General features: G+C 39.5%; 50 protein-coding genes and 7 tRNA genes (2 of these 57 only partly in view). 19 read left to right on the top strand and 38 right to left on the bottom strand.

The annotated features are described in order from the left end of the window. The 7 genes from rodA to leuS all read right to left on the bottom strand — a co-directional run. Window positions 1–654, bottom strand: the 5' portion of a protein-coding gene (gene rodA, locus HUU81_RS13055; protein ID WP_199609360.1) for a rod shape-determining protein RodA. The gene continues 468 nt to the left of window position 1, outside the view; only the first 654 of its 1,122 coding nucleotides appear in the window; the start codon lies at window positions 652–654; its stop codon lies off the left edge, out of view. Next, entirely contained in the window at window positions 651–2,510 is a 1,860-nt protein-coding gene (mrdA, locus tag HUU81_RS13050; protein WP_199609358.1) for a penicillin-binding protein 2, read from the bottom strand. The genes rodA and mrdA overlap by 4 nt, the downstream gene beginning before the upstream one ends. 12 nt (window positions 2,511–2,522) lie before the next feature. Further along, window positions 2,523–2,993, bottom strand: a complete 471-nt coding sequence (gene rlmH, locus HUU81_RS13045) for a 23S rRNA (pseudouridine(1915)-N(3))-methyltransferase RlmH (protein WP_199609356.1) — start codon at window positions 2,991–2,993, stop codon at window positions 2,523–2,525. Next, entirely contained in the window at window positions 2,994–3,311 is a 318-nt protein-coding gene (gene rsfS, locus HUU81_RS13040; RefSeq protein ID WP_199609354.1) for a ribosome silencing factor, read from the bottom strand. Between the two features lie 95 nt (window positions 3,312–3,406). Beyond that, window positions 3,407–4,405 (bottom strand): DNA polymerase III subunit delta, encoded by a 999-nt coding sequence (gene holA, locus HUU81_RS13035; protein WP_199609352.1) that lies wholly within the window; start codon window positions 4,403–4,405, stop codon window positions 3,407–3,409. A 50-nt stretch (window positions 4,406–4,455) separates the two neighbouring features. Continuing rightward, entirely contained in the window at window positions 4,456–4,956 is a 501-nt protein-coding gene (locus HUU81_RS13030) for an LPS-assembly lipoprotein LptE (RefSeq protein WP_199609351.1), read from the bottom strand. A gap of 102 nt (window positions 4,957–5,058) precedes the next feature. Next, a complete protein-coding gene (gene leuS / locus HUU81_RS13025; protein ID WP_199609350.1) occupies window positions 5,059–7,653 on the bottom strand; it encodes a leucine--tRNA ligase in 2,595 nt (864 codons plus the stop codon). Window positions 7,654–7,943: 290 nt separating this feature from the next. On the opposite strand from leuS, the gene HUU81_RS13020 reads away from it, so the two are divergent. The 3 genes from HUU81_RS13020 to HUU81_RS13010 all read left to right on the top strand — a co-directional run bounded on the left by HUU81_RS13020 (window position 7,944) and on the right by HUU81_RS13010 (window position 13,583). Beyond that, on the top strand, window positions 7,944–8,432 hold the full coding sequence (locus tag HUU81_RS13020) for a zinc ribbon-containing protein (RefSeq protein WP_199609349.1): 489 nt from the start codon (window positions 7,944–7,946) through the stop codon (window positions 8,430–8,432). Between the two features lie 185 nt (window positions 8,433–8,617). Continuing rightward, on the top strand, window positions 8,618–11,014 hold the full coding sequence (locus tag HUU81_RS13015; RefSeq protein ID WP_199609348.1) for a Lon protease family protein: 2,397 nt from the start codon (window positions 8,618–8,620) through the stop codon (window positions 11,012–11,014). Between the two features lie 106 nt (window positions 11,015–11,120). Continuing rightward, a complete protein-coding gene (locus HUU81_RS13010; protein WP_199609347.1) occupies window positions 11,121–13,583 on the top strand; it encodes a fatty acid cis/trans isomerase in 2,463 nt (820 codons plus the stop codon). Between the two features lie 100 nt (window positions 13,584–13,683). On the opposite strand, the gene HUU81_RS13005 is transcribed toward HUU81_RS13010, so the two are convergent. The 9 genes from HUU81_RS13005 to HUU81_RS12965 all read right to left on the bottom strand — a co-directional run bounded on the left by HUU81_RS13005 (window position 13,684) and on the right by HUU81_RS12965 (window position 25,852). Beyond that, window positions 13,684–16,098: a PilZ domain-containing protein gene (locus tag HUU81_RS13005; protein ID WP_199609346.1), complete on the bottom strand. Its 2,415-nt coding sequence runs from the start codon at window positions 16,096–16,098 to the stop codon at window positions 13,684–13,686. Window positions 16,099–16,223: 125 nt separating this feature from the next. Then, on the bottom strand, window positions 16,224–17,798 hold the full coding sequence (gene lnt, locus HUU81_RS13000) for an apolipoprotein N-acyltransferase (RefSeq protein ID WP_233520501.1): 1,575 nt from the start codon (window positions 17,796–17,798) through the stop codon (window positions 16,224–16,226). Next, window positions 17,791–18,669, bottom strand: a complete 879-nt coding sequence (gene corC / locus HUU81_RS12995) for a CNNM family magnesium/cobalt transport protein CorC (RefSeq protein ID WP_199609345.1) — start codon at window positions 18,667–18,669, stop codon at window positions 17,791–17,793. The genes lnt and corC overlap by 8 nt, the downstream gene beginning before the upstream one ends. Before the next feature lie 20 nt (window positions 18,670–18,689). After that, on the bottom strand, window positions 18,690–19,184 hold the full coding sequence (ybeY, locus tag HUU81_RS12990) for an rRNA maturation RNase YbeY (protein WP_199609344.1): 495 nt from the start codon (window positions 19,182–19,184) through the stop codon (window positions 18,690–18,692). Next, window positions 19,181–20,305 carry a PhoH family protein gene (locus HUU81_RS12985; protein ID WP_199609343.1) on the bottom strand — a complete coding sequence of 375 codons (1,125 nt, stop codon included), beginning with the start codon at window positions 20,303–20,305 and terminating at the stop codon, window positions 19,181–19,183. Before HUU81_RS12985 ends, ybeY begins: the two co-directional genes overlap by 4 nt. Window positions 20,306–20,356: 51 nt before the next feature. Beyond that, on the bottom strand, window positions 20,357–21,787 hold the full coding sequence (gene miaB / locus HUU81_RS12980) for a tRNA (N6-isopentenyl adenosine(37)-C2)-methylthiotransferase MiaB (RefSeq protein ID WP_199612063.1): 1,431 nt from the start codon (window positions 21,785–21,787) through the stop codon (window positions 20,357–20,359). A 163-nt stretch (window positions 21,788–21,950) separates the two neighbouring features. Beyond that, complete coding sequence (locus tag HUU81_RS12975) at window positions 21,951–22,277, bottom strand: hypothetical protein (RefSeq protein ID WP_199609342.1); 327 nt, start codon at window positions 22,275–22,277, stop codon at window positions 21,951–21,953. A gap of 250 nt (window positions 22,278–22,527) precedes the next feature. Then, entirely contained in the window at window positions 22,528–25,458 is a 2,931-nt protein-coding gene (locus HUU81_RS12970) for a ligand-binding sensor domain-containing protein (RefSeq protein ID WP_199609341.1), read from the bottom strand. Beyond that, the gene (locus HUU81_RS12965; protein WP_199609340.1) at window positions 25,418–25,852 is read right to left on the bottom strand and encodes a hypothetical protein; all 435 of its coding nucleotides are present in this window, start codon (window positions 25,850–25,852) and stop codon (window positions 25,418–25,420) included. The genes HUU81_RS12970 and HUU81_RS12965 overlap by 41 nt, the downstream gene beginning before the upstream one ends. Window positions 25,853–26,021: 169 nt before the next feature. Between HUU81_RS12965 and HUU81_RS12960 the strand changes: the two genes are divergently transcribed. Then, window positions 26,022–27,221 carry an FAD-dependent monooxygenase gene (locus tag HUU81_RS12960; protein WP_199609339.1) on the top strand — a complete coding sequence of 400 codons (1,200 nt, stop codon included), beginning with the start codon at window positions 26,022–26,024 and terminating at the stop codon, window positions 27,219–27,221. A gap of 162 nt (window positions 27,222–27,383) precedes the next feature. Here the strand turns inward: HUU81_RS12960 and HUU81_RS12955 are convergent. The 13 genes from HUU81_RS12955 to lolB form a co-directional block, all read right to left on the bottom strand. Next, window positions 27,384–27,458 (bottom strand) — tRNA-Gln (locus HUU81_RS12955). A gap of 8 nt (window positions 27,459–27,466) precedes the next feature. Continuing rightward, a tRNA-Leu gene (locus HUU81_RS12950) sits at window positions 27,467–27,551 on the bottom strand. 29 nt (window positions 27,552–27,580) lie between these two features. Further along, window positions 27,581–27,657: transfer RNA gene (locus HUU81_RS12945), tRNA-Met, on the bottom strand. A gap of 46 nt (window positions 27,658–27,703) precedes the next feature. Continuing rightward, window positions 27,704–27,778: transfer RNA gene (locus HUU81_RS12940), tRNA-Gln, on the bottom strand. Between the two features lie 10 nt (window positions 27,779–27,788). Then, window positions 27,789–27,873 (bottom strand) — tRNA-Leu (locus tag HUU81_RS12935). Window positions 27,874–27,900: 27 nt separating this feature from the next. Continuing rightward, window positions 27,901–27,977 (bottom strand) — tRNA-Met (locus HUU81_RS12930). A 241-nt stretch (window positions 27,978–28,218) separates the two neighbouring features. Continuing rightward, on the bottom strand, window positions 28,219–29,310 hold the full coding sequence (gene ychF / locus HUU81_RS12925; RefSeq protein ID WP_199609338.1) for a redox-regulated ATPase YchF: 1,092 nt from the start codon (window positions 29,308–29,310) through the stop codon (window positions 28,219–28,221). A 26-nt stretch (window positions 29,311–29,336) separates the two neighbouring features. After that, the gene (pth, locus tag HUU81_RS12920) at window positions 29,337–29,930 is read right to left on the bottom strand and encodes an aminoacyl-tRNA hydrolase (protein WP_199609337.1); all 594 of its coding nucleotides are present in this window, start codon (window positions 29,928–29,930) and stop codon (window positions 29,337–29,339) included. Window positions 29,931–30,057: 127 nt separating this feature from the next. Then, entirely contained in the window at window positions 30,058–30,678 is a 621-nt protein-coding gene (locus tag HUU81_RS12915; RefSeq protein WP_199609336.1) for a 50S ribosomal protein L25/general stress protein Ctc, read from the bottom strand. A gap of 284 nt (window positions 30,679–30,962) precedes the next feature. After that, entirely contained in the window at window positions 30,963–31,910 is a 948-nt protein-coding gene (locus tag HUU81_RS12910; protein WP_199609335.1) for a ribose-phosphate pyrophosphokinase, read from the bottom strand. A 42-nt stretch (window positions 31,911–31,952) separates the two neighbouring features. Beyond that, window positions 31,953–32,024: transfer RNA gene (locus tag HUU81_RS12905), tRNA-Gln, on the bottom strand. Between the two features lie 20 nt (window positions 32,025–32,044). Further along, a complete protein-coding gene (gene ispE / locus HUU81_RS12900; protein WP_233520500.1) occupies window positions 32,045–32,941 on the bottom strand; it encodes a 4-(cytidine 5'-diphospho)-2-C-methyl-D-erythritol kinase in 897 nt (298 codons plus the stop codon). Window positions 32,942–32,944: 3 nt separating this feature from the next. Beyond that, on the bottom strand, window positions 32,945–33,571 hold the full coding sequence (gene lolB / locus HUU81_RS12895) for a lipoprotein insertase outer membrane protein LolB (protein ID WP_199609334.1): 627 nt from the start codon (window positions 33,569–33,571) through the stop codon (window positions 32,945–32,947). A gap of 96 nt (window positions 33,572–33,667) precedes the next feature. Here lolB and hemA point away from each other — a divergent pair, with 96 nt between their 5' ends. From hemA to kdsA, 8 genes are all read left to right on the top strand, one after another. Continuing rightward, entirely contained in the window at window positions 33,668–34,921 is a 1,254-nt protein-coding gene (gene hemA / locus HUU81_RS12890) for a glutamyl-tRNA reductase (protein ID WP_199609333.1), read from the top strand. A gap of 8 nt (window positions 34,922–34,929) precedes the next feature. Beyond that, complete coding sequence (gene prfA / locus HUU81_RS12885; protein WP_199609332.1) at window positions 34,930–36,018, top strand: peptide chain release factor 1; 1,089 nt, start codon at window positions 34,930–34,932, stop codon at window positions 36,016–36,018. A 115-nt stretch (window positions 36,019–36,133) separates the two neighbouring features. Beyond that, window positions 36,134–36,985, top strand: a complete 852-nt coding sequence (gene prmC / locus HUU81_RS12880; RefSeq protein ID WP_199609331.1) for a peptide chain release factor N(5)-glutamine methyltransferase — start codon at window positions 36,134–36,136, stop codon at window positions 36,983–36,985. Between the two features lie 109 nt (window positions 36,986–37,094). Beyond that, window positions 37,095–38,084: a DUF3369 domain-containing protein gene (locus HUU81_RS12875; protein WP_199609330.1), complete on the top strand. Its 990-nt coding sequence runs from the start codon at window positions 37,095–37,097 to the stop codon at window positions 38,082–38,084. Between the two features lie 395 nt (window positions 38,085–38,479). Then, a complete protein-coding gene (locus tag HUU81_RS12870; RefSeq protein WP_199609329.1) occupies window positions 38,480–38,854 on the top strand; it encodes a SirB2 family protein in 375 nt (124 codons plus the stop codon). 164 nt (window positions 38,855–39,018) lie between these two features. Next, a complete protein-coding gene (locus HUU81_RS12865; protein WP_199609328.1) occupies window positions 39,019–39,813 on the top strand; it encodes a tetratricopeptide repeat protein in 795 nt (264 codons plus the stop codon). A gap of 65 nt (window positions 39,814–39,878) precedes the next feature. Further along, window positions 39,879–41,129 carry a DUF819 family protein gene (locus HUU81_RS12860; protein WP_199609327.1) on the top strand — a complete coding sequence of 417 codons (1,251 nt, stop codon included), beginning with the start codon at window positions 39,879–39,881 and terminating at the stop codon, window positions 41,127–41,129. Window positions 41,130–41,216: 87 nt separating this feature from the next. Continuing rightward, window positions 41,217–42,059: a 3-deoxy-8-phosphooctulonate synthase gene (gene kdsA, locus HUU81_RS12855; RefSeq protein ID WP_199609326.1), complete on the top strand. Its 843-nt coding sequence runs from the start codon at window positions 41,217–41,219 to the stop codon at window positions 42,057–42,059. A gap of 81 nt (window positions 42,060–42,140) precedes the next feature. Here kdsA and HUU81_RS12850 read toward each other — a convergent pair whose 3' ends face one another. Continuing rightward, a complete protein-coding gene (locus HUU81_RS12850; RefSeq protein WP_199609325.1) occupies window positions 42,141–42,458 on the bottom strand; it encodes a hypothetical protein in 318 nt (105 codons plus the stop codon). Window positions 42,459–42,686: 228 nt separating this feature from the next. Here HUU81_RS12850 and HUU81_RS12845 point away from each other — a divergent pair, with 228 nt between their 5' ends. From HUU81_RS12845 to HUU81_RS12825, 5 genes are all read left to right on the top strand, one after another. Beyond that, window positions 42,687–43,604 carry a transcriptional regulator GcvA gene (locus tag HUU81_RS12845; protein ID WP_199609324.1) on the top strand — a complete coding sequence of 306 codons (918 nt, stop codon included), beginning with the start codon at window positions 42,687–42,689 and terminating at the stop codon, window positions 43,602–43,604. Continuing rightward, window positions 43,597–44,313: an alpha/beta family hydrolase gene (locus HUU81_RS12840; protein ID WP_233520499.1), complete on the top strand. Its 717-nt coding sequence runs from the start codon at window positions 43,597–43,599 to the stop codon at window positions 44,311–44,313. Before HUU81_RS12845 ends, HUU81_RS12840 begins: the two co-directional genes overlap by 8 nt. Before the next feature lie 23 nt (window positions 44,314–44,336). Further along, window positions 44,337–44,723, top strand: a complete 387-nt coding sequence (locus HUU81_RS12835) for a DUF423 domain-containing protein (RefSeq protein ID WP_199609323.1) — start codon at window positions 44,337–44,339, stop codon at window positions 44,721–44,723. Window positions 44,724–44,790: 67 nt separating this feature from the next. Then, window positions 44,791–45,864: a 23S rRNA (cytidine(2498)-2'-O)-methyltransferase RlmM gene (gene rlmM, locus HUU81_RS12830; RefSeq protein ID WP_199609322.1), complete on the top strand. Its 1,074-nt coding sequence runs from the start codon at window positions 44,791–44,793 to the stop codon at window positions 45,862–45,864. An 8-nt stretch (window positions 45,865–45,872) separates the two neighbouring features. Beyond that, window positions 45,873–46,475: an outer membrane beta-barrel protein gene (locus tag HUU81_RS12825; protein ID WP_199609321.1), complete on the top strand. Its 603-nt coding sequence runs from the start codon at window positions 45,873–45,875 to the stop codon at window positions 46,473–46,475. An 84-nt stretch (window positions 46,476–46,559) separates the two neighbouring features. Here the strand turns inward: HUU81_RS12825 and HUU81_RS12820 are convergent, their stop codons facing one another. The 4 genes from HUU81_RS12820 to HUU81_RS12805 form a co-directional block, all read right to left on the bottom strand. Beyond that, on the bottom strand, window positions 46,560–47,567 hold the full coding sequence (locus tag HUU81_RS12820) for an isocitrate dehydrogenase (RefSeq protein WP_199609320.1): 1,008 nt from the start codon (window positions 47,565–47,567) through the stop codon (window positions 46,560–46,562). A gap of 176 nt (window positions 47,568–47,743) precedes the next feature. Next, window positions 47,744–49,564, bottom strand: a complete 1,821-nt coding sequence (locus tag HUU81_RS12815; RefSeq protein WP_199609319.1) for a hypothetical protein — start codon at window positions 49,562–49,564, stop codon at window positions 47,744–47,746. Between the two features lie 7 nt (window positions 49,565–49,571). Next, complete coding sequence (locus HUU81_RS12810) at window positions 49,572–49,952, bottom strand: DUF3192 domain-containing protein (RefSeq protein ID WP_199609318.1); 381 nt, start codon at window positions 49,950–49,952, stop codon at window positions 49,572–49,574. Window positions 49,953–50,131: 179 nt separating this feature from the next. After that, the gene (locus tag HUU81_RS12805; RefSeq protein ID WP_199609317.1) at window positions 50,132–50,575 is read right to left on the bottom strand and encodes an NADAR family protein; all 444 of its coding nucleotides are present in this window, start codon (window positions 50,573–50,575) and stop codon (window positions 50,132–50,134) included. A gap of 179 nt (window positions 50,576–50,754) precedes the next feature. Here HUU81_RS12805 and HUU81_RS12800 point away from each other — a divergent pair, with 179 nt between their 5' ends. Next, window positions 50,755–50,955: a hypothetical protein gene (locus HUU81_RS12800; RefSeq protein ID WP_199609316.1), complete on the top strand. Its 201-nt coding sequence runs from the start codon at window positions 50,755–50,757 to the stop codon at window positions 50,953–50,955. Window positions 50,956–51,704: 749 nt separating this feature from the next. Here HUU81_RS12800 and HUU81_RS12795 read toward each other — a convergent pair. The 4 genes from HUU81_RS12795 to HUU81_RS12780 form a co-directional block, all read right to left on the bottom strand. Continuing rightward, window positions 51,705–52,421 carry an SDR family oxidoreductase gene (locus HUU81_RS12795; RefSeq protein WP_199609315.1) on the bottom strand — a complete coding sequence of 239 codons (717 nt, stop codon included), beginning with the start codon at window positions 52,419–52,421 and terminating at the stop codon, window positions 51,705–51,707. Beyond that, window positions 52,408–53,226 (bottom strand): flap endonuclease Xni, encoded by an 819-nt coding sequence (gene xni, locus HUU81_RS12790; protein ID WP_199609314.1) that lies wholly within the window; start codon window positions 53,224–53,226, stop codon window positions 52,408–52,410. The genes HUU81_RS12795 and xni overlap by 14 nt, the downstream gene beginning before the upstream one ends. Before the next feature lie 56 nt (window positions 53,227–53,282). Next, the gene (gene ppnN / locus HUU81_RS12785; protein WP_199609313.1) at window positions 53,283–54,638 is read right to left on the bottom strand and encodes a nucleotide 5'-monophosphate nucleosidase PpnN; all 1,356 of its coding nucleotides are present in this window, start codon (window positions 54,636–54,638) and stop codon (window positions 53,283–53,285) included. A gap of 216 nt (window positions 54,639–54,854) precedes the next feature. After that, window positions 54,855–56,432 carry a GGDEF domain-containing protein gene (locus HUU81_RS12780; protein WP_199609312.1) on the bottom strand — a complete coding sequence of 526 codons (1,578 nt, stop codon included), beginning with the start codon at window positions 56,430–56,432 and terminating at the stop codon, window positions 54,855–54,857. A 426-nt stretch (window positions 56,433–56,858) separates the two neighbouring features. Between HUU81_RS12780 and HUU81_RS12775 the strand changes: the two genes are divergently transcribed. Continuing rightward, window positions 56,859–57,671, top strand: partial view of a M61 family metallopeptidase gene (locus HUU81_RS12775; RefSeq protein ID WP_199612060.1) — the start only. 963 nt of this gene lie beyond the right edge of the window; the window shows 813 of its 1,776 coding nt (coding positions 1–813); its start codon is at window positions 56,859–56,861; its stop codon lies beyond the right edge, outside the window.

The following is a 57,671-nucleotide window of genomic DNA, read 5'->3' as shown; positions in this document are numbered from 1 at the left end:
AAAGGTGAGCACGCGCTGCTTTTGATAGTCACGCATTAAAAACATCCATAATATCGGGATGAATGCAGAAACCAGTACGCCAAATACTGAAATAATACGCCAGCTCATTCCTGCTAAAAACAATGCGAAAATGCCTGAGCTTGCTATCAGTAGTGATGTTCCTAAATCTGGTTGCTTAGATATGAGTAAGGTAGGAATTAAAACAATCACAAACCCAATAATAACGTTCTTAAGAGAAGGGGGTAAGTTATGCTGACTAATATGCCATGCTACGGCCATGGGAACAGCTAATTTCATTATCTCAGAAGGTTGAAACATCATAAAACCAAGGTCAAGCCAACGCTTTGCACCTTTTCCAACATGGCCAAAAGCCAGCACGGCAACTAGCAGGAGCACTCCAACGATAAATAAAGGTAAAGCCCAGCGTTGATAAACCATGGGAGGTATTTGCGCTAATACAAACATCACTACAAAAGCGACACCTAAGCGAACGCCTTGTCGAATTATTAAGGCCTGATCTTGTCCTCCTGCACTGTAAAGTACCGCCACGCCAACAAGCATGAGAGCAATTAAACACGCAAGTAATGGACCGTCTAAATGAAGGCGGGTCCATAATGAAATAGGGCGATGTTCAGAAGCGTTAGTCTGTATCATTGTTTACTCATGCGATCAGTAAAGTAATAATCCATTATTTGTCTGGCAATAGGTGCCGCATTGGTACCACCATGCCCCGCGTTCTCTAAAGTAACGGCAATAACTATTTGTGGGTCATCATAAGGTGCATAGCCAATATACATTGCATTGTCACGATGACGTTCAGCGATCGCTTCCTCTTTATACTCTTCGTCTTGAGAAATACTGATAACTTGACCTGTGCCGGTTTTACCTGCCGAATCATAAACTGCGCCTTTAAATGCTCCTGCCGCACTGCCTCTAAGTACCGTATTGTGCATAGCAGTTAATATAGGATCCCAATTTTTATTGTCGTTTAATACCACAGGCGGTTTTTCTTCAATAGCTCGTTCAACAAATTGGTCATTTTCAGTGAAGCCATTAACTAATCGAGGTACGTAAAACAGCCCTTTATTAACAAGTACGGTTGTTGCCGTCGCTATTTGTAAAGGCGTTGCTGTCCAATACCCTTGTCCTATACCTATATTTACTGTATCGCCTGCCCACCATGGTTGATTATAGCGTGCCCGTTTCCAGCCAACGGAAGGCAAAATTGCTGTATTTTCTTCGTGGATGTCGATACCAGTTTCTTCACCAAAACCAAACTTAGCCATAAAGGTACTGATACGATCTATACCTAATTTAACAGCCAAACTATAGAAGTAAATATCACATGACTTTTCAATGGCGGTAAAAATATCAACCCAGCCATGGCCGTATGGAGTGTGATCGCGATATTTATGATCTAAGTTTTTCAGTTGAAAGAAACCCGGATCCCAAATACGGGTTTTAACCGTCACTTCGTTTTCATCCAAGCCCAACAGTGCAAGTTGGGGCTTTATTGTTGAGGCGGGTGGATATCTTCCTTGGGTAGTTCGGTTAATTAACGGGCGATCTTTAGAGTTGATGATTTTTTTATATTCTTTGCCACTTATACCGTGAACAAATAAGTTGGGGTCGTAGCTAGGATTGCTATACAAGGCTAACACGTCACCATTTCTTGGATCGATTGCCACTACAGCACCTCGTGTATCTTTCAAGGCTTTTTGTGCGGTTTTTTGTAATCCAATATCAATCCCTAGGTGTATGTCTTTACCCGGAATTGGCGGAACTTGTTTGAGGGTGCGCAATATGCGTCCTCTATTATTAATTTCAACTTCTTGAAATCCTACTGTGCCATGTAGTTCATTTTCATAATACTTTTCTAAGCCTAACTTTCCTATATCACGAGTGGCAGCATAGTTAGCTGTTTTTTCTTCTTCTTCTAATTTGGTTAAATCTTTTTTATTTATTTTTGAAACATAGCCAAGCACGTGAGTCAGTGTTTCTTTATGTGGATAGTAACGGGTTAAACGAGCTTCTATCGACACGCCGGGGAATAGGTGCTGATTGACGGAGAACTGAGCAACTTGTGTTTCAGTTAATTGACCAATAATGGGAATGCTTTTAAAGCGCCGTTTATATTTCGCTGCTTTTAAAAAGCGTGTTTTTTGTTCGTCAGAAATCTCAATAATGGTTGAGAGCGCTTGTAAGGTATCTTCTAAATTACCTACTTTCTCTGGAATGATTTCCAAAGAAAATACGGGTTTGTTTTCGGCAAGCAGCACACCATTTCTATCGTAAATCAGCCCTCGGTTTGGCGCAACGGGTACTACTTTAATACGGTTTTCATTAGAGCGGGTTTTGTAGCTTTCGTGGCTAGTGACTTGTAACTGATACAGGTTACTAATTAGTAGTAACATTATGCACACCACACCCAGAAAGGTGATAAAGGTTCGACGAGTAAATAAATTCGCTTCTGCTGAATGGTCCTTAATCGTAACGCGTTGGCGGATCATTGACTAAATTGATTACTCTCTGTGGTATGGATGATTATTATTAATGCTCCATGCTCGATATAAACTTTCAGCAACAACCACTCTTACAAGGGGGTGGGGCAAGGTTAGAGGCGATAAAGACCATTTCTGCTCACTTGCAGCAATGCATTCAGGCGCTAAGCCTTCCGGCCCGCCTATTAATAAGCTTACATCTCTGCCGTCTAACTGCCAGCGTTCTAGCTGTGACGCTAATTGTTCAGTTTTCCAAGGATTACCTTTAACTTCCAATGTTACTATGCGGTTTCCTTTCGGGATAGCCGCTAATGTACGCTCGCCTTCTTGCTGTAAAATACGTTTAATATCAGCATTTTTACCGCGTTTACCTGCGGTTACTTCAACTAATTCTAGCGCAAAGTCTTTGGGAAAGCGTCGCTCATACTCTAAGTAACCCTGAGTTATCCAGCTTGGCATTTTTGTGCCAACGGCAACTAACTGAATTTTCATCTAGCTCCAAAGCTTTTCTAACTGATAAAAATCGCGCGAGTCATCTTGCATAACATGTACAATAACATTACCAAGATCAACCAATACCCACTCGCCAGCTTCTTTACCTTCAACACCTAGCGGCGGAATATCATTGTTTTTTGCTTCAATAGCAACGTTTTCTGCGATTGATTGGACGTGTTTTTTGGAGTTACCGGAGCAAATTACCATGTAATCTGTGATTGATGATTTTTCACTAACATCGATTTGAGTTATATCTCGGCCTTTCATATCATCAATTTTGTCTAAAACAAATTGAAGGAGTTCACTTGTTAACAATGGTGTGTACCTAAACTTTTTAATCTGGGACAAAATTTTAGCACGGTATCAGCTATTTTGAATAGTTATACAACGACAAAATCTATAGATAGTGCTTACAAAGACTCGTTTATGAAATGATTTAGTGGTGAAGAGTTAGGAGTCGGTAAACTAATAGATACACAAATGTGTGCGAATGCGGTAAATGGATGCTTCAATTTAAAGCTTTTAAGAGCGACTTCAAGATCGGCCAGCTGACAAACTAGTGCATTTGCATGAGCGGCATTAATGCGTGACAGTGCAGACTTAAACAATGGTATTCGGTTTTTCCAAACACCTTCTTGCTTAAAGGCCACATCAAGCGATTTATTTTGCGAAAGTGCGGCATGTAATCCATTTAGCGTAGCGACTTCTTTATGTAATGCCCACAGTACGATATTGGGTTCAATATCTTCCGCTTTTAATCGCTGTAATACAGAGATACATTTTTTTGTATTTCCTTGCAAGGCGTAATCTAACATTTGAAACACAGTATATCGAGATTGGTCTAGTAAGGTGTGTTCTAGCCATTCAGCACTAATGACTTCTTGTTGGTTAAGTAAGCTAAGCTTTTCAATTTCTTGCTTTGCAAATAGTAAATTGCCTTCGGAATATTCTGCGAGTAGTTTTACCGCATCAGGCAATAAGCTTACTCCGTATTGCTGACATCTTGCTGATAGCCACTTTGTAAAGTGATGTCCTTCAACTGGATAGCACGGAATATAAACACCTAATTGCTCTAACTGTTTAAACCATTTTGCTTTTTGTACATCTTGGCCTATTTTTCCGCCATGAATAAGTAAGATAGTGTCGTTTTGAGTTTGGCTAGTAATTGACAAAAGGGTTTTAGAGCCTGAAGCTCCCGGTTTGCCGTTTTCAAGTGTTAGCTCAATCAGCTTTAAGTTTGAAAAGAGGGATAAACTATTAAAGCTTTGCTCTAATTGATTCCAATCAAAGCTAGCATCTGCAGTAAAAGTAATACGTTCGTCAAAGCCTTGCTGGCTAGCTCGTTGGCGAATAGCGTCAATAGCCTCAATTTTTTGCAGAGGTTCTTCACCAAATATCAAACACACCATCGGCAGTTGCCGTGATAGGTGTTGATTTAATTGACTCGGATAAACGCGCATTAACGAATGGCGGCAAGCTGTCTTAAAATTTTATCAGCTGCTTGTTGACGCATTTCAGAAAGGACAAGTGATAATTCACGAGACTTTGCCAATACTTTATCTGGATCGTCTTGATAGTTACGATAAACCTCGAAAGAAAAATACTCGGCTTCTTTGTTTGTCACAGTGACAGCGTATTCAACTGTATAAATTAACTCATATTCTGCCACTTGGCCGTTTTTAAATAGTGATAGTGTTCTGCGATCTAGTCGGTCGCGTAACAAATCTAAACGAGTGACAGTTGAGGTTGGGGATTGCAGTAAATTAACGTTGTTATTTCGAAGGTGTGATGAAACAACATTCGCAAGTTCAGAGCGTTTATCAGTACTATTAACATACAAGGTACGCATTTCTGCTGGTAAAAAGTGTGAGCCACGTAAGTGAAAGCCACAACCATTCAGCGTGGTTACTACTAGTAAACAGGTTAGAGTGATAATAATAAAGCGTGCAGATAGTTTCATGATATTCCTAACTGTTTAATGCCTAAAAATAGTATCTGACTAATATACTCTAGCTACAAGTTGTTTGTAGCTAGAGTGCTAGTTGGGGCAGTTTCGTTACTATTAGTTAGCGACGATATTAACAAGCTTACCTGGTACGTAAATGACTTTACGGATTGTTTTACCATCAACGAATTTCGCTACGTTCTCTTCTGCAAGTGCCTTTGCTTCAACATCGTCTTGTGCTGCGTTAACGGCAACAGTTAGTTTAGAGCGTACCTTGCCATTTACCTGCACAATAATTAACTTTTCGTCTTCAACAAGAGCAGACTCATCAACATTTGGCCATAATGCGTCTTCAACGTCTTCCTTGTGGCCGAGCTCTTGCCAAAGTTGATGACAGATGTGTGGCACAATTGGTGCTAGCATTACCACAACGCTATTGATGGCTTCAGACATAACAGCACGATCTTCATTGGTTGCCAGCGGTGCTTTAGCTAATTTATTCATTAGCTCCATAATGGCAGCTATAGCCGTATTGAATGTGTTTCTGCGACCAATATCATCAGTCACTTTTTTAATTGCTTTATGCAGTTCACGGCGAAGCGCTTTTTGATCGGCATTGAGTGATGCAGTTTCAAGTGGTGCATGGCCTCCTACGTGCTTGAAGTCGTATACCAACTTCCACACCCTACGTAAGAAACGGTTGGCTCCTTCAACACCAGAATCAGACCACTCTAAAGTTTGCTCTGGCGGTGCAGTAAACATCATGAATAAGCGAACTGTATCAGCGCCCAGTTGATCGATGACTTTTTGCGGATCGATACCGTTGTTCTTAGACTTAGACATTTTACTCATACCCGCAGAGATCACAGGTTGCCCGTCTTCTTTATGCCAAGCTTTAGTAATTCGCCCTTTTTCGTCTCTTTCGGTTTCAACGTCACTAGGCGAGATCCAAATATCACCGCCTTTTTCATCTTTACGGTAATAGGTTTCAGCTAAAACCATGCCTTGGCAAAGCAAACGTTTAAACGGCTCGTCAGAATCAACTAAGCCCACATCGCGTAATAATTTGTGGAAAAAACGAGAGTACAACAAATGCAAAATTGCATGTTCAATACCACCAATATATTGGTCAACTGGTAGCCAGTAATTTGCTTTTTCTGGGTCTAACATCATATCGTTGCTAGCTGGCGAACAATAACGTGCGTAATACCAAGAAGATTCCATGAAAGTATCAAAGGTATCCGTTTCATGAAATGCTGGCTGACCGTTCAGTGTTGTTTTAGCCCACTCTGGATCTGCTTTGATTGGTGAAGTGACCCCGTTCATTTCTACGTCTTCTGGTAAACGAACTGGCAACATATCTAGCGGAACAGTCGCTTCAGTGCCATCTTCTAGTGTTAGCATTGGTATTGGTGTACCCCAATAGCGCTGACGTGATACCCCCCAATCTCTTAAGCGGTAATTAACTTTTACTTCACCTTTACCTTCATTGGTTAAGTGTTCTGCAATCGCTTTGAAAGCATCATCAAAAGATAACCCGTCAAACTGATCTGAATTGATTAATACACCTTTTTCTGTGTAGGCAGCTTGTGATAAATCGCATTCAGATTCATCAGCTCCATTGCTTGGCGTAATGACTTGCTTGATGGTTAACCCATATTTATGTGCAAATTCCCAATCTCGTTGGTCGTGTCCTGGTACCGCCATCACAGCGCCAGAGCCGTAGCCCATTAATACAAAGTTAGCAATCCAAACGGGAACCGTTTCACCAGAAATAGGGTGGATAGCAGTAAGACCAGTACTAATGCCCTTCTTTTCCATTGTCGCCATTTCAGCTTCAGCAACATTATTGTTTTTACACTCTTCAACAAATGCAGCAACATCGCTATTAGACTTAGCAGCCTCTAAAGCTAAAGGGTGTTGCGCAGCAACTGCAACGTATGAAACACCCATTAAGGTGTCTGGGCGGGTGGTAAATACGCTTAATTTACTATCGTGATTTTCTAGCTCGAACTCAATTTCTACGCCTTCTGAACGACCAATCCAGTTCTTTTGCATGGTGCGAACCTGTTCCGGCCACTCATCCAATTGATCTAAGTCATTAAGTAACTCTTCCGCGTAATCAGTAATTTTAATAAACCACTGTGGAATTTCTTTTTGTTCAACTACAGCGCCTGAACGCCAGCCACGGCCATCAATAACTTGCTCATTAGCTAATACAGTTTGGTCGACTGGATCCCAGTTAACCGTTGCCATCTTTTTATATACCAAGCCTTTTTCATAAAGCTTAGTGAAAAACCATTGTTCCCATTTGTAGTATTCAGGGCGACATGTGGCTAGCTCTCTATCCCAGTCATAACCAAAGCCAAGCGAATTTAGCTGGTTTTTCATGTACTCAATATTTTCGTACGTCCATTTTGCTGGTGCCGTATTGTTTTTAATCGCTGCATTTTCAGCGGGTAAACCAAATGCATCCCAACCCATAGGTTGCATCACGTTTTTGCCTTGAGCGCGTTGGAAGCGAGAGATTACGTCGCCAATTGTGTAGTTACGAACATGCCCCATGTGCAGTCGTCCACTTGGATAAGGGAACATAGACAAACAGTAATACTTTTCTTTTGTGGCGTCTTCTACTGCTTTAAATGTTTGGTTTTTAACCCAATGTTGTTGAACTTTTGTTTCTATTTCCTGCGGGGTATATTGCTCTTGCATCAACTTTTTCCAGACTGATCTTAATGAGAAAGGGACAGGCCATTTCACTAAAAATAAATGAGCACGATAATACCTTATGAACACCTTACGCAACAAGCACGAAAGTGGTTGCAGGTAAATTAAAGTCAAATTTTTTATCGTAAAGAAAAGGCAAGAGAGTGAGGATGTTTGTATTTAACTTAACAAGAGCGTAATGAAGCAAATAGTGAAGTAAGTAGTGAGGCGGTTGAAAAGTAATATTGTCATCTATACTTAACCTAGTGCACCTATTCAATAAAAGAGTAGAAAATATGTCGTCGAAAGATCCAAAAGATTATAACAATTGGCTTGATACATTTCATCGCTGGCTAGAAGATACCAAAGAAAATGAATCGAAAAGGTTTGATGACTTTTTTGACCGAAGTGCTGCCCACTGGCAAGCAGTAAAAGATATGACTCAAGAAGAATGGACGTTATTTACTAATTATATCAAGCGCGATATAGATACATTTTATAAAGACTACAAAAAAGACGTTAACGAATCTACGTATTTACACACTTTAAAAGAAGGCGTATGGGCAGAGTTAGCTTTACTGACCGATAAATCTCAAATTGAATGGCAAGAGTTAGTACAAGACTTTAAACACAATGGTGTTTATCACGCCGGTGAATGGTTGGGGATGGGCGAATTAACCTGCAAGCAATGCGGTTATAAGTTAAGTATTGTGCATCCTACTGAAATTCCAGAGTGCCCTGAGTGCGGGCATATTTACTATTTTAGAGAGCCGTTAGCACCTTAAAGTGACCGACTTTATCATACTTCAAACAAATAAATTTGATACAGCTAAAACTGATCGCTCAATGGTCAAGCTGTTCATTAGATACTCACTAAGCATAAATTATTAAATTTAAAAACAAAATTACATTTTTTTAAATCTGACGCTAAGGTAAAGTATATATCATTCAGTATTATTCGGGGCAGGGAATGACAACTACTCAAGAAATCGCCAAGCTTAAGCCAGCACAACTTAAACCTAACATTGAGCTCAACAAAATTGAAGCCAGTTTAGCATCACAGTCTCAAGACCCCGTTACCTTTATTGGACAAAAAAGAGCTAAAAATGCACTAGGCTTTGGTCTAGGGATGGATTTTCCGGGCTATAACGTTTATGTCATGGGGGAGTCGGCGCTTGGTCGTTTTACCTTAGTTAACGAGCAGCTTTCTGAATTAGCCAAAACCAAAGAAACACCTCATGAGTGGTGTTACGTGAATAATTTTGAAGATGAGCGATGCCCACAAGCGTTAATGTTAAGCCCGGGTGATGGTAAGGGATTTTGTAATGACATTAGTGCATTAATTGATGAAATAGTAGATACGTTTCCCGCCGCGTTTGATAACCCCAGTTATCAGCGAAGAAAAAAAGCCTTCGATCGCCACTTCAATCAAAAATACGATAACGCTATAGCATCCGTTGAAAAGAAAGCAATGGAGCATGGCGTTGTTTTGTATGAAGAGAAGGGGTCAATTACCTTCGCACCTGTGATCGATGGTAAACCAATTGATGACACGCAATTTGCCAACTTGCCCGATGACAAAAGACAATATTATTTTGATTTAATAGACCAATTAGAAGAGTTTCTCAACGAACAGTTACTTGAGTTACCGGGATGGAAGCGTGAATTATCAGAGGGATTACGTAAGTTACGCCAGGAAACGATAGAGCAAGCAATTAGGCCGTTATTGAAGGATTTAGAGCATAAATATAATGCTGAAATAGGTATTTTGCAGTTTTTGAAAAAAATGCAAGATAAGCTTTTAGAGCATATTATGCTTTGGCTGCCTGAAGAAACCGAAAATGAAAATAAAGACGAATACGATGTTAAGGCGATGTTTGTAGATGAATATATGCCTAATCTTTTATTCCATTATGATTTAAGTGATGGCGCTCCTATCATATATGAGCCAAATCCAACGTATCAAAATATTTTTGGCAGAATAGAATACTCCTCCATTCAAGGTTCAATATTTACTAATTACCGAAAAATCCGCACTGGTGCATTACATAAAGCTAATGGTGGCTATTTAGTTATTGAAGCCGACAAAGTAATGAGTAATCCCTATGTGTGGGAAGCTCTGAAATTGGCGTTGCAATCGCATAAACTGACAATGGAGCCTTACCACCACGACATTGGTATGGTTAGCTCAATTACCTTAAGTCCGCAACCAATTCCTCTTGATGTAAAAATTATTCTATTAGGATCGCGTCAGCTCTATTACATGATGGAAGAGTATGACGATGAATTTAATGAGCTATTTAGAGTGTTAGCTGACTTTGAGCATGAAATTCATGCAAATGATCGGGCTCATCACGAGTTTATTCAAAAAATATTACAGTATGTAGAGCAAATCGACATTGATGAAATAAGCCCCTGTGCGATTGCCAGACTACTAGAGTTTTCTTTTCGCCAAGCCGAGCATCAGCATAAATTATCGGCAAGATTTGCCGATGTACTCGAGCTGATAAACGAAGCCTGTTATTTCAGTTTGCAAGATGAATGTACAGTTATAAAAGCCGAGCATGTTGAGGAAGCGCTTCAAGGTAAGCAATACCGAACAGGCCAAATTAGCGAGTCAATTTTAGATGATATTAAAGAAGGTCACATATTAATTGATACCGAGTCATTACAGATTGGTAAAGCAAACGGTTTAACGGTGCTAGAGATTGGTGATACACGATTTGGCACGCCTGCACGCATTAGTGCAACGGTGTATGCTGGTGCGAATGGTATTATTGATATTGAACGTGAAGTTGATCTAGGTAAGTCTATTCACTCAAAAGGGGTTATGTTATTAACAGGCTACTTAGGTAATAAATACACGCAAGAATTTCCTCTTACAGTGTCTGCAAACATTGCGTTAGAACAGTCCTATGGTCATATAGATGGCGACAGTGCGTCGTTAGGTGAAGTTTGCGCATTAATATCGGCCATCACGCAAATTCCAATTGATCAGTCGCTAGCGGTCACTGGCTCAATCAACCAGCATGGTGAAGTGCAAGCCGTGGGCGGTGTTAATGAGAAAATTGAAGGGTTCTTTAAATTATGTAAATCGCGCGGACTGACTAAAAAGCAAGGAGTAATTATTCCTAAAGCTAATCATGTAAATTTAGTGCTAAGTGAAGAAGTGGCAACCGCAGTAGAGCAAGGCGCTTTTAATGTGTTTGTTGTCGAAACGGTCGATCAAGCGTTAGAGTTACTAATGAATCATACCGCGGGTGAAATCACAAGAAGAGGCACTTACCCGAAAAATACAGTGAACTATATTGCGCTACAGCGCCTAAAAAATATTGCTGATGCAGTAACAGGTGGCGAAGCGGAGTAATCCAAAATAAGTTTTAGCGGTTGAGAAAGCAACAGCTGCTTATGTTTATAAACTCATCGCAAAATAACCGTTTTGCTTAAATAACGTAGTAGGTAGTGAAGTCATTATGCATTTAAACGTACGCAGCACCCTCATTGTTTTGTTCTATATTTGGATGCTACCTGCATTGGCTCAAGCAAGTGAGCGCACTGACAAGGTAGTAAGCCAAAATCAAGAAATAGAGTTTCACCGAGATATAAAACCCATATTTGATAAAAATTGTATTGCTTGCCATGCGTGCTACGATGCGCCCTGCCAACTTAAGCTAGAATCGGCAGAAGGTGTTAGACGCGGAGCAAGTAAACAAAAAGTGTATGACGGCACTCGCATAGAAGACATTCAGCCGACTCGATTGGGCGTTGACGCGCAAACGGTAGAGGCTTGGCGTAAGCTGGGCTTTTTTGATGTAGTGTCTGCACATGCTGATTTACAGTCATCTTCAATTTTGCAAAAAATGGTGCAACATGGCCATGCTAAGCAGTTAAAACCCAACCAAGTCATCCCTAAAGAATTACAGCTGGGCCTAGATAGAGAGTACACCTGTCCTAACCCTGGTGAATTTGAAGAGTATGTAGAAGACTTTCCTTACGGTGGCATGCCTTATGCTGTAACTGGCTTAGCAAATAACGACTTCGCGACGCTAGCTACATGGTTGCAACAAGGTGCTAAAATATTTCAGCCACATTTTAAGCTTTCTGAAAGCGAAGTTAAGCAGATTGATAAGTGGGAGCAATGGCTTAATAGCAAAGATAAGCGCATACAGCTTACTGCTAGATATTTATATGAGCACCTATTTTTAGCGCATTTATATTTTTTAAGTGCAGAAGAAGTGGCCAATATAACCCGTACAGACAAGTTGAATTTCTTTAAACTGGTACGTTCTACCACGCCAAGTGGTAAGCCCGTTATTCCTATTCCAACGACTCGACCAAATGATAAGCCACAACAGCCATTTTTCTATCGCTTAGTGCCTATCACCTCAACCATTGTGCATAAAACGCATATTACGTATCAATTTGATGCGGCAAGACTAGAAGAATACAAAACACTATTTTTAAAGCCTGAATGGTCGGTTGGAAAATTGCCTGGCTATGACTTAGAAGAAAAAGCGAATCCATTTGAAACATTTAGTGCAATGCCAGCCACATCACGCTATCAGTTTTTGCTAAATGACGCAGAGTTTTTTGTGCGTAATTTTATTAGGGGGCCTGTTTGTCGCGGTCAAATAGCTACGGATGTTATTCGTGATCAATTCTGGGTTATGTTTGAAGATCCTAATACTGAGCGTTATACCAACAACCCTAATTACCGTGCCAAAGTAAACAGCCTGTTAGGGGTGCCAGGTCAAAAGTCTGGATTATCGGAACTGGGTTCAGAGTGGCTGTCATATCAAAATAAGAGAAATACATACTTAACAAAACGCCAAGAAGAATATAACGACTTTGATAAAGACGGCGCGAGTTTAGCCCATATCTGGACAGGGGAAGCAACAAACCCAAATGCTTTCTTAACAATTTTGCGCCACCACAACAGTGCGTCAGTCATGCAGGGCTGGAAAGGTGGGTTACCATTAACTGCATGGGTGATGGACTATCCGCTTTTTGAGCGTACATTTTATGAGCTGGTGGTAGGGTTTAATGTTTACGGTAGTGTGTCGCATCAAGCACAAACCAGACTGTATTTTGATTTAATACGAAATGAAGGCGAAACTAACTTTTTACGATTCTTGCCGCCAGCATCTCGGGAAAAAATGTACAGCCATTGGTATCAAAACAGTGGAAAGCTAAAGCATGCTATTACTTATCATGAGCTAGACACATCAACACCCACTAACATTAAGTATCAAACAAAGCAGCCAAAAAACGAGTTACTTAAGCGAGTTATGGCGTATAACCCAGAATTAACTAAGCAATACGATGGAATAAATCGCTGTAAAGGTGATGTGCCATGCTCTCTAGCTGACAAGAAGCAGCTAGATTACACTGCAAAGTTTAGTGAAGAGTCAGCGAAATATGCAGAAGCGGTTGCTCATCAACTTTCCGATATTGCAGCGGTTAAAGCAAAACAGTTGCCGGCGGTATTGTCATTCCCAGACACCACCTTTATTCGTGTTCGTTTGCCAAATGGAGAAATGTCGGCGTTTTCTATATTAAGGAATAGACGTCATTCTAATGTCGCATTTATGCTAGGTGAGTCTTTACGGTATCAAGAATCATTAGACAGTTTAACCATTTTGCCAAGTGTCATCGGTAGTTACCCTAATTTGATTTTTGACATTAAATTTGACGACGTACCTAAGTTTATTGCCCGTTTAAAAGCGGCAAAAAACAAGAAGTCATTTGCAAAAATTATCGACCAGTGGGGAATAAGGCGGATGCATCCAGATTTTTGGAATATTTTTCATAGTTTTACAGACTACATGAAAAAGCATGAAGCTATTGACGCTGGCATATATGACTTAAATCGATACCCACGATGGGCAAAGCCAAGTGAGTTTGATGATGACGAGAAAGGTAGTTTTTTACTGTAAGTGACTAGGTCCTCTAGTAAACCTGAGAAGTTGGAAATTGATAGAGACATTTTCACGTCCATTATTCAGCATTCAGGTTTGCTAGCGGTTACTTTACAAACTAGGGCAAATCTAAGTCAAGAATATCTGGTTGGTTACGCTGACTTTCTTGTCTTTCTAGCAACGCGATTTCAATATCTGTCATAACAACGACCTCCATGACCCCAACAATCTCATTTAAAGAATCATTAATGGCTTTAAGCATGAGCCTATCTTGTTTTTTTAATGGTTCTAACGCGTTATTTAGTGCGGTTGTACGTTCGATTTCAGTAGGGATCACGCTATACCATAACGCGGCAAATTGTCCTTTTTGCTGAGCTTGCTTAATAAAGCTGGCTCGCCTGAATTTTGATGACAATGCGGAGCGGACTTGCTTACGGCTGACAACACCTCTCTGATTGATCTCCATATAAATCACATCATCTTCATTTTTAATAAAAGAGGATGACTTCATCAGCGGTAAAATATGAATTCGTTTACTTCTTAATTCGCAAAATGCGGGGAAAACGCTGGCGGTTAGCTCGCTAGCCTCACTAATTTGTTTTAGAAAGCGTGGTTCAATAAATGCTGAATCGGAAAATAGCATGCGGTCAAATTTTGTTTTTCCAATTCTGGGTTTTGCGACTGTAAATGCAGTTCCTGGATAGTGCGCTGTAAATACATTTTTGAGGCAAGCTGAAGTAAACATGAGCTTGTTAATGTAATCGTCGATACTTAATGATGATTGATTTTGCTCAATGAAATACTCTAGCAATGGCTTGACTGATTTCTGAGTATCAGGCTTTACACGCAAGTGCAGTATACGGCTACCACCAGAAATGAACATAACTTCATAAACGAGACTTTTTATTTTTAATTTTTTTTGCGCTTTTTTTAATTCGGTAAACTCAACTTCTACATATTCCCCTTTAGCAATCGTGATTGGCTCCTCCAGCTCGATGCGCATTCCTGAAACGGAAATATCAAGCGTATGGCCTTGATAATGTTCGTTGTTATGTATTATTTGTCCAGCAATTTCATAAAAGTAGCGGCTTTCGCTTCTTAACTCTGATAGTTGCGTGGAAACACGTGTTAAGACCTCTTGACGACGTTTTTTAATCAGTTCATTAAGTTGTTTAATCTCTTCACGATTAAAAGGTTGTGAAGTTAATTCTTTAAACACCCAAGGAACTGGTAGTAGTGAAATCATGTGAGTGATTTCACTTAAGTCTTCAGCTAAATTATTAAGTGATGCCTCATCAATCTCTGCGCCTGCATTTCTTGCTTGAGCAATGGCGTCGTTAATTTGCGTTTTATTAAGTGAAGCCATTCTAGCGAGATAACAATGAATTTCCCCTTTTAATAAACCGTAATTGATGAATAAGTCGAGGGTGTTGTTTTGTACTAAGTTGCTTAAGGTATCAGCAATAAAAATCGTTTTACCTTTTATCTTGGTTGTTAGCTTTAGAATAATGGCATTGCCATCTTTTAGTAGCCGCTTCAATATGGCTACATCAAAAATAGAACTTAATGCAATGTCATCATTTTCAGTTTTGAAATTACTAAATGTGGTTTTGTTTTGGTTAGTTTCTAATACAAATTTTAGCTTGGCTTTACCTTCATTTATTCCAATAAATATGGGTAGCCATTTTGATTCTTTTTGGAGTAAATCGCAAAAACTGGCTTCATAAGCAAGCTCTGAGTATGGATTAGGGAAGACTTTTTGTTTCTTTTTATTGTCTTCAAGCCATTGTTTGATAAATGCTATCCACTCTTCGCAATCAGTGCTAACTAACCGACAGGTAAGGTAACATTCATTCTTTAAACGATTAGTACTAACTACTTGGTATTTGAACACCCATGGCTCGTCGGGCGGTTCATCAAGCATTTTGGATACATCAATATGAACGGTTTCCCCTGTAATAAACTCGGCGGGATATTGGGTTTTAATCGTACAAGATTGACTTGAAATAGCGCATATATTGGCATGCACTTGTATTGTTTTGGTGCTGACTTTACTTTGGTATTTGCAAGTGTACTGCGGTTCGTGCAAATCAAACTTTACACCTGCTTGTATACAAGATAACTGAAATGAAGCCATTTCACTCTGTAGTAAATATTGGCTTTCATATTTCTTATATAGGGTGGGATCTGTCGCGGCTTCATATACACCGACTGTATATTTATTGTGCCACTGTTTGAGTTTATCTCTTAGGATTTGCTCGCTAATAGTGTCAACAATGCAGCGAATTTCACCGCACTGAAATTCTTTTGACTCGTAGCTTGTGTTGGTAGTGGCAAAAGGACGAGTACACGGCTTGGATTGTCGAATGACCTCCATTTTGACGATCTTTCTTTCTTTTTCAGGGACATTAACAAGTTGATCGCTAAGTACTTGCTGAAAATTAGACTCAAAAACATGACTAATTAACTCATCAACTACCTGTTTATTGCGTTCTATGATTGCTTTACGTTGCTCATGTTGGGAACGATTCATTGACGACTGATATTGCTCGCGTAACTCCACTTCATTTCAGCTTAAACCTAAATGGCTGATAGCTCAATACTTATTAATTTTTGAACAGTCGAAGTTTGTGGAAAACCAAAGTGCGCTTTATACGCTTAACAAGAAGAGCGTTTTGCAATTCTTTTACTATTCTTTGTAATATATTGAATTATAAGTAAAAATATACCAGCTATAACTAACACTATTATTGGAGTGTGACCATACCTAGCAAAAGGGGTCATACCTTTTACTAAACTAACTTCTGTAGTTAATACACCTTCTTTAAATTGTGGCAACTGCTTAATAACCTCACCTTTGGCGTTAATGACTGCAGTAATTCCAGTGTTTGTTGCGCGAAGAAAAGGTCGGCCAAGTTCCAGTGCTCTCATTTGCGCGATCTCAAGGTGTTGATGCGGACCGTGGGACTGACCAAACCAAGCATCATTTGAAACGGTTAAGAGAAAGTCTGTGTCATCTTTGAAGTTGGCGAGTACTTGACTGGAAAATGCCACCTCAAAGCAAATTGCCGGCGTTAATTGGTAGCCATTAGCCACTAAGCTAGGTTGCTGATAATCACCACGCGTAAACGACGACATAGGTAAGTCGAAGATTGGCGCTAAATTGCGTAGCCAATCTTCGAATGGAACAAACTCGCCAATAGGCAGTAAATGGTGCTTACTATAGCGATTGCCGTGACCATAATAATAACTTTGTTTCTCATCATCAGAGAACTTTTTACCTACAACAACTAAGTTATTATAAATCGCCTTAGGAAAGCGTTGGTAGTCGGTTATTCCTGTAACTAGTGCAGTATTATTGAAAATTAATGACTTATCTAAGCTATCTAAAAAATCTTGTGCTAGGGGTTCTAATTGCGGGATTGCTGCCTCAGGCCAGATAATCAAGTCGGCATTGCTATAATAAGGTCGTGTTAAATCCAAATATTTCAGCATCGTTGGCCACTCTTGTTCAGGTGCCCAGCGTAATTCCTGTTTTATGTTTCCTTGCACTAAAACAATATTCGCTTTTTCTTCCGTATTTTTAGTCCAGCTTAATTGTGAACTTACAATAGTGATTGTGATAAGGGATACCAATAAACCTGATATGTTTTTACGGTAATGGGGTTGTGTAACAAAAGCTACAATAAGTGCGCTACATAAAAGTATAAAATAGCTAATAGCAACTTCACCCATAATAGGAGCAATGCCAGAAAATGGCCCTTTGAGTTGCGAATAGCCAAGTGTTAGCCAAGGAAAGCCTGTAAGTAGGGTGCCTCTTAAATACTCAGTACAAAGCCATAGTGTAGGAATAGCTAAAATTCGCCACTGAGGTTGGCTTATAAAACGCTGCAAAATATAACTGAAAAGGGCAGGGAATAAAGCTAGATAACTAACTAACAGTAGCATCAAGAATAGTGAACCGATTAGAGGTAAGCCGCCATATAAATCTAAACTAACATGCACCCAGCTAATACCAGCCCCAAACCAACCTATGCCATAAGCAAAGCCGAGCCATGCAGCTTGTTTCGGCGAAGCTTGCTCGATAAAAAGTAAAAATACAACGGGGGTGATAAAGGCGATAAGCCAAATTGAAAAAGGTGCAAAAGCGAGTGTATTGGATACACCCGCTAATAACACTAAGAGCCATTTTACTTTAAAAGGCAGGTTAGCCAGTAGCTTGATATTAGTCACTTTGGTGTTCTAACAACACTTCAGCCTTAGGGATGGTTACTTGCAATTGTTGAATGCGACGATTATCAGCGCTCATTATTTTGAACAAATAATCATTCACTTCGATTGTTTCACCCCGACCTGGCATGTGGCCAAATGCATGAAGCACTATACCACCAATCGTATCGGCATCACTTTCATCAAAAGTAGAGTTAAAGAAAGTGTTGAATTCATCCACAGGGGTTAGTGCCTGAACAGTATATACGTGCTTAGCCACTTTTTTAATGTCTTCGTGCTCGACTTCCACATCAGTCTCGTCTTCAATTTCACCTACTATGAGCTCAAGAATATCTTCAATGGTAACGAGGCCTGATACACCGCCATATTCATCAACTACAATCGCCATATGGTAGCGCTCTTGTCTGAATTCTTTTAATAGAATATCAACACGCTTTGATTCAGGAATGATGACAGCGGGGCGGATAACGTCGGCAAGGTTTACATTGGTTTCTTGTTTAAAAGCATATGATAACAAGTCTTTTGCTAATAAAATGCCTTCAACGTGATCTTTGTCTTCATTAATAATTGGAAAACGTGAGTGAGCCGATTCAAGTACAATAGGAAGAAACTCTTCTAATGATTGATCGATATCGATAGTCACCATTTGCGAACGTGGGATCATGATTTCACGTACACGCATGTCAGATACTTCAAGTACCCCTTCAATCATTTCTTTGGTTTGTGGATCTATTAGGTCTCGTTGCTCTGCGTCATGAATAACGTCAACCAGATCTTCTTTTTTTTGCGGTTCTCCTTGAAACATGGTGGCAATTTTATCTAACCATGTTTTATTTGAAGAACCGTTACTAGAGTGAGGATTTTCGTCGCTCATTAGTGTTGTTAATACTCCAACTATACTGAATCGTTAATCTGATAAGGGTTATCAATACCCAAGTCAGCCAATATTTTTACTTCCAATGCTTCCATCTCTTCAGCATCTTCATCATTTATATGGTCATAACCTTGTAAATGCAAGCATCCATGAATAATCATATGTGCCCAATGTGCATTTAGCGGCTTATTTTGCTGTTTTGCTTCATGCTCAACAACATCGGCACAAACAATTAAGTCACCTAATAAATTTATTTGTATACCAGGAGGAGCTTGAAAGGGAAAAGATAACACATTGGTTGGTTTGTCTTTTCCTCGATACTCACTGTTAAGTTGTTGGCTCTCTTCTGGCGTAGCAATCCGTACGGTAACTTCGTAGCTGGAAGGGGGATTGCTAGCAGCTTCACTTAGCTGATGAACTGCATTAATCGCGACGTTTAACCACTTAGTAATGTCCGTTTGATGAGGCAAGTTAGTGTTGTCGCAAGCCACTTGTAGATCTACTATGGCGCTCACGACACTTCCTTGCTCGGCGTAGCTTCAAGTTCTTGACTAGAGGTCTTGGTTGAGTCAACACTTGCTATTGTGGTGCCAGCTTTTTGATTTGCTTGTTGCTCAAGTTTGTATGCTTTTGCTTTTTCTATTTTTTCAAGGCGTGATTTTTCATCATGCTCTTCATAAGCTTCAACAATACGGGCAACCACCGGATGACGAACCACATCTTTTGATTGGAATAAATTAAAGCTAATTTCATCTACATCACTAAGCACTTCAATAACATGACGTAAACCAGACTTTGCCCCTTTTGGTAAGTCAATCTGTGTAATGTCACCTGTGATGACTGCTTTTGAATTAAAACCAATACGGGTTAAGAACATTTTCATTTGTTCAACAGTCGTGTTTTGACTTTCATCCAAAATAATAAAAGCATCGTTTAACGTACGACCACGCATATATGCAAGGGGTGCCACTTCAATAACATTGCGCTCGATGAGCTTTTCTACTTTTTCGAAGCCTAGCATTTCAAACAGAGCATCGTATAAAGGACGTAAGTATGGATCGACTTTTTGAGACAAGTCACCCGGTAAGAAGCCTAACTTTTCACCTGCTTCTACTGCTGGTCGAGTAAGTAAAATGCGACGAATCTCTTGGCGCTCAAGTGCATCAACTGCGCAGGCAACGGCCAGATAGGTTTTACCTGTACCAGCTGGACCAATACCGAAAGTAATGTCATGCGTGAAAATGTTATGTACGTAGCCACTTTGATTTTCATTACGAGGTTTAACTACACCACGCTTTGTTTTGATAACGGCTTCTTTTACATATAAGTCTTCGCCATTATGCTCTAAGCATTTGCTTTCTTGTATGGCTAAGTGAACTTGTTCAGGTTCAATGTCTGACGCGCTACCATTTCTGCTTTGGGTGTCAATATACAGTGACTTTAAGATATCAACAGCTGCATCGCTGTTTAATGCTTTGCCCATTACTTTAAATAGGTTGTCGTGGTAGGTAATTTCAACACCTAAGCGGCGTTCAATTTGCTTGATATTATCATCGAATGGCCCACAGAGACTGACCAATCGGCTTTGCTCTGCGGGTTCGAGATGAACTTCTCTCGTTTTTAACTGATTACTCAAAAGTAATATATTCCTCGTTCAAAAATATGAGCGTTATAGTGTTAATGTAAACTATGGGGTAAAAGTTGCAACCCCAATTTCATCAATTTGCTCAACGTTTTGTTTCGATAAAATGTCACTTGGAGCAACATCTTTACGCAAGTCCATATCTGCTTCAGTGCGGACTAGTTCACCACGTAATGAGTTAGTGAAAACATCAGTAATTTCAACGTCAACAAACTGACCAATTACACTGTGTGGTCCTTCAAAATTCACCACTCGGTTGTTTTCAGTTCGGCCTCTTAATTCCATAGGATTCTTTTTAGATGGCCCTTCAACAAGAATGCGTTGCTCAGTGCTTAGCATTTGACGTGCAATGATCTGTGCTTGTTGGTTGATGGTGTCTTGTAAGAAGTACAGGCGTTCTTTTTTAGCTTCCTCGCTAACATCATCAGGCAGATCTGCTGCCGGTGTACCCGGACGAGCGCTGTATACAAAGCTGAAGCTATGATCGAATTTAATATCATTAATTAACTTCATAGTCGCGTTAAAGTCAGCCTCTGTTTCACCTGGAAAGCCGATGATGAAGTCAGATGACATACTAATATTCGGACGGATTTTGCGAAGCTTTCTAATTTGAGACTTATACTCTAACGCTGTGTGTCCACGTTTCATTAAGTTAAGAATGCGATCAGCACCACTTTGTACCGGTAGATGCAAGTGATCTACTAGTTCTGGTATGTCTGCATAAGCATCAATAATATCGTCAGTAAATTCAACTGGATGCGAAGTGGTATAACGAATACGGTCAATGCCATCTATAGCAGCAACATAACGTAATAAGTCTGAGAAGTAGCATATTTCGCCGTCATGCGTTTCACCACGATAAGCGTTTACATTTTGCCCAAGTAAGTTCACTTCGCGCACGCCTTGATCGGCAAGCTGAGCAACTTCGAATAATACATCATCTAATGGACGACTAACTTCTTCACCGCGAGTATAAGGTACTACACAGAAAGTACAGTATTTGCTACACCCTTCCATGATGGATACAAACGCGGAAGGACCTTCAGCCTTAGGTTCTGGTAGGCGATCAAACTTTTCGATTTCTGGAAATGAGACATCTACAACGGCTTTATCACCAGATTGAACGTCTTTAATCATTTCTGGTAAACGATGAAGTGTTTGAGGACCAAAAACGATGTCAACAAATGGTGCACGCTGTCTGATAGCCTTGCCTTCTTGTGAAGCAACACAACCGCCAACGCCAATCACGATATTGGGATTTTTATCTTTAAGTGTTTTCCAGCGCCCAAGCTGGTGGAATACCTTCTCTTGTGCTTTTTCACGAATAGAACACGTGTTTAGCAGTATTACGTCTGCATCTTCCGCTTCTTCCGTGAATTGGTAACCATGTGTTGCATCTAAAAGATCGGCCATTTTCTGCGAGTCATACTCGTTCATTTGGCAGCCCCAAGTTTTAATATGCAGTTTTTTACCCATTAAATATACCGTTACATCGCAATTAGTTGAATTGTTCAAAAATCAGCCTCTTTCGAGGGAGGCGTATTTTATACTTTTCGTGCGATGACTACCAGTATATTTTAGCTGCTAGCTAACAGCTTGAATTGTTTGGCGTTGTATTGCTGTTGTAAGTCTCTTCAAATTAATCTTCATCAAGCACGGGGGTATCGTTAGCTTTTGAAGCGCTTGGTATCGAAACCGGCTCTTCTTTTGGCTCAAGCACATATGCACCCTCATTAGGTAGGTTGTTTAGCATAGAATAAGCCCTTGTTAATACATCCAAAACAGTTTGGTAATGCACTTCTTGCCGTGCTTGGTCTGTATAGTAGGTTACGCCGTCTTGTTGGTTTTCAAAGTCGTATGTAAAGGTATATCGTTGTGGCACCGGCTCGTTATCAGCTGCGGTAGCTGGTGTGAGGCTTGTAAACGAAAGTGTTCCTGCTAATGCTACTGCGATAATGTATCTCATAAGTCACCCAATTAACCTTAAAATGTATTATTAAGAATATATGAAATTAAAAATTAAAAGATGTATAGATGTATCTAGTTATGTCTAAAGCGCGAATAACTTGCGCCTTGTTACAACTTGAATAGCCGTCGATAAATTTATGCGTTTTATCGCATAAGTGGGTGTTGCTTTAGCTGAGTGGGAAGTATAGTTAACTTAGGTTTATTCATCCAAGTTAATAGCAATAAAATGGTAAAAAAATACCTCTTGTTTAATACTCTTTATGTACTGGAATAATTCGTTCTGAGCTAAAGCTGATACACATGTAAGAGCCGTGATTGTAATGCGTAGAGCAGTCTAGTTTCGCTTGGTACTTTTTAATCAACGACTTAAGAATGAATAAACCTAAATGGCTATTTAACTCATTTTTTAAGTTTAGTAATCCTTCCCCTTCATCAAATAATTCAATAAGAAATGAAGAGTGAACGTTGACGAGTCGCAAGTTAAATGAGCGATCGAAAGACTGGTGTATAGCAAATGAAACGGCTTCATAAACCATGCGATACACATCTTGCTGGATGTCAGTGGGTAATGCTGATTGTGAGAAGTGGTTATCAAGCGTAATATTAACGTCGAAATACTCTTGTAAATAGTTTGCAAAATACCAAAGCCCGTCTTTTAAGTTTTTATCTGCAAGCTGGCTGGGCACAATTTCGTCTTGCTGTTTTGTTAATAACGCCAAGCTGTCGTTACATACTTGCTCGATTGCGGCTGTATTTTGGGACTTAATATATTGCTTAATATGGTTAAAGTTATATTTGATTTGTTCGATGGAGTGTCCTTTTAGGTATATTTCATTCGACAACAGCTGCTGTAGATTATGGGCATTTTTCACTTTCATTTGTAGTACCCAAATAATTAACGCTACTGTAATTAGCGCTATTAAGATATAAAGCGTTATTGCTAATGATGTTTTATACCAAGGAATTAAAACGGTAAGTCTTGCGAAGGTACTTTCTGCACTCCAATTTCCTAATGCGTTTGCGCCTTTGAATTCAAGTAAATAATCATCAGGTTGTAGTTGTGTTAAGGTAAGTGAATGGCCAGAAATTTCATTCCATTGACCTTCGTTTAATCGGTATTTAAACCGCATTGCATTTGAATCACGGTAATCAAAGCTAGATAAATTAAAAGACACCACGTCTTTGCTCGACTCTAAACTAAGAGAATGCTTGTTAAAAAGCGTATTACCATTGTGAGTGATGCGGGTGATAGCAGGGCGGGTGATAATTTCTTGACTGCGTTTCACGGGTATTTCAACCAGTCCAAAAAAACCAGCACCAATTAGCTTGTCGTTATGTAAAAACATGGGAGAGGAAAAGGTTAGCTGTCTTGAGCCGGCTAGCTGTGTAAAGGTGTCTGTGGTTGTATCGACAATATACAGCCCTTCTCGCGTTGTAACGTACAATTCAGAGTTTAACGGCTTAGCAGATAAAACTTTAGAGCTGGTATTTAAGCGATTAATTAGCTCACCAGCTTGATTTAATACATACAAACCATCGCCATAAGTTGATACGTAGATTTTATTATTAATGGCTGTAACAGCGATTACCTTTGCGTGTGTGGGTAATGTAACCGTTGATTTGAGGGTGTGGTTAGTTGCGTTTAAAACATTAATGCCTTTTGCTGTAGCAACCCATATTTCAGAGCCAACATGACTTGCTGTTAATACTTCACCAGAAAGTAACTCATTTGCTCCTTCTTTGATGTGGTGGATTAAGGTGTTAGTGCTTAAGTCAACGATTGCCAAGCCACCTTCATTGCACCCTAAATAAAGTTTGTCATTGATGATTTGTGAAGAAAGAAACAGTTGGTCATCGAATTCTTTAATTAATCTGGATACACGACCAGTCTCAGGAGTGTACTTATACACGCCTTCATAGGTTGGTATATATAAGTTGCCGTTGTGCTCACTAAATTCATTAATTCTTGCGTTTGGTACTGCTGAATTAAAGATGGCATCAGGTATAAGCTCTTTAGCATCTATGTCATAGCGAAAAAGTCCTGCACCATTACTGCCTAACCATATAATGTCATTTGCTATAAGCATATCTATTTCATTGTTTTTGACAGGAAATTTAATGTTGTGCAAACGAAAAGGGAGTTTTACGTTTGGAGATACCCCTGAACTACTCGCAATCCATAGTGAATTTGTTCGGTCAATTAGCATTGCAGTTGCATTTTTTGCGCTACCAATATCGTAACGGTTTGCTACCCGCGTAAATGTTTTGCTAGATAACGTGATTAATTCCCCATTACTTAATGAAAGTAAAAACTCTTTAGTTTCATCTGTAAACGTGGCTGAGCTTACAGGAGTAGGTAAGATTACTTTGGTTAGAGGTGCTGCTTTAAAGTGTTTGGTATATTCTGCGTTTGGACTTTCAATCTTTAGCTTAGCGGGCTGAATATCCTTCTCATCTGACAAAGTAGTGTTATTGAGAAAGGCGACATGCTTTCCAGCCGTTACCATCAGCACATCATTTGAGGCCACAATCTCGTTTATTTTTTGTTTAAAAGTGGCGGCAACAGAGTAAGTGCCACTTTTTATATGAAACTTTATCATCCTATTTTCATCTGAAAAATAGATGCTATCACCAAATACATCGGCAAATAAGGAGGTATATTGCTTAGATAAGATACTGTATTGCGCTTTAGCAATATTGTATTGGCTAAACCCTTCTCGGCCGAGGATATATAAGCTATCGGCATGAAATTTTAAGCGTTCCAGATTAGATGCTTGCTCGAAGTTAAGTAGTTGTTTTGACTTGAAGTTATTAAGATTTAATTGCCATAACCCACGATTTTCAGTAGCGATATACATCATGTTTTGAACAATAAGCGCATCCTTGATCCAAGAAAATGGAAGTTTGTAGGGACCTTGCATGGAGAAGTTAATGGTTTCAAAACCATCGAATCGTTTTAAGCCGCTTTGACCTAGTGACCAAATAAATCCATTGCTGTCTTGTAAAAAGCGTTTAATCTGAGTTTGATCGTGAAATGCCTGAACAGGCTGAATATGTGCAAATATATTGAGTGGAAATAAGCACACCACACATAAAAAGAACGCAAAAACGCCAACAAGATATTGGCGTTTAAAGTGATTAATACTCTGGTCTGTCAGGCTGGTGATCTTCTTTACCACAAGCGACAACAATTTTAGGACGTTGCAGAGGCTTAGTCGGTTTTTTAACAAACATGAATGTTGGTTTACGTGGGTCGTCATTACTTTCTTTGTTATACCACTTTTCTCTAACCAAGTTTGCAGCTTCTAGTCCGTAGCGTGTTTCGAAAGCATCAGCGACTAACTCTGCACCAAAGTCGTCCATGATAACCATTGCGTTGTTATGGTAGCAAGTATCACTATCAAAACTTATATCTACCGTAAGGATTGAGTCATCTGGTAGTACTAAATCTGCAACAAACTTTGAAACGGTTGCGCGGTCGGATTTTGCTCTTAACTTAGTTGTGTTATGTTTAACGGTTTTATCGTATTCGAAAGTTAAATCTTCAATCTTTCTTATTTTTGTAGCAGACATAGCCACCTCCATTTGAGTGATTTTTAGCTGATATAAACCTTTAGTACCAGCCTCAATACTTTAGCTCAAAAGATAAAAAAAACAAAGATATGCAAAGTACTTTTCTAAGCCTTAATGTTACACTTAATTCAATGAAAATGCCTGTAATCTAATGAAAAAAGGATAAATAATGGCGCATTATGATGTCGTAATTGTTGGTGCTGGAATGGTAGGGGCAACACTGGCTAACCTTTTGGCGCAAATTTCTTCAGAGAATAAAGCTCATAGCAAATTAAAAATTGCGGTTGTAGAGCATCAGTTACCTAAAAAAGTAACCGAAGATGATCAGGCTGGTCTTCGTGTTTCAGCAATTAGCTTGGGGTCTGAACGTATTTTACGTGAAGCTCAAGCATGGCCGTCAATTTTAAAGATTAGATCTTGCCCTTATAAAGAGCTTGTTACATGGGAAGCGCCTCAACATAGACTGAGCTTTAGTAATGAACTATCTGAAACTGAATATCTAGGCCATATTATTGAGAATAATGTTATTCAACAGTCTTTAATTGAGCAATTTAAAGACTTAGATGTTGAGCTATTAATGGGTAGAAAGGTGCAAAGTATCACGCGTAAAGACAGTCATCATATTTTGTCTTTTGCCGATGAAAGTCACATAAAGGCTACTTTATTAGTTGCAGCGGATGGCGCAAACTCGATGATAAGAACGTTAGCCGGTATAGGATGTACGGGCTGGAATTATACACAGCACTGCTTTGTGATTAATATTGAAACTGAATTTGCTCAACAAAGTGTTACTTGGCAGCAGTTCATGCCGTCTGGTCCAAGGGCATTTTTGCCTTTATTTGGACAAAACGCTTCACTCATTTGGTACGATAGCCCTCAACGTATCCAACAGCTAAAAGCGCTAACTTACGCGCAACTTAAACAAGAGATATTGACAAACTTTCCTGTGCTCCCTGGCGATTTTTCTGTACAAAATTGTGCCAGCTTTCCAATTACTCGCCAACATGCCAATCATTATTATAAAAACGGGGTAGTACTAGTAGGGGATGCCGCACATACCATCAACCCGCTAGCAGGGCAGGGAGTGAATATTGGGTTGCAAGATGCAAAAAGCTTATCAACAGTAATAGCTAATGCGATAGCAGAGGGGAGAGGCATATCCTGCAATGAGGTGCTTAAAGACTACGAAAAAAGTCGTAGAACGCAAAATTTATTAATGATGTCTGCAATGGATCTATTTTACTACTCATTTAGCAATACCAACCCAATACTCAGAAATCTTAGAAGTGGAATATTAAGTCTTGCTCAGCAGTTACCTTTTGCTAAAAAGAAGGTGCTTGAACATGCGCTTGGCTTAAGTGGCAAATAGGTGGGAACTAATTAAATAGTTAATTCACTACTTTATATATGATTCGATTTTGAGATAAATAATAATCTAAGATTATAGGTGAGGGCATACTGCACAGAGTATGTTCTATCAAGATAATTAGAAATAAAAAAGCCCAACTTCAAAAAGTCGGGCTTTTTTATATGGCTGGGGTAATAGGATTTGAACCTATGAATGCCGAGATCAAAACCCGGTGCCTTACCGCTTGGCGATACCCCAAAAGTCTATGGTGCGGACGGAGAGACTTGAACTCTCACGCCGTGAAGCACTGGAACCTAAATCCAGCGTGTCTACCAATTCCACCACGTCCGCAAAACTATTTCCAAACTCTTGCAAGAGCATGGTGGCTACGGCGGGATTTGAACCTGCGACCCCATCATTATGAGTGATGTGCTCTAACCAGCTGAGCTACGTAGCCAAGTATGTTAAAGCATGGTCGTTTAACCCACCGTGCATTTAAAAGTTGGCTGGGGTAATAGGATTTGAACCTATGAATGCCGAGATCAAAACCCGGTGCCTTACCGCTTGGCGATACCCCAACCGAATCAATGGTGCGGACGGAGAGACTTGAACTCTCACGCCGTGAAGCACTGGAACCTAAATCCAGCGTGTCTACCAATTCCACCACGTCCGCAAATTCGATTTCACTTCAAAGATTAAATGGTGGCTATGCCCTGATTTGAACAGGGGACCCCATCATTATGAGTGATGTGCTCTAACCAGCTGAGCTACATAGCCACTTAATCTCGTCTCAAGCGAGTGGCGCGTATTATGCTGATATGAGGTTTAGTCGTCAATAGTTTTTTTATAAAAAAATGCGCTTTGTGGTTTGATTGAGTGTTTTATAAACATTAATGGTCGAGGTGATGAAAAAATGTATATGAAATATAAAAAATGGCAATAAAAAAAGCTGGTCGATACCAGCTTTTTGTAAAAATAAGCGCTTTAGCGTTATTTAACCATATAGAGGTTGTTTTAATTAAACATTAAATCTGAAATGAATCACATCACCATCTTTAACAATATAATCTTTACCTTCTAAACGCCATTTCCCCGCGTCTTTAGCACCTTGTTCACCGTTATGCTCAATATAGTCGTCATAGCCTACTGTTTCAGCACGAATAAAGCCTTTTTCAAAGTCGGTGTGAATTTTACCGGCAGCTTGTGGTGCAGTAGAGTTAATAGGAATTGTCCATGCTCTTACTTCTTTTACACCCGCTGTGAAATAAGTATGTAAGTTTAATAACTCATAGCCAGAGCGGATCACGCGATTTAAGCCTGGTTCGTCAATTTCCATTTCAGCTAAGAATTCCGCTTTATCTTCGTCTTCTAGCTCTGCAATCTCTGCTTCAATGGCCGCACATACTGCAACAACAACAGCATCTTCTTTACTTGCGATGTCACGTACAACGTCTAAATAAGGATTATTTTCAAATCCATCTTCGGTTACGTTGGCAATGTACATAGTTGGTTTAATAGTAAGAAGATTAAGTGGGCTGATGACGGCTTTTTCTTCTTTGGTTAGCTCAATAGAGCGCACCATATGACCTTCATCTAAGGTTGGTTTAATCTTTTCTAAGACCGTTAATAGCGCTTTTGCTTCTTTATCGCCGCCTTTTGCTTTTTTAGCATTACGGAAAATGGCCTTTTCTACAGAGTCCAAGTCTGCCAGAGCCAGCTCTGTATTGATAATATCGATATCATCCGCAGGTGAAACTTTGCCTGCAACGTGAACAATATTTTCATCGTCAAAGCAGCGTACTACATGGCCAATGGCATCCGTTTCGCGAATATTTGCTAGAAACTTGTTACCTAGACCTTCTCCTTTAGACGCACCTTCAACCAAACCTGCAATATCAACAAACTCCATTGTTGTTGGTAAGATGCGCTGTGGGTTAACGATAGCTGCAAGTTTATCCAGTCTTACATCTGGAACAGGAACAACGCCAGTGTTTGGTTCAATAGTACAAAAAGGGAAGTTTGCTGCATCAATGCCAGCTTTGGTTAGTGCATTGAAAAGTGTTGATTTACCAACATTAGGTAGTCCAACAATACCACATTTAAAACCCATGACAATTACCTCTAATTAGCACGCTATTATGCCGTTGCTTTGAATGAGTGAAGTCGATTTTGAGCTAGCTTTAAGCCATCTTTAGCCCAAATATCAAAACAGCGTACGGCTTCATCGACACACTGTTCTATTTTATCTTGATCAGTTTTCGGGGCTTTGCCAAGTACCCAGCCCGTGACCTTTTCTCTACTACCTGGGTGGCCAATACCCAATCGTAAGCGGTAGAAGTCTTTATTATTGGCAAGTTTGCTAATAATGTCTTTTAGTCCGTTGTGACCGCCATGACCACCGCCTTTTTTAATTTTTACCACACCGGGTTCAAGGTCAAGCTCATCGTGTGCCACTAAAATATTTTCAGCTGGCACTTTGTAAAATGATGCAAGACTAGATACAGATTTGCCACTTAAATTCATATAGGTAGTGGGGATGAGCAATCTGAATTCTTGACCATGCGCAAAAAATTTAGCGGTTAGCCCATGATGCTTTGGATCGGACTTTAATTGAGTATTGTAGTTATCTGCTAACGCGTTAACAAACCATTCGCCCGCGTTGTGGCGAGTATTTTGATATTCAGCGCCTGGATTTGCCAGACCCACAATAATTTGGATATTTGTGCTCACAGAGTGTTCTCACAAATCTTAATGCAGAGGGTTAATAAATTAAGGGAACATCACCATTAATTATGGTTAGTTCCCTTATAACAACTACGGTACTAATGAGTTAGTACCTAATCACTCAGAAGAGCTATTACTCAGCAGCTTCTTCAGTTGCTTCTTCGCTGCTACCTTTAGGCGCATTGATAGTTAGCACTGCGTGGTTGTGATCGTCGCCTTTAGCTAGTTCAACTGACTCAACACCTTTAGGAAGTGTTAGATCAGAAATATGAAGCGTTTGACCAAGTTCTACGTTTTCTACGTCAACTTCGATGAACTCAGGAAGGTGCGCAGGTAAACAAGAAACTTCAATCTCGTTCATTTGGTGAGCTACAGTTCCGCCTTGGTTTTTAACCGCGTTCGCTTTTTCTTCGTTAATGAAGTGAATAGGAACAAGCGTTTGTAACTTGTGCGAAGCGTCAATGCGTTGGAAGTCTAAGTGCATAACCTTAGGCTTGTACGGGTGACGTTGCATATCTTTAAGAATACACTCAACAGCAGAACCGTCGATGTTTAACGTAAGGATATGAGAGTAGAAACCTTCATTTTCTTGTGCACGAATCACTTCTTTGTGCTCAAGTGTTAAAGAAATAGGATCTTTTTGCTCACCGTATAAGATAGCTGGTACTTTGTTCGCGTGACGTAGGCGGCGGCTCGCACCTTTCCCTAACTCCGTACGAACTTCAGCATCTAATGTGTAAATTGCGTCAGACATGGCTGATCTCCAAATATATAAAGTAATGTTTATTTACTTCCCGCGACCAAGAAGTAAAACGTATCCCAAAATTGGGGCGCAGAATTCTACCATCTTGTGCAATAAAAAGGCAATGTGAACTTAATATAAAATAGGAATTTAATAGAGGATTCTGAAAGGTAACAGAAGTTAAGGGTAAATAGGGCAGTAAAGTGCATCTATCATACACTTTACTGCTTAGCTGTTAGCCTAAATTGTTCTTGCTGTGATGTGATAACAGAATAACAATAAAAGCTATCAGTGTATTAGTGCTCGAACATTGCCGAGATTGACTCTTCATTACTTACACGACGTAATGCTTCAGCCAGCATGTCGCCTAATGTAAGCTGACGTACTTTACCCATGGCTTTCATTTCATCAGATAGTGGCACAGAGTCTGTAACAACCACTTCATCAATAACTGAGTTCTTTAGGTTTTCAACCGCGTTACCAGAAAATACTGGATGGGTTGCATAAGCAAATACTCGTTTAGCACCATGTTCTTTTAATGCTTCAGCTGCTTTGCATAATGTACCACCGGTATCAATCATGTCATCAACAATCACACAATCTCGACCGCTTACATCACCAATAATATGCATCACTTGTGCTACGTTCGCTTTAGGGCGACGTTTATCAATAATGGCTAAGTCGGTGTCGTTAAGTAATTTTGCAATTGCTCGGGCACGTACCACACCGCCAATGTCGGGTGACACTACTACCGGGTTGTCAAATTCACGCTTACGCATATCTTCAACTAAAATCGGGCTGCCAAATACGTTATCAACAGGTACGTCGAAGAACCCTTGGATTTGCTCTGCATGTAAATCAACAGTCACCACGCGATCAACACCTACGCTAGATAAGAAGTCTGCGACTACTTTGGCGGTAATTGGAACACGTGCAGAACGTACGCGACGATCTTGACGAGAATAACCAAAATAAGGGATAACGGCAGTAATTCTTCCTGCTGATGCTCTGCGTAGAGCGTCAACCATTACAATTAATTCCATTAAGTTATCGTTGGTAGGGGCACAAGTTGATTGGATAATGAATACATCAGCACCACGAACATTTTCTTTAATTTCTACGCTGATTTCACCGTCGCTAAAACGGCCTACTTCAGCTTTGCCTAAATTAATGTAAAGTCGTTTAGCAATTTCTGCAGCTAACTCTGGTGTTGCGTTTCCAGCAAAAAGCTTCATATCTGGCACGGTAGGGTCCTCGGGCACTAAATATTAATTTTGAAAAGTTTGCTGGGGTAATAGGATTTGAACCTATGAATGCCGAGATCAAAACCCGGTGCCTTACCGCTTGGCGATACCCCATCAGACTTTTATGAGTAGCGTTAAATAGTATATCCCAATGCTGCTAACACTGGGGATTTATTTAACCCTTTAGCAACGAAACAATTGACAAAATCAGGCTTGTTTATCAGTGCTTTTTCCGCTGATGTTTTATCATCAAATTCGGCAAAGCAACAGGCACCTGTTCCAGTCATTTTTGCTGGCGCGTATTCTAGCAACCAGCTTAGGGTTATTGCAACCTCGGGGTAAAGCTTTTTAACTAACGCCTCACAATCATTTTTTAGTGTGGAAACAGCGATATCATTGGCGGTTATTTTTGGGGTATTACGAGGTAAGTCAGGGTGGCCAAACACGGTGGCTGTTGATATATGGCAGTTAGGGTGCGCAATTAAATACCATTTCTCCGGTGCATTAAAAGGCAGCAATTGTTCTCCTACACCGTTGGCAAAAGCACAATAGCCGCGAACAAAAACGGGAACGTCAGCGCCTAATGAAAGGCCGATATCAGCAAGTTCATCAATAGACAAACCTATTTGCCATATTTTATTTAAGGCAAGCAACGTTGTTGCTGCGTTAGATGAACCGCCGCCAATGCCACCACCTGTTGGCAAGTGCTTAATCAATTTTATGGTTACGAGAGGAAGTAGCTCAATGGTTAAGTTCTTTTTGTAAGCACTGTATTCAGCCAGCTTGTTCGCCGCTTGGAACACTAAATTATTGGAGCTTTGTAATTCAGGGATATCACAATCTAGCTTAACGAGTGGTGAGTTAGGCTTGCACTGCTGAGTGTTATGCCAAGTAAATTGCATTTCATCACCAAAGTCAAAAAACTGGAAAATACTTTGTAACTCGTGGTAACCGTCATCCCGCTTACCATTGATATGAAGAAATAGATTTAATTTTCCTGGAGAAGTAAGTGTTATTTGATTGTTTTTCACTGCTTATATGATCCATTCGCTGATGGCAATTTTCACCGATATGTCGCTGCTACGAAGTTTAATGTTGGTTGGCAGTAGCAGCCCGTTTGTTTTGGCGTATGTTAAATAATGTATTTGCCAAACACGGCCATTGTTGTCGGTAAACGTTAATTTATTTAATTGTCCTAACTCATTTCGCTCAATGATGTATTGTTTGCTTGTTTTATTCTTTATAGCAACATCACCTTTAATCAGCGTTGGCAGGTCTGAAATAGGTAAATGCCTTCCTGTGATAGACCAAATAAGTTCATCCACATTATCGGAAAAATATTGCTCGCCTTCTACGTCTAGTTTAAACGGCTTATGTTTGCTTTCAGACTGTGACTCAAGCGTAAAAATAGACGTGCCAAGAAACGTTAATAATTTAAGTTGGTAGTTTTTATCTTGATACACCCAATTTAAGTTAGCAGAGAATTTATCTTGAGGGCTTTTAAAGGCTAATTTCCCCTTAATGTGCCAGTTTTTAAGCTCATTTACATGCTTATAGTTTGTGTCTGTGGGAGTATGCTTTAATGAGTGACTACTACAGCCAGCTAACAAAAATAGGTAAAAAAGCGCAATAAAACCGTGTTTCTTATATAAAGGAAGCATTTACCTTGGCCTTTTACTTTTAATATCTATCGGATTTACGTAAAATCCGTGACTCTTTAATTTATCGATTGCAAATTTACGCTGTTACTATCATATATGACTATTCTGGCTTTAGGCATTAATCACAAAACTGCGCCCGTTGCACTGCGAGAAAAAGTTGCATTTGCGCCCGAGTTAATGACCGAGGCTTTGTCCAACTTAGCAAAGCAAACGGCGATCAATGAAGCTGTTATTGTATCTACCTGCAATCGAACCGAGCTGTATTGTAATAGCTCAGAAAAAAATTATGAACCGTTAATTGAATGGTTAGCTAACTTTCACCACGTAGATAAGCAAGAGCTGGCTTCACATACCTATTGTTATCAAGACACCGATGCTATTAGTCATTTAATGCGTGTTGCTTGCGGTTTAGACTCTCTGGTATTAGGTGAGCCGCAAATATTAGGTCAAATTAAACAGTCGTTTCGACAAGCTAAAGCTGCCGACACGGTTTCCATGCTCTTTGAGAAACTGTTTCAAAAAACTTTTTCAGTTGCCAAGCTTGTGCGAACAGAAACAGACATAGGTGCCAGTGCCGTCTCGGTTGCCTTTGCATCGGTTAATTTAGCAAAGCATATATTTGGCTCCTTAACACCTGTTAAAGTATTGCTGGTTGGTGCAGGTGAAACAATAGAGCTAGTTGCTAAACACCTAACTGAACAGGGCGCTTCTAATATTACAGTCGCTAATAGAACCATTGCTCGTGCTGAGTCGTTAGCGAAATTATTTGACGCAACGGTGATTTCATTAGGGCAAGTGCCAGAGGTGTTAGCAGAGGCTGATGTCGTAATCAGTTCAACAGCAAGTACACTACCGATTATTGGTAAAGGCATGGTTGAACAAGCAATCAAAAAGCGAAAATATAAACCCATGTTTTTTGTTGATTTAGCAGTACCAAGAGATATTGAAGGGCAAGTATCGGAAATTGATGAAGCTTTTTTATATACGGTAGACGATTTACAAAGTATTGTGGCGCAGAATGTAGCATCCAGAGAAAAAGCGGCTGAAGAAGCTGAGCAAATTGTTCAAAACAAAAGTGAAGAATTTGATCGATGGACCAAGTCGTTAAACTCCATTGATATTATCAAAGATTATCGCCAGCAGTGCGACCAAATCAAACTAGAATTAGTAGAGCGAGCAAGTAATCAATTAGCGTCTGGTGTAGACGTTGATGTTGTAATTGTTGAGCTTGCAAATAAATTAACAAATCGCCTAATGCATGCGCCTACTACCGCAATAAAAGATGCGGCACAAAACGGCGCGGTAGATAAGCTTACTGTATTGAAAAGCATATTAGGCATAGAGAAGTAGGATATTCGATGAAAGAGTCAGTTTACCGTAAACTGGAAGCCTTAGTAGAGCGCTATGAAGAAGTTCAAGCGTTATTAAGCGATCCAGAGGTAATTGGAAATCAAGATAAGTTTAGAGCGCTTTCAAAAGAGTACTCTGAATTGGAAGGGGTCACTAAAACATTTCAAGCCTATCAACAAGCAGTAGAAGATGTCGCTGCTGCGGAAGAAATGTTAAAAGATAACGATCCTGATATGCGAGAAATGGCACAAGAAGAGTTTAAAGAAGCGAAAGAACAGGTTGAAAAGCTTGCTGACGATATTCAAATACTTATGCTGCCAAAGGATCCAAAAGACGACAATAACTGCTTCTTAGAAATTCGAGCAGGAACCGGTGGTGATGAAGCCGCTATTTTTGTAGGCGACTTATTTAGAATGTATAGCCGCTACGCTGAAACTAAAAAATGGCGCGTTGAGGTTATGAATGAAAGTGAAGGTGATCATGGCGGTTATAAAGAGATTATTTTAAAAATTGACGGTACTGGCGTATACGGTCACTTAAAGTTTGAATCAGGAGCACACCGCGTTCAACGTGTACCAGAAACAGAATCGCAGGGGCGTATTCATACTTCTGCATGCACAGTGGCGGTAATGCCAGAGATCCCTGAAAGCGAAGCGATTGTAATTAATTCAGCAGACCTAAAAGTAGATACATTTAGAGCATCAGGTGCAGGTGGTCAGCACGTTAACAAAACTGATTCAGCCATTCGTATTACCCACTTACCAACAGGCACTGTAGTTGAGTGTCAAGATGAGCGCTCGCAGCATAAAAACCGCGCGAAAGCGATGTCTGTGTTACAAGCACGTATTCAAGCGGCTGAAGATGAAAAACGTCGTGCTGAGGAAGCATCTACTCGTCGTGATTTAGTTGGCAGTGGTGATCGTTCTGATAGAATTAGAACATATAACTACCCGCAAGGCAGGGTAACAGATCACCGCATTAACTTAACTTTGTATAAATTAAATGAAGTGATGGAAGGGGATGTAGATCCTGTTATTGGTCCGTTGGTACAAGAGTATCAAGCTGACTTATTAGCGGCGATGAGCGACGAGGCTTAAGCCAGTGTAGCTTTCAGCGCTAGCTAGAGCATACTATTCGCAATTATCTTTAAGGCAGGAAATTCCTGCCTTATTTTTTGGCTACACTTTTATTAACCATTTTTCGAGTAACTTTATGGCTACCATTCAATCTTTACTCAACCAAGCGATTACTAAGTTAAGTAAAACATCAGACTCTGCAAAATTGGATTGTGAGCTTTTATTAGCATATGTGCTAAATAAGTCAACAACGTACTTAAAAACGTGGCCTGAAAACACAGTAAATGAAGAACAAACACAGTTATTTCAACAGTTAGTTTCACAACGCTTTGCTGGTAAGCCTATTGCTCATCTTTTGGGTTATCGGGGTTTTTGGCAATTTGATTTAGAAGTGTCTAATAAAACCTTGATACCAAGGCCTGATACCGAGGTGATTGTTGAACATGCTTTAACGCTTTGCCAGAAGCAAGAAGCAAATGTATTGGATTTAGGCACTGGAACCGGGGCAATAGCACTTGCACTCGCTTACGAACAGCCGCAGTGGCAAGTGTTTGGGTGTGACTTATTTGATGACGTTGTCGCGTTAGCTGAGCGTAATAAGCAACGGCTACAGCTAGCTAATTGCACTATCTTTCAGAGTAATTGGTACGAAAACGTGGCTAAGCATTGTACACAGCCACTTGACTTGATTATTAGCAATCCACCTTATATCTGTGAAACCGATCCGCATTTAGAACAGGGCGACGTTATCTTTGAACCAAAATCAGCATTAGTAGCAAAAGAGCAAGGTTTAGCTGATATCAAGCATATAGTGCAAGCAAGTAAGCGCTTCTTAGCGAAAGGCGGTTATGTGGTTGTGGAGCATGGTTATAATCAGGCTGGCGCAGTACAAAAAATCTTTAATGCAGAAAATTTTGTCGGCATATCAACGATTAAAGATTATGGTAACAATGACCGTGCAACTTTTGGGAAATGGATGGAAAAATAATATTAAATAAATGTTATTCGCATTTGCATAAATGCCATTTCACTTATATAACTTAGGAGTAGAGTTTTTTGTTTCCTATCGTGGGAACAACAGTTTGCAGGAGTGCATCATGCCCAATGATTTTTTATTTGTTGATGATGATAGAAATACCAGCCTTGATCCGTCGAACGCCCTCCCATTTAATGCCCCAACATCATGGAAAGTACTAATTGTTGATGATGAGCCTGAAGTTCATACAGTAACAAAGTTAGCAATGAGCGACTTTGAATACTTAGCACGCTCACTTGAATTTATGTCAGCATATTCAGCACATGAAGCGAAAGCTATTCTTAAAGAGACCCCAGATATTGCGTTAGTTTTATTAGATGTAGTGATGGAGACCGAAGATGCTGGTCTAAGGGTAGCAGAATTTATACGCGAAACGCTTGATAACCATATTACTCGTATCATTCTTCGTACTGGACAGCCGGGCCAGGCCCCTGAACGAAAAGTGATTGTGGATTATGATATCAACGATTATAAGCATAAAACAGAGCTTACTGCCCAAAAACTATTTACGGTAATGATGGCGAGTATCCGTTCATACAGCGAAATGGATATACTAAATAAAAGCCGCCTAGTCCAAAAAGAAGTGTTAATAGGTTCAACGAACATGTTTGAGAAAACAACGGCAGAGGAGTTTGTTGACGGGTTGCAAGAACACTTAAACGCAGTGATTGGGTGCTTCGCTCCAAGCTCTGTGGCTTCAAGTTTTATTGTTAAATGCAATAATAATGATGAAGTTTTTGGCGATATCAAGATTATAGCTAGCGGAGGAAGCTTTTCTGATAAAAAAGGAAAATCCTTATCACAATGTTTTTCAGACGAATTGGTCGATACGCTTGAGCAATCATACAGACAGAAAAAACTGGTATATGACGCTGAATACTTATGTTCTTTTTGTGTAAGTGATTACAGCTCCGAGTCATTACTCTATTATGCAATTATTCCTTTATGCTTAACCCCTTGCCAACAATGTTTGATAGAAATTTTTACTAAGAAAGTGCAAATCGCTTATGAAAATATGCAAATGAAACAAGAGTTAGCGAAGTACTTATAAAAAAACGTTTTCACAACATATCGTGCATAGTGTTAAACATAACTTAGAGTTATGTTCGCTTAGGTTTTATTAAAATTATAACTAACGTTAATTTCTCTTCTATTCATCACTTGATTGAATCAGCAAAAAAGCCCCACAGCTCCATATTATTATGTTACGGGTGAGCTATCGCGCACTTTTTTTAAAGCAATTTTGAAATGCATACCTAAATAGTAGTATATTACCCAGCGCTAAATTTTTAGAGGATAGGTTGTTTTAAACGGAGCCAATTAGCGCTCCAGAAAATACCTGTGCTGTTTTAGCTAAATAACCTGATTTATCATTCATAGTGATTAATAAACAGGGTATTGTACTTAATAAAATCAAACCTCATTTGATACGGAGCGCCAACAATTATGTATATGGCAGTTAAACACTTGCATCTAACTTTTGTACTTTTAAGCGTATCATTATTGGTATTGCGTTTTGCTTGGATGTTGAAAAGCTCTCCAATGTTAGAAAAGCGTTGGGTTAAAATAGTGCCTCATATTAATGACACATTGTTATTAATCTCAGCATTCGGCTTATGTTTTATGATCAGCCAATACCCTTTTCAAGATAAATGGTTAACTGAGAAAATTTTTGCCGTTGTGGCATATATTCTTATGGGCACAATGGCGTTAAAAGGGCGTACAACTCAGTTACGCTGGATTGCAATGTTAGGTGCGTTTGGTTGGTTAGGGTTAATTGCGAAGCTTGCAGTAACTAAACAACCTATTTTTTTAAGCTAATAGAAAGTAAAATGCTTAAGCGTAGTGACTACTCACTTAAAGGTGTTTATTTACTGAATTCGGCGTATTAATAATAGCCTATCCGAATGACAGTATTTAGGTGTTCTCTCAACATCCAGTTGTAGTTATTAGATAAAGTGAAAAATAAGGTTCCAAATTAATTAATGTTAGAAGTAAAAGTGGTAAACGAATTACTATCCAGTGAAGATATTTTTACCAATGCTTTGTTATTTGAAAAGCGTTGGAATCAACAGCTTAGTATTTCAGATACAAAACAAAAAGTTGCAGAGATAGTTGATACTGCAACATTGTCTATAAAGCCAGATGAGTCTGATGCTGATAACTTAGATAGCGTTTTGGACTTGTTATATGGCGAGTTAATGTTTTCAAGTACCTGTCAACCCATCCCTGAATCCTTACTTTTGAGTCCTTCCTATGGTGTTTATTTTAGGACAGGTGACGAAGTTACCCTCGGTATTATTATTAGTCATATTCTAAATTCCTTATCATTTGACTCTTCTTTAGTTATTTATCAAGAAAGTATCCACTTACATGTCAAGATAAGTGATAGTGAGTACTTTCTTATAGAGCCAGCATCTGGCATGCAAGAGCGCTTTATTGAAGTAGAAAATGAAAGTAAATTAATTGATACTCGACCGTACGAAACGATATCCTCAGAGGGGATATTTAAAATGCTATTAGGCTATCAAAAAATGGCATTTATGGATGAAGGGTTGCTATCCCAAGCGTTGTGCTGTGTAGATTTACTCATGCAATTATCGCCCGAGGATCCATACGAACGACGTGATCGTGGCTTTTTATTGCAACAGTTAGATTGTTATAAAGTCGCGTGCGCTGACTTTGAGTTTTTCATAGAAAAGTGCCCGCAAGATCCGGTCGCAGATATCATGAAGTTACAATTAGCTGATATGAAAAGAAAACGTCATATTTTGCATTAGTGATGCTTTAAAACTTTTAAACAACACGCTTCAAAAAATTTATAAAAATAATTAGTGGAGATTCCATGTCGGCAAGTGAAGTGCTTATCCAAAACGATGTAACCGTTTTGGGGATCCTAGCGGTTCTGTTAGGGTTAATTTTTAAAACCAGTCATAGTAGTAATCCATTTTGGCAGAAGTTTTACAAATATGTACCCGTCATATTATTGTGTTACTTCCTACCTTCCTTATTAAATACATTTAATATTATTGATGGTGAACACTCAAAAGTATATTGGGTTGCTTCAAGGGTGCTGTTGCCAGCGTGTTTAGTACTATTAACCTTAAGTGTAGATTTAAAGGCTATTTTATCTTTAGGTCCAAAAGCGTTAATTATGTTCTTGGTGGGAACGGTCGGCATTGTAATAGGTGGGCCTATTTCTATTCTGATTATTTCAGCCTTTCAGCCTGAGTTAGTTGGAGGCGCTGGGCCAGAGGCGTTGTGGCGAGGAATGACAACGGTTGCAGGTAGTTGGATAGGCGGTGGTGCTAACCAAGCGTCAATGAAGGAAATTTATGAAGTTGGAGGCAATATATTCTCTATTATGGTAACAGTAGATGTTATCGTTGCGAACATATGGATGGCAGTGCTGCTATTTATGGCGGCTAATGCAAAAAGTATTGATGCAAAAACAGGCGCTGATACCACTGCAATTACTAGGCTACGCAAAAAGGCGGAAGCTTATCATGCAGAACACTCAAGAATGCCGAATGCCAATGATTACATGACGATTGTTGCTATTGGTTTTGGTATTACAGGCTTAGCGCACTTTATGGCTGACTTCATTACGCCATTTTTCATTGAGCATTATCCAGAAACTAAAAAGCTTAGTTTTCACAGTAAATTCTTCTGGATGATTATTATCACAACGACTATTGGTATAGCATTATCTTTCACACGTGTAAGGAAAATTGAAGCCGCAGGTGCGTCTAAAGTGGCAACCGTGTATTTATATATATTAATTGCATCAATTGGTATGCACATGGATATTATGGCGATATTTGAAACGCCAATTTACTTTGTTATTGGTATTATTTGGATGCTAGTACACGCTTCAATCATGCTAATAGTCGCTAAATTAATTAAAGCACCACTTTTCTATATGGCGGTTGGTAGCCAAGCCAATGTCGGCGGTGCTGCGTCAGCACCTGTTGTGGCATCTGCATTCCATCCATCGTTAGCGCCTGTAGGTGTATTATTAGCGGTATTTGGTTATGCAGTTGGTACTTACATGGCTTGGTTCTGCGGACAGCTAATGCAATTAGTGTCTTCGTAGACGCGTTTTAGACGTATAACTAGAAAAACTTTCTATAATAAAATGAACGGTTATTTTGCCGTTCATTTTTCTTTTCAGGATTAAGAAATGAATCAACAAATCATAAAAGTTCAAGATATTGAAGTCGCGAATCATTTACCTTTTGTTTTATTTGGTGGGATGAATGTTTTAGAGTCTCGCGATTTAGCGATGCGTATAGCAGAAGAATACGTAAAGGTAACTGACGAATTAAATATTCCCTATGTATTCAAAGCTTCATTTGATAAAGCGAACCGCTCATCTATCAACTCTTATCGCGGTCCAGGTATGGATGAGGGTTTGAAAATTTTTGAAGAGATCAAATCAACGTTCAATGTACCTATTATTACTGATGTGCACGAGCCGCACCAAGCCGCACCAGTGGCAGAAGTTGTGGATATCATCCAGCTACCAGCTTTTCTTGCCCGTCAAACTGACTTGGTAGTGGCAATGGCTAAAACAGGTGCGGTTATTAATGTGAAGAAGCCACAGTTTTTAGCGCCACATGAAATGCGACATATTATTAAGAAGTTTGCCGAAGCGGGTAATGAACAAGTTATCTTATGCGAACGAGGTTCACAATTTGGTTATAACAACTTAGTTGTTGATATGCTAGGTATGGATGATATGAAGACGCTAGCGCCTGTTATGTTTGACTCAACACATGCATTACAGCGCCCTGGTGGACGAACAGATTCTGCTGATGGCCGACGTGCTCAGGCGGTTGAGCTATCACGTAGTGGAATGGCATTAGGTTTAGCAGGTTTATTTATTGAGTCGCACCCTGACCCTGATAACGCTAAGTGTGATGGACCATGCGCATTGCCGCTGGATAAGCTGAAGCCATTCTTAGCGCAAATGAAAGCGGTTGATGATTTAGTGAAGCAATTTACACCGATTGAGATTCGTTAAGATAAACAAACTCTAGTTGGTTAAAGCGAGTGATGCGCTTTTTCGGGCATCACTCGTTAACTGGAAGCAAGAGTTGCAGTATTACTCTGCAATAGACTCTACAATAGTTGTTAACCCTGTGTCAGCAGGCAGCGTAACTGGCTCTAACATGGTCATTAACAAAGCGTGTGCACTTGTTAATGCTTGTTGAGCGTTCACCTTGTTCGTTTGGCTAATTTCATTGCTTAAGGTGTGCTGAGCAGAAGTAATTAGCTGTGATACATGTTTATTAGTATCATCAATATCAGTTGACGATACGGCATTATTTGTTTGTGTATTAGCTTGAATGTTAAATGTGCTTAAAGTGGTAACGGCAATTAAAGTTAGCATAGCTGGTTTAATAAGTGTGTACGATTTCATAATTTGGCTCCCAAACTGGTACATATTTCAGGTTAAAAATATTAATGATTAAAAAGTGCATAAAAATGCAGTTGTTAGACGTTATATTTTTAGTTACCCCGTTAAACCCTTAAACATAAAGCCTTTCTGTTCTGCGTGTGTAATATAGTTTAAAAAATTGTTTTTAAAAAATGATTAAATGTAATACAATTGCATTATAAAAACTAATGAATCTTTCACGGAATTGTCATGTCAAGAAGGTTACCTCCCCTAAACGCTCTCAAGGCGTTTGAAGTTGCGGCAAGGCAGCTAAGTTTTACTAAGGCTGCGGAAGAGCTGTACGTAACACAGGCCGCGGTTTCTCATCAAATTAAAGCATTGGAAGAGCACTTAGGCTTAAAACTTTTTATGCGTAAAAACCGTTCTTTATTATTGACGGAAGAAGGGCAAAGTTACTTTCTTGATATAAAGGACATCTTTGGGCAACTACATGATGCAACCGAAAAATTATTAGCTAGAGGTGCTAAAGGCGCGATTACGGTTAGTTTACCGCCTAGCTTCGCGATTCAGTGGTTAGTACCAAGACTCAATTTATTTAGCGAAATTCATCCGGAAATAGATGTACGAATTAAAGCAGTAGATTTAGAAGAAGGTTCTTTAACAGATGATGTCGATGTTGCTATTTATTATGGTAAAGGCAAGTGGGCAAATATACACGCCGATAAATTACATACCGAGTATCTTATTCCAGTATGTTCACCGTTAATATTAAATGGGCCAAAGCCACTCAAATCTGCAGATGATCTTAAAAATCATGTACTGCTTCATGATGGCTCACGTAAAGATTGGAAAGAGTGGATGAAACAGCAAGACATTAAAGGTATTAATGTAAACCAAGGGCCAATTTTCAGTCACTCTTCAATGGTATTACAAGCAGCTGCGCACGGCCAAGGCGTTGCGCTAGGACATAGTGTATTAGCTAAACCTGAGTTAGATGCTGGCCGCTTAGTGATTCCGTTTAACAATGTGTTGGTTAGTAAAAACGCATACTATTTGGTCTGTGACTCGAGCCAATCTGAACTCGGTAAAATAGTTGCGTTCAGAGATTGGATGCTAAGCATGGTGGAGCAAGAGCAACAAGAGCAAGAGTTTGTTCAAGATGAATAATGATAAGGCCACTAATGGCAAGGTAAATAGTGAAAAGATGTCAAACAACCAAGCAAGTAACTTATCAATCAATTTGGCAGTGAAGGCTCAAGCAAACTTCATCTTTGCACATGGTGCTGGTGCAGATATGGCTTCAGATTTTATGGAGCAAATCGCAATAGCATTACAGGCCGCCAATATAAATGTGATTCGCTTCAATTTCCCTTATATGCAACAACGCATGATTGACGGGAAAAAACGGCCGCCTAATAAGGCCGAGGTACTCCTAAGCGCTTATCAGGCAATTATTGATCAAGTTCAACAAGGAGAAGTATCTGGCGTCGATAAGCACTTGCCCTTGTTTGTTGGTGGTAAATCAATGGGGGGCAGAATGTCTACGCTGCTGCCGTCAAGCTATTCAGATACACTATCGGGGATCGTTGTATTTGGTTATCCATTCCATCCGCCAGGAAAGCCTGACAAACTCCGTACTGAACACTTAGCAGCATTTCAATCAAAGCTACTGATACTGCAAGGTGAGCGAGATACGTTTGGCAATGAAAGCGAAATCCAAAGCTATTCATTATCTAATAATATAATCTTATCGTTTTTGAAAGACGGTGATCATAGCTTTAAGCCAAGAAAAGCCAGTGGCCTTACTCTTGAGCATAATATTCAACAAGCAGTTGAAAGAACGATTAAATTTATTAAAGCAGATTTACCTGAGTAAAAGTCCAAACACGGAGTCGCGTAATGGAAAAAATAATTCTCTTAGTAGGTAGTGTCAGTGGTGCGCTCACAGTAATATTGGGGGCATTTGCTGCACACGCATTAAAAGGAAAGTTACCTGCGCACCTTATCAGCGTATTCCAAACAGGTGTGCAATACCAAATGTTTCATGCTTTGGCATTGTTGGCCGTTGGCGTTCTTATCAAGCAACAAGTTAGCCACGAAGTATCAAGCGCTACGCCATTAACGGTTGCGGCTGGGTTGTTTATATTAGGTACAGTGTTATTTAGTGGCAGCCTATATTTATTGGCACTAACACAAAATAAAATCTGGGGTCCAGTTACGCCATTAGGAGGGCTATGCTTTATTCTAGGCTGGTGCGTATTGGCGTATGCCGTTGTTAAGTCTTAGCATTATTGCATCCCTCAACGTTAAATAAATATAGAAATCATACATAAAAACTAAAAGTGAAATAATAGTGAATAGTTTAGTGTTGTACTGCCGCCAAGGTTTTGAAAATGACTGTGCGGCCGAAATACAAGAAAAAGCCTCGCAAATCGATGTTTTTGGTTTCCCTAGAGCCACCGCTAACAGTGGGTATGTGGTATTTGAGTGTTATCAGAGCGATGATGCAAAAAAGCTAATTAAAAAAATTGATTTTTCAAGCTTCATTTTTGCCAGACAGTTTTTTGCAAGTGTACCAGAAGTGACTGATATGCCATTGGACGATCGTGTGTCAGCAGTACTAAATGTGATCACAGATTTTCCGCTTTGCGGAGAGTTGCGAGTTGAAACCGCAGATACAAATGAAGCTAAAGAACTGAGTAAATTTTGCAAGAAATTCGCAGTGCCATTGCGTCAGGCGCTTCGTAAAAATAATAAATTAACGCGAACAGAGCAAACTAATAAACCAGTTATGCACATAATGTTTACTGCCAATGACAGGGCATTTATTGGCGTGTCATACAGTAATAATAATTCGCCGTACCACATGGGGATACCACGCTTAAAATTTCCATCTAAAGCGCCAAGTCGCTCAACCTTGAAGCTAGATGAAGCCTTTAACCTTTTCATTAGAGAAAATACTGAGCAGCGTTTAGGTGCTGGCCTTCATGCGGTTGATTTAGGGGCGTGCCCGGGGGGCTGGACTTATCAACTAGTTGAAAGAGGGATGCGTGTAGCAGCAATAGATAATGGCGCTATGGATGAATATTTAATGGGTACGGGGTTAGTTACTCACTATCGTGAAGACGGCTTTAAATTTGAGCCTAAAGCTAGCGCAAATTACTGGTTGGTGTGCGACATGATTGAGAAACCAACACGGGTAGCTGCATTAATGGCACAATGGTTATGTAATGGGTGGTGCCAAGAAACGATTTTTAATTTAAAATTGCCCATGAAGAAACGATATGAAACAGTGCAAGAAAGCATTGAAATAGCGAAAAATTTATTAAAAGAGTATGGAATAAAATACGAATTACAAGCTAAGCACTTGTATCATGATCGTGAAGAAATCACCGTACACATTCGCAAATTACACATCACTAGGTAAAAATTAGAATGAAACTACAGAAACTTTTTACAACACTTGCTTGTTTTTCAATACTGTCATGGAATGTGGCGGCAGAGTCAGTGTATGTCGGTGCATTCACCAGTTATGGAAAAATCGAGAATGAAGGTCGAAATAGCGACAATAGCGCAATTAAGGTCGTGACAGGTTTACGGATTCATCCACAATGGGCGATTGAGCTTGGCTATGCTGACTTAGGAGAGGTTGAAGAGGTGCGAACGGTATTTGTTAATGTTGATACAGATACGTCAAACACAGTATTTAAAAATGGATTTGAAGGCGAGGGCATTAGTTTATCATTATTAGGTATCGCCTCATCGCAAGCTGGCCAGCTATATTACAAAATAGGTGCGACTAAATTAGATGCAACGCAAGTGGTATACGGTCAAACAACATGTTCAGGAACTTACACCGTGGTTGAAAATAACAATCGCTGTGAAAAACACCTAAATGATAATGCACTAACGTTTGGCTTGGGATGGGAGCAAAACTTGTCAAAATCATGGCGAATTAGAACGGAGTATGAACGCATGCATGCTGAAGGTGATCTCACCATCCAAAATGCTTATTTAGGTGTTGTATATGCTTTCTAAGCAGTCACTATTTACAGTTACTTACGTATAAGAAAAAACCCGCAGTTGCGGGTTTTTTAATGGTTAATCATTGATGGTTAGTGATTACAAACGCTCTAATACTGCATCAGTGAAGTCAGTAGTACCGTGTGTACCACCTAAATCGCGTGTTGTTCTGTCACCCGTTTCAATAACATCTTTGATAGCTGCACGAATACGCGCTGCTTTGTCAGACATGTCTAAATATTCAAGCATCTGAATTGACGCTAGGATAACAGAAGTAGGGTTCGCTAAATTTTTGCCTGCGATGTCTGGTGCGCTACCATGTACTGCTTCAAAAATTGCGCAGTCTTTACCAATATTTGCACCTGGTGCCATACCTAAACCACCAACTAAACCAGCACATAAATCAGAGATGATATCACCGAATAAGTTAGTGGTAACGATTACGTCAAATTGCTCTGGGTTCATTACCAATTGCATACATGCGTTATCAACAATCATTTCTGCTGATTCGATGTCTGGGTAACGCTCACCAACTTCTCTAGCTACTTTTAAGAATAAACCTGAAGTAGATTTAAGAATGTTTGCTTTATGGAAAGCTGTCACTTTCTTACGGCCTTCACGGCGTGCTGTTTCGTATGCAAACGTCACGATACGCTCTGCACCTTCGCGCGTAATTTTACTCATTGCTTCCGCTTCGCTACCATCTTCAGATGTCACTTGGCCTAGGCCAGAGTACATACCTTCAGTATTTTCACGAATCGTTAAAATATCAATATTTTCGTAGCGGGCTTTAGTACCTTTAAAAGAAAGTACTGGGCGTAGGTTAGCGTATAAATCAAACTTTTTACGTAACGTCACATTGATTGAAGTGAAGCCTTCACCAACTGGTGTTGTTAAAGGGCCTTTTAGTGAAACTTTATTTCGCGCAATAGCATCCAATGTTTCTTGCGGTAATAACTCACCTGTTTTTTCTAATGCTGTTAAACCTGCGTCTACAAATTCGTAATCGAAATCACAACCAACTTTTTCTAAAATTGCTAAGGCAGAGTCAATGATGCTTGGACCAATTCCGTCACCTTTGATTACTGTAATTGTTTGTTTTGACATGACTTACCCTTAAAGTACACGGCTTCATTAAGTCAGAGAAACCGTAGAGGAATGAATGATGCGCGTTTTATAGCAAAAAAACGCAATATTTTCCAGTTATAGAACCCAGATGCGCACTGAATAAGCACTTAACTACAACTATTTAACACTAAAGTTAAACTAGTGCGCGAGTATCTTTATAAAGGAGTATAGACGGGGTACAGGCTTAATACTTTATTCACGATAAAGTTACTGTTATTTATATTTAAATCGAGCAGTTTAAACGACTGAGATAAGTATTTTTTAGTAAACGCATCTTGTGAGGCATTAGGGTTATATATTTGATGTGTAATTAATGTAGCTGAGCCAATAAGACTAGCAATGGTGCGCACCTTTTTTAAGCCTTGCATACTGGCCGGTAACGTTTCTATTTGTTTAAATGCTTCAGTGCTCTCAGCAGGCAGCAGCCACTGTTTAGCTAGCTTTTGTGCAGTAGGGCTGTAGTTCTCAATACCTGTTAGTTCAAACAATTGCGTTATCTTCAGTGCCTCTTCACCCGTCAGCGTTTTGTAAGTATAGCGGCGAGTTTGTATTTTTAGTGTTTTACTCATAAAACACGGTGCAGCCCAAAATGCACTGAGCATTGCCGCTTCTTCGGGTAATAAGTAATAGCACTTATCAGCCAATACCTTGGCAACTAACATTAACGTGTAAAGCTTTTCAAAGTCGAATGCGAAGTTGGCATATCTCATTCTTACAATCGCATCAAGCAGCTTACCATTTGAAAGTAACGCAGGTAATCGAGCTAGCCCTAGCATCATTATCGCATGCTTCAGGTCAGTGATGGGTTTGGCATTCGTTGTTTCTTGGTTAGCTTCGCGCAAAATAAGTTGCGCCAGCGCACCAGAGTCGGAAATACGATCTACTAATCGATTAAGTGGTGGTTCAGTATTGATGAAAGCCAGCAATTGCTTTAGATCATTTGGTGCGCGCATCATGGATGGTTTGTATTTAGATGCGGGCATCACACGTGCGACTTTGCGCTCTTTAGCAAATGAGCTTAACGCACTGCCCCAAATAGATGCAATAAATGTTGGAGCAGCAAGCTGTTGAGGCGGGTAGATTAAGTTAATGGTTTTGGTATTCACTAAATCATACTCGCCTTGAATACCCACTTTGTTATTTAAAAATTTAAACACAATGTAAGTATTAGCGTCACTTACTTTTCCCACTATCATGGCGATTTGCGTTGTTTTTTCTTCTGCTTGAAGGTGTGAGCGTTTAGCTTGATAACTAACGATCATGCCATCAGAAACTGGGTAATACTGTGCGATAAAAGGAGATAGCAACGAATACAGGCCTTGATGGTTTGGTTGCAATAAAAGTCGTTTAATTGCATCTGTTAGACGCATTGTTGCGGTGCGAGGGCAGGGCGTTACTTTTAATGCGATATTAACTGCGCAATACAATAGTTTAGAGCCATCATCTTGTTTTGATAACGATAACTTTTGGGGCAACCCTTTGCCGTTAATGTTCTCGTTGTATTTTAGAACGCTATTAAGCCATAAAGGCTCTTTTACTTTGATGGCTTTTAGTAATTGATAACTTTTAAGCGGCATCAACTGCATAGACTCGCGTTGAACTTGGGTTAACGTTTTTTTATTACTGTATAAGTTTAATTCTTCTTTATTTCTTAGAAAGGCACTCAATGCAGCACAAATTAATGACACTCGTGAATGCTTCTCCCACTCATGTGAATGGCTCAATAACAAGGTGAGTATCGCGGTGTTGAGCGTTAGCTTTTCGACGTAATCTAATTGATTCGAATTAATATGAAGTTGACTAACGACAAGGGCAGGCGCTTGACAGTAAAGCTCGTCTAATTGTTCAGCGACTAATGTAATAAGCGGATGGAGTTTCGGCCAATGCGATTTATTTGACGCAGCACGATACACGTTGGCAATTGCCTCGTGTAGTTTTTCTACAACATTTTCATAGTTCGCTTCAGGTGGATTCACAGCTTAGTTAAATATCTTTATAAGTTTGATACGCTGTATCACCCCAAGCAATTAACAAGCCATTTTTAAACAGTAGCGGCGTGCATTCATCTTTAGTAGTAATGCCGTCAGACTTAACATGCTGTGTGCGATAAAAAAGTACCTGTACATTGTCGCCATCTATTTGTTTGGCTTCAGTAATGTCTGGTGCGCCCATGTATTCAATGACCGCTTTTTTATTGTGATTATCTTCTAACGACATACTGGCAATATATTTGCGGTTGTATGCTTCTCTGTCTTCCCAATGCATAGTGTCAGGATCATCGGTATAAAATAACAAAACAGAGGCTGCGAATAATAAATATATGCCTACACCTAAAAATATATACTTCATTACTTTGTTATTCATGATATTCCACTAAATGACTATTTTATTGTTTTACAGTGCAGCTATTCTTGAAGCTTGTAATTGAGTTAACCTTTAAATAAATCGCACAATTTGTTGATGCCTTAAGAATACAACGCCTCGGTTAAATTCGCTAGTGGCAGGTGGGAGCAAAGTAAAAGAAGTTGGTGTTTAGAGTGTATCTATTTATTACTTTTTAATTCGTCACGTAGACTCATTAGCAATTGACCGAGTCGATTTTTACCTTTGCCATTTGCACCAACTCCCCAATATTTATCATAAGGTGAATCTTCAATTAATTCTTTTTTACCCGTACCCAGTAATAAAGATTTCAACTCTGCATTTTTAAATTTATGACGTAATCCCTTAAGCATAATGTTTTCTTTTACCAAATCCCAATCAGAGCGAATCGGAAATGCTCTTGACTGACCAAGGTCTTTAGCTTGTTTAGGTGAGCCGCAATCCCTAATTCTTTCAAACTGTTCTGTGCCCTCAAACTTCATCGCTTGAAAATAATGCTCCATTGTTTTCCAGTAGTGCCCGTCCAATTCGAAGCCAAAACCAGCGAAGTTAGAAAGTTGATAATACTTATCATTTTTAGCGAAAAATTTAATTGATTTTGCCATTGAGTTATCAAAATTTATATTAGCAGCAGCGCTATTTTTAATAAAAAAGGAGTAGCATGGGAGGCTACCATAGGTATCTATTTATACAAAGTAATCGACTTCAAAAACTATAAATATACTTTTGAAGCAGCATTATTCCAGAATAGGGTTTCCAGAGTTAGTTGGAATAAGGACTAATTATGGACTATCACCATGATTTACCAAGTTATTTTTTATTATTCATTGTAGGGTTGTATCCAAAAAATGCAGTATCATTGCCGATAAATATTTCAGTTATGGAAAGATACAGAAGTAGCGCTCTCATCTTTTTATATGAAAGTTATGGTTATGGGATGAGAAAGAGTAAAAGATTAAGCGGCGCTCGTATTTGGAAAGATTGACTTCATCTAACGGTCGTATAGCTCTTTTAGAAAGTAGCCCGGTATTTACTAATATGTATTGGGACTTAGAAACAAAATATTGATTGCAATTTTTAATATTACATCACAATAGAACCTTCAAATTGTATTGTATACAGCTGAAGGAAAAGAGGCTAGACGTAGACATATTTCTTGTAATAACAGGGTTACAAAAGACGGTTACAAATGTTTTTCTGAAAGTAATAAGGTTCATTGGTTTAACGAAATAAATCAGAGGTCTATTTTTAAATTGATGACGTTGATGCACCAGTGTGTGTAGAAAAGAAATGTTTTACGATATAGTTAAACAAGTAATAAAATTAAATAGATAGCTATATTGTTGATTTGTAATGTTATTGAGGTCGAAGTGAAGTGAGACCCTCACTAATATGAGACTTTTTTGATTTTTGTTTCTACTATAATAACTATAGCTGGGTACTTTAAATTCCTAAAGGGATATTCAGCCAAGCATATAGGGCATAAGTATCCCTAAAGGGGTTGTCACTTCCTCGTATAAAAAGTGAGCAGCGGGCAGATCAGACTTTAACTCATTTTTGCATAGATGATGCTGCAGAGTGAGTTCGACCTATCGCTTTACTCATTTACCCCTGTGATAACAGTCAAACTTGGTAATCAAGATAACTTTGGCTTCGAATCATGAATATCTTTTTTTATGCACAGCTAACGCAGTAAAACCGCAATTCATTAGATCTGCAAACAGGCTTTATCGATCACCATGGGATCTCTTGGCCATCATAACTGATAAAGTTGCCAGTATGATTAGGAGCTAAGTCTTCAATCACACTAATGATGCCTTTTACACTGGTTTCTACTTCAATCAGCGCGTCGTCGCCACCCATATCTGTTTTTACCCAGCCTGGGTGCAATGCTACACAAAAAATATTGTCGTCTTTTAAATCAATCGACAGGCTTTTAACCACGGCATTGAGCGCCGCTTTAGAGGAGCGATAAATATAACTTTTGCCATAACCATTATCAGCAATACTGCCCATTTTACTACTTAGAAAGGCAATTTTTGAGGATTCAGCTTTTTTAAAACTGGGATAAAGTGCTTGGCATAACATAAGCGGCGCTACGGTATTAATTGAAAATACATTTAACCACTCATCCGCATTTACCTCACCAAACTGGCTACCCTTTGGCCCATAAACACCTGCGTTATTAATAAATACGTCAATTGCACGAGTACTTAGTTTATTAGCAAGGTGTTTAATATCTTGTTCTTTGGCAACGTCGCACTGAATAAGCTCTAGTTGTTCGTATTTTTCAGCAAGACTAATTAATGCTTTTGATGAGCTATGCTCACGGTAGGTGGCAATAATATCGCAATCAGCGCCCTTGTAACCTTGAGCTATTAAATGCTCTACAAAGCCAAGACCAATACCTCTATTAGCGCCTGTTATTAATATGGTGTCACGCGGTGTCATAACGAGTTCCTAGTCGATAGTTTTTTAGATTTATTCCCAAGTCTACATCGGTTTTGGGTGCCAGAAGTGTTGCTGCTAACTTAAAGCTATACTGCTGTTCGCTTAGTGCTTGTTTCGCTTTTTTTGATAAGCTGTCATCTTGCACTGCTGCTTTAAGGCTAGCATGATTTGTTAAAATTTCTATGGCGGTTTTTGGACCAATGCCTGCAATCCCTTTGATGTTATTGGTTGAGTCACCCACTAGCGCCCAATAACTCACCAGCTTTTGTTTGCTTACACCAAACTTATCCATGATATATTCGTCGGTGACAAATGCTTTTTTGAAGTGATCATAGATTTGAAGATTATTTTGTAAAATCGGTAAGAAGCCTTTATCAGTAGAGACAATGATGGCTTGGTGCTGCTTTTCAACTAGTTTACTAGCAAGTGAGGCTATAACGTCATCCGCTTCATATTCATGAGGAGAAATTGATTTTACTCCTGCCTCAGCCAAACATGACTTTATAAGTGGGAGTGTGCTGTGTAATAACGCGGGCATCGGCTTTCTGTCGGCTTTGTATTCGGGATAAAGCTTATGGCGCCAGCTATGCTTAACGTCATGATCAAAAACCATAACAGCGTGAGACGGTTCAAGCTGGCTGATGATCTTTTTTACCGCGCTTTCTACGGTATTAATCGTATTATGTTGCAGTTGCTTGCGCGTATTATCAGAAATGGTGTCTGGTAACGGTAAATAGGGTCTTTCTTGCACTGCATAGATGCGCCGAATTAAATTCAGCGCATCTATTAAAACGACTTTTATCATTTGTTTACCCAGTAAATGTGATTATGGCTTGCCGATTACTTTGGGTATATTTTGTATTAGTTTTCTATTTTATAGCAAGGTGTATATTCGCTACCCGGTAATTTCATCCGCTGCTGCTCAACAAAAGCACGTAATAACTTATCCATCAGTTTCATTAGCTCTTTTTGCCCTGAAAGCTTAAACACACCGTGTCGTTTAATTGCGCGTATACCTTCATCTTTTACATTTCCTGCAACAATGCCAGAAAATGCGCGGCGTAAATTTGCAGCAAGTTGCGCAATGGGTTGATTAAGGTGTAGATTCAGCCCTGCCATATTTTCATGGCTAGGTATAAATGGCAGTTGAAATTCAGGCTCTATTTTTAAGGTCCAGTTAAAGTGATACGCATCGCCTACCTGCTTACGATATTGTCTGACCTCGGTCATTTGTTCTTTCAGGAACTTAGCAACCCCAGCAGGGTTATCAATAATAATATTTAGCTTACTTTTTGCTTCCTCACCTAACGTAAGGGCAATAAAATTTTCTAGTTCACGAAAGTAACTTTCACTTTCTTTAGGTCCGGTGAGCACAATAGGCAGCTGCTGTTTAGCATTATCAGGGTGTAGCATAATGCCTAAAATATATAGCAGCTCTTCAGCCGTGCCAGCGCCGCCGGGAAAAATAACAATGCCGTGTGCAACACGCACAAATGCTTCTAAGCGCTTTTCTATGTCAGGTAAAATAACGAGTTCGTTAACAATGGGGTTAGGTGGTTCTGCTGCAATAATGCTGGGCTCTGTTAGGCCAAGGTAACGTGTTACTTTAAGGCGTTGTTTGGCATGGCCTATTGTTGCGCCTTTCATTGGGCCTTTCATTGCGCCTGGACCACATCCGGTGCAAATATTCAGTCCACGCAATCCCATTTGATAACCCACTTCTTTGGTATATTGGTATTCATTGTCGTTAATAGAGTGGCCACCCCAACACACCACCATATTAGGTTCGCGATGAGGCGCAATAGCGTTGGCATTTCTTAGCATGTCGAATACTACGTGGGTTACATGGGTATTATTGGTTAAGTTAATGCCCGAATTAGGCTGATATTTAGTTGCTATGTGCAGAATGTCGCGAATAACAGCAAATAAATGCTCGTGGATCCCTTTAATAATCTCACCATCTACAAATGCTTGCTCGGGTGGGTTGATCAGCTCTATTTTAATACCACGTTCACGACGTAATAAGTTAATGCCAAATGACTGATATTTTTCATATATTTCGGTACTGCTGTCTGTGTGGCTACCCACATTAAGTACTGCCAGAGAGCAGTTTCTAAATAAAGTATATAGCTGGCTGGTTGATGTGTTTTTAAGTTGGTCAACTTCAAGTTGACTCAGTAAGTCCATTGACCCTAACGGGTTTAGTTGAATATGCATAGGCTCTCCTTATTAACACGAAGTGCAGCGAATACCGCTTAATAGTGCTTGGTGCTAGGCGTTAATGTGTTGCATTTGTTTTTCTTTCTTTTTTATTTATTGCTACTGAATTGCATCCCGCTTTGTTGGCGGGACAACTTAACACGCTACTTAGACAAGCATAGGGCTAACCCATACTCAAATTAAATATTTATTTCATATTGTTAGCGTAGCGGACTATTTGTGTATTACAACTTGATCGCGGCCACCATTTTTTGCTGCATAAAGCGCTTCATCGGCTCTGTCGAACGCTTGTTGTGGACGATCACCTTTCTTAAAAGCGGTCACACCGATTGATACACTGATGGTGACTGCTTTATTTTTAAATTTAAAGGGTAACTGTTTTACTGCTTCTCTTAGTTTTTCAAGCGGCTTTTTAATTTGCTCAAGCGTTGAGTCAGGAAAAATAATCACAAACTCTTCACCACCATAACGTGCTAAAAAGTCAGCCGCGCGAATATTGCGCTTTAAGGCTTTTGAGATAACTTGCAGGGTTTTGTCGCCAGCACTGTGTCCGTAGGTATCATTAATACGCTTGAAAAAGTCAACATCTACAACAGCGATGCATAAGCTAGTGTTGTAGCGTTTCCAGCGGGTATATTCTATTTCTAAGCGTTCATCAAGGGCTGCTCTATTGGGGAGCTTAGTTAGGGCATCTTGCAAGCTCTTGAATGTTTGCTCTGAAAGACGCTTTTGATAGCTAACTGCTTTTTTTTCAACCTCTTCCAGCTTACTTTCCATCACCGACATTGTGTTCATTAATGACTTTCGCTCATTAACTTCAAGCTGCTCTTTTTTAGTTAAGTTTTCAGTAATAATTTTTAGCTTTTTACTGACCAGTAGCTTTAACGATTTTAAATCTTTAGCGGTTTGTGTTTCTTGTGAAAGCTCTGTGATTTGACTTTGAATTTGCTGATTCAGCGCTGCCATCTCAGCACTGAACGACTTATTTTGTTCTAATGAAGTAGTTAGTACTTGCTGAACACTTGAGAGCGCATCATTAACAGAAAGCACGAATAATTCAGCAGACTTACGCTCATCGCTGTAGTTATCAACAATCAGTTTAATAATATTCATGCTGGATGTTAAAAGCTCATCAGCATCTTTAATATTTAATAAGTTGCCCTTTATCGAGTCTATGGCTTCAGCGTGCTCGCCTTCAAAGGCTAACTGACTCACTAAATTTATTAACTCTTGAGTAATTTTATTAATTTCTTGCGAAGCTTGAGCGCCACTTGCAGATGAAGCAGTTTTTTTCTCGTTTCCTTGTGCGCTAGCTAATTGGTTTTTTGCCTCGAAGGCTTTTTGATAAAGCAATACAAGCTTATCTAAAACAGGAATGTACGAGGTAATTGACGACTGCGGAGTACTGACGGATGTTAATAAGCCTCTTAGATCTCGACGTAACTGATCTGGTAAGCCTTTTTGCCCTTGTAAAATTTTTCCTGCGCTGTGAAATGTGGAGTGCGTGGAATGAATATTATGAATTTGTCGACTTTCAATCTGTGTTAATGACTTGCTCACATCTTCAATCAGCGGAATAATATTTTCCATGTCTGGATTTTTTTTTAGTGAGTTCCGCAATTTTCCTAACTTACTATCCAACTCAAAGTCGATGCCTTTACATACTTGAGAGAGTTTTGATACTAAGTTAGTTAACGTTTGAAACTGGGCTTCATAACTTTTCTCTAATGTAAGTCTTGCATCTTTGCTTTTTTGTAATTCTTCAGTTAGTTGTTTTATTTTATCTGACACAAAATACTCTCTTATGACTTTGTTACTGCGAAGCGAGAACAAGCTAGTTAAAGTTAAAACATATAATTATAAATACTTTACCGTATTCCCTGTGTATTGTAAGTCCATATTCTCAGGGAATATAACGCTAAAATGGTAGTGAATGTCATTGTCTGTGTTTGCCAGCTGACTATTTAAGACGCATATGCCACCAAGTATAGACGACATTGAAAAAAATCAGGGGCAAATCTTTCAACTGGCATTATGCATCATAGTGATATTAAGTCATCGTATCAGTTTGTTAGTAGTCGCATCTAACTGGTGATTAATAAGGGTTTTTGTTATGGTGCTGGCGCTATTAAACCTACCAGTATTAAAAATAGAAAGGTGTATCCATTGAACAAGTTCAGCCAAGTTGCTAATAAAGTATTAGCAGTACCTTCTCTTATGTTGAGCGCAGTGGCCATGAGTTTTACTGCGTCCGCAACTGTACAATATCAACTCGAAATCACTCAGCCCGAACATCATTTAGCAGATATCACAGTGACGCTTCCTGAAGTGCAGGCAGATTATGTTGATGTAAAACTGCCGGCGTGGCGTACAGGGCGTTATGAAATTTTAGACTTGGCTAACGGTATCCGCTTTTTTCAACCAACTGATGAACAACAGCAACCACTTAAATGGGAAAAAGTAGAGAAAAGCACTTGGCGAGTTTATTTGCCATCAGCAACAAGCGTTAACTTAGCTTATCAAGTGTATGCTAATCAACTAGGTAAACGAAGTCGTCATATCGACGATAGCCACGCATTTATTGATGCGTCGGGCTATTTTATGTACGCCGACCAATTTAGAAATGACGATGTAACCGTAACCCTTGAGGTACCTAACAATTGGCGTTCAGTTTCTGGCATGAAACAGGGCGACAACGCGCATAGCTTTGTTGCTGAAAACTATGATGTGTTAATTGACTCACCGATTGAAACAGGGATTAACTCGTTACATAAATTTGAGCAAAACGGTAAAGAATATGAAGTTGTTTTTTGGGGTAAAGGTAATTACGACGAAAAACAAACGGTTGCTGATTTTAAAAAGCTAGTCGCACAGTACAATGCAATTTGGCACGACATTCCGTTCGAACGTTATGTGTTTATGGTGCATGCAACAACGAATTCGCGCGGTGCTACTGAGCATTTAAACTCTACCATTATTCAACGTAAGCGCTTTACATTTGCACCGCGTGAGCAATATTTAGAGTTTTTA

Origin of the sequence: Flocculibacter collagenilyticus (assembly GCF_016469335.1) — a bacterium.
Classification (GTDB): Bacteria; Pseudomonadota; Gammaproteobacteria; order Enterobacterales; family Alteromonadaceae; genus Flocculibacter; species Flocculibacter collagenilyticus.
The sequence above is the reverse complement of the archived record's forward strand: the minus strand, read 5'-3'. Positions and strand labels throughout refer to the sequence as shown.

What these genes read in the sequence shown, in the direction of transcription:
- mrdA (WP_199609358.1), bottom strand. Translation starts at nt 2,510, where the DNA reads ATGATCCGCCAACGCGTTACGATTAAGGACCATTCAGCAGAAGCGAAT.
- rlmH (WP_199609356.1), bottom strand. Translation starts at nt 2,993, where the DNA reads ATGAAAATTCAGTTAGTTGCCGTTGGCACAAAAATGCCAAGCTGGATA.
- holA (WP_199609352.1), bottom strand. Translation starts at nt 4,405, where the DNA reads ATGGTGTGTTTGATATTTGGTGAAGAACCTCTGCAAAAAATTGAGGCT.
- HUU81_RS13030 (WP_199609351.1), bottom strand. Translation starts at nt 4,956, where the DNA reads ATGAAACTATCTGCACGCTTTATTATTATCACTCTAACCTGTTTACTA.
- leuS (WP_199609350.1), bottom strand. Translation starts at nt 7,653, where the DNA reads ATGCAAGAGCAATATACCCCGCAGGAAATAGAAACAAAAGTTCAACAA.
- HUU81_RS13020 (WP_199609349.1), top strand. Translation starts at nt 7,944, where the DNA reads ATGTCGTCGAAAGATCCAAAAGATTATAACAATTGGCTTGATACATTT.
- HUU81_RS13015 (WP_199609348.1), top strand. Translation starts at nt 8,618, where the DNA reads ATGACAACTACTCAAGAAATCGCCAAGCTTAAGCCAGCACAACTTAAA.
- HUU81_RS13010 (WP_199609347.1), top strand. Translation starts at nt 11,121, where the DNA reads ATGCATTTAAACGTACGCAGCACCCTCATTGTTTTGTTCTATATTTGG.
- HUU81_RS13005 (WP_199609346.1), bottom strand. Translation starts at nt 16,098, where the DNA reads ATGAATCGTTCCCAACATGAGCAACGTAAAGCAATCATAGAACGCAAT.
- corC (WP_199609345.1), bottom strand. Translation starts at nt 18,669, where the DNA reads ATGAGCGACGAAAATCCTCACTCTAGTAACGGTTCTTCAAATAAAACA.
- miaB (WP_199612063.1), bottom strand. Translation starts at nt 21,787, where the DNA reads ATGGGTAAAAAACTGCATATTAAAACTTGGGGCTGCCAAATGAACGAG.
- HUU81_RS12975 (WP_199609342.1), bottom strand. Translation starts at nt 22,277, where the DNA reads ATGAGATACATTATCGCAGTAGCATTAGCAGGAACACTTTCGTTTACA.
- HUU81_RS12965 (WP_199609340.1), bottom strand. Translation starts at nt 25,852, where the DNA reads ATGTCTGCTACAAAAATAAGAAAGATTGAAGATTTAACTTTCGAATAC.
- HUU81_RS12960 (WP_199609339.1), top strand. Translation starts at nt 26,022, where the DNA reads ATGGCGCATTATGATGTCGTAATTGTTGGTGCTGGAATGGTAGGGGCA.
- ychF (WP_199609338.1), bottom strand. Translation starts at nt 29,310, where the DNA reads ATGGGTTTTAAATGTGGTATTGTTGGACTACCTAATGTTGGTAAATCA.
- HUU81_RS12915 (WP_199609336.1), bottom strand. Translation starts at nt 30,678, where the DNA reads ATGTCTGACGCAATTTACACATTAGATGCTGAAGTTCGTACGGAGTTA.
- lolB (WP_199609334.1), bottom strand. Translation starts at nt 33,571, where the DNA reads ATGCTTCCTTTATATAAGAAACACGGTTTTATTGCGCTTTTTTACCTA.
- hemA (WP_199609333.1), top strand. Translation starts at nt 33,668, where the DNA reads ATGACTATTCTGGCTTTAGGCATTAATCACAAAACTGCGCCCGTTGCA.
- prfA (WP_199609332.1), top strand. Translation starts at nt 34,930, where the DNA reads ATGAAAGAGTCAGTTTACCGTAAACTGGAAGCCTTAGTAGAGCGCTAT.
- prmC (WP_199609331.1), top strand. Translation starts at nt 36,134, where the DNA reads ATGGCTACCATTCAATCTTTACTCAACCAAGCGATTACTAAGTTAAGT.
- HUU81_RS12875 (WP_199609330.1), top strand. Translation starts at nt 37,095, where the DNA reads ATGCCCAATGATTTTTTATTTGTTGATGATGATAGAAATACCAGCCTT.
- HUU81_RS12870 (WP_199609329.1), top strand. Translation starts at nt 38,480, where the DNA reads ATGTATATGGCAGTTAAACACTTGCATCTAACTTTTGTACTTTTAAGC.
- HUU81_RS12865 (WP_199609328.1), top strand. Translation starts at nt 39,019, where the DNA reads ATGTTAGAAGTAAAAGTGGTAAACGAATTACTATCCAGTGAAGATATT.
- HUU81_RS12860 (WP_199609327.1), top strand. Translation starts at nt 39,879, where the DNA reads ATGTCGGCAAGTGAAGTGCTTATCCAAAACGATGTAACCGTTTTGGGG.
- kdsA (WP_199609326.1), top strand. Translation starts at nt 41,217, where the DNA reads ATGAATCAACAAATCATAAAAGTTCAAGATATTGAAGTCGCGAATCAT.
- HUU81_RS12850 (WP_199609325.1), bottom strand. Translation starts at nt 42,458, where the DNA reads ATGAAATCGTACACACTTATTAAACCAGCTATGCTAACTTTAATTGCC.
- HUU81_RS12845 (WP_199609324.1), top strand. Translation starts at nt 42,687, where the DNA reads ATGTCAAGAAGGTTACCTCCCCTAAACGCTCTCAAGGCGTTTGAAGTT.
- HUU81_RS12840 (WP_233520499.1), top strand. Translation starts at nt 43,597, where the DNA reads ATGAATAATGATAAGGCCACTAATGGCAAGGTAAATAGTGAAAAGATG.
- HUU81_RS12835 (WP_199609323.1), top strand. Translation starts at nt 44,337, where the DNA reads ATGGAAAAAATAATTCTCTTAGTAGGTAGTGTCAGTGGTGCGCTCACA.
- HUU81_RS12825 (WP_199609321.1), top strand. Translation starts at nt 45,873, where the DNA reads ATGAAACTACAGAAACTTTTTACAACACTTGCTTGTTTTTCAATACTG.
- HUU81_RS12820 (WP_199609320.1), bottom strand. Translation starts at nt 47,567, where the DNA reads ATGTCAAAACAAACAATTACAGTAATCAAAGGTGACGGAATTGGTCCA.
- HUU81_RS12810 (WP_199609318.1), bottom strand. Translation starts at nt 49,952, where the DNA reads ATGAATAACAAAGTAATGAAGTATATATTTTTAGGTGTAGGCATATAT.
- HUU81_RS12805 (WP_199609317.1), bottom strand. Translation starts at nt 50,575, where the DNA reads ATGGCAAAATCAATTAAATTTTTCGCTAAAAATGATAAGTATTATCAA.
- HUU81_RS12800 (WP_199609316.1), top strand. Translation starts at nt 50,755, where the DNA reads ATGGACTATCACCATGATTTACCAAGTTATTTTTTATTATTCATTGTA.
- HUU81_RS12795 (WP_199609315.1), bottom strand. Translation starts at nt 52,421, where the DNA reads ATGACACCGCGTGACACCATATTAATAACAGGCGCTAATAGAGGTATT.
- xni (WP_199609314.1), bottom strand. Translation starts at nt 53,226, where the DNA reads ATGATAAAAGTCGTTTTAATAGATGCGCTGAATTTAATTCGGCGCATC.
- ppnN (WP_199609313.1), bottom strand. Translation starts at nt 54,638, where the DNA reads ATGCATATTCAACTAAACCCGTTAGGGTCAATGGACTTACTGAGTCAA.